Raw genomic sequence first — 56,387 nt, forward strand, 5'->3', positions numbered from 1 at the left:
CGACCTGCTCGGGCGCCACCCCACCACGCTCCAGCGCCGCCTTGATGGCGAAACCACCCAGATCCGACCCGGAGAACCCGGACAACCCACCAAGCAACCGACCCACCGGAGTACGGGCGCCGGAAACAATCACAGAAGTAGCGATACTAGGCATTCTCACGTTCCTTCAATTCGATTGTCAGCTCGGCATCGGTTGCTGCTGTGATTTGTTCGACTGTGACATCAGGCGCCAGTTCGCGAAGCACAAGGTCGCCGTCTTCGACGTCGATCACACCGAGATCGGTGATGATCCGTTGCACGACAGCCTTTCCCGTCAACGGGAGCGTGCACTGTTCGACGATCTTGGCGCCGCCATCGCGGTCGGTGTGTTCCATCACCACGATGACGCGCCGGGCACCGTGCACCAGATCCATGGCACCACCCATGCCCTTGACCATCTTGCCCGGCACCATCCAGTTGGCCAGATCCCCGTGTCGAGAAACCTGCATACCACCCAGAACCGCGGTATCGATGTGCCCACCGCGAATCATGCCGAACGACAATGCCGAATCGAAGAACGCCGCCCCGGGATTCACCGTCACGGTTTCCTTACCCGCATTGATGAGATCCGGGTCGACCTCGGCCTCAGCCGGATACGGACCGGTGCCCAGAATGCCGTTCTCCGAATGGAGCACCACCTTCACCTGGTCGGGAAGGTGGTTGGGGATCAACGTCGGCAACCCGATCCCCAAGTTCACATATTCGCCATCGATCATCTCGGCCGCAGCACGCGCGGCCATCTGTTCCCGTGACCAGCTCACGCCGATACCGTCCTTTTCTCGATTCGCTTGTCCTGCAACCCGGTATGCACCACGCGCTGGACGAAAACGCCCGGCAGATGAATCTGCGAGGGATCGAGCTCGCCGGGCTGAACAAGCTTCTCGACCTGCGCGATGGTGACGCGTCCGGCCATCGCCGCCAGGGGGTTGAAGTTCATCGCGGTCTTGTTGAACACGAGGTTGCCTTCGGTATCACCGATTGCCGCATGCACGAGGGCGAAGTCAGCGACGATTGAATTCTCGAGCACGTAGATCTTGCCGTCGAACTCGCGGGTCTCCTTGGGCGGCGATGCGATCGCGACCGAACCGTCAGCCTTGTAACGCCACGGCAATCCGCCGTCGGAGATCGGTGTACCGACACCGGCCGGCGTGTAGAACGCAGGGATCCCAGCACCACCGGCACGCATCCGTTCGGCCAGCGTCCCCTGCGGGGTCAGCTCCACCTCGAGTTCGCCCGACAGATACTGACGGGCGAATTCCTTGTTCTCACCGACATAGGATGCGGTAACCCGACGAATCCGACCGGCTGACAAGAGGATTCCCAGCCCCCAGTCGTCGACACCGCAATTGTTGGAGAACACCTCCAGTCCGGTGACCCCACGTGCGGCTAGGGCGCCGATCAGCGCGGTCGGGATACCGCACAGGCCGAATCCGCCTACTGCGAGCGACGCTCCGTCCGGGATGTCTGCGACAGCCTCGGCCGCAGACCCGTACACACTCATCACCACTTCGGAACCGCACCTTTCGTCCACTATTTGAACGTCGTTTCGCTCCGGATAGTGAACATCTTCCTGGTTCTATAGGGAAGAAGCGCGCCGAAAGTGTTCGCCAACCGATCGATTCATCGGCAGCGTGTTCACTTAATGAACGCGCCGCCTATGATTGTGAGATGGCTGATACGACGCAGCAGAGCTCTCACGTGGTCGAGCGCGTAGCGCGCCTGTTGCGAGCCCTCGGTGCGCGCGGACCCGTCGGCGCGTCGACGACGGAACTGGCAACCGCGACCGGGCTGGCCCGTCCCACAGCCCACAGATTGCTGGTCTCACTGGCAGAAGAGGGACTGGCCGATAGAGACGCAAAGACCGGCCTCTGGTCGCTCGGACCAGAGCTGTACTTGCTCGGCGCCGCAGCAGCGAACCGCTATGACATTACCGACCAGGCCCGCGACATCATCGACCAGGTCGCACGACTGACAGGGGAGAGTACCTTCCTCTCGGCACACCGGGGCGACGAGACCGTCTGCATCCTCAGTCGTGAGGGTAGTTTTCCGCTGCGCTCGCACGTTCTCCACGAAGGTATCCGGTTCCCGCTGGGGGTGGCCTCGGCAGGATTGGCGATTTTGAGTCATTTGCCGGCCCGGGAGATCGATGAGTATCTCGCAGCTACCGATCTGATTCCTGCTTGGGGTGAACTTCACTCAGAGAAGTCCATCCGTGAACGCATCGAGACCACTCGGGCCCAGGGATACGCCGTCAATCCGGCGCTGATAGTCGAGGGAAGCTGGGGGATCGGGGCCGCAGTCTTCGACCGATCGGGACGTCCCTCTTGGGCACTGAGCGTGACAGGTGTCGAGACCCGCTTTCGAGAGCCGAGACGAACGGAGTTGGGCGCACTGTTGCTCGAACATGCCCATCGACTGTCAGGCCGCCTCAAGTCGGGGTAGTACACGAATGGGTCAGCTGGTTCAACGACTCCCGGCTGATGCACCGGCTCGGCCGCCGACCGCCGGTTCCTTCCGGCGAACCGTTTCCGAACACCACCTGCAGATCGGCCGGTCTGGCGTGTGCCGGACCGGCCGAGAAAGGACCAGCTTGCGATGACCACGCCGACCCGCGCCACCGGCACTGAACGAGAACTGCTCGAGACCATGCTCGACCAGGCACGCGCCGACCTCATCGGCACAGTGCGCGGCCTGTCCGAGACCGACGCCAGAACTCGGCTCGTCCCCTCGCTGACAACGCCGATAACCCTGATCAAACACGCCACGTTCGCCGAACGAATGTGGTTCCAGCGCACGCTCGGACGGCTCACCGACGAGGACTGCGACGGCCCGTTGTGGGCGCACGGAGGGTTCGAGGTGGGCGATGACGAGACCATGACCGAGGTGATCGTGGAGTTCGAACGCGCAAGCGCCCGAGCCAGGTCTATCGCAGCACGGATTCCCCTCGACGAGGCCCGCGAGCATCCACACACGGCACGTCTCGTCAGCCTTCGCTGGATCTATGTGTTCATGATCGCCGAGTTCGCCCGGTACGCCGGTCACGCAGACATCCTGCGCGAACAGATCGAGGCCCGATGACCGCGTCCTGATGACCCGACCAGGCTGGGATCGTTGGAATTTCCGCGTTGATAGACGTCTCGCACACTCTCTTTCACGAGACGCATTCCGAGGCAAGGTCTCTCGCAGGCAGGACCTGTAGCGCATGCTGTGTACGCGGACGGATCGCCCCACCACCCTTGTAGCGTCGCTGGCCGACACCGAGAAATGGGGAGTTGTCATGAGACGCAGAGGGTTACGACGACATATCGCCGCAGTCGCGGCCGCGATGGTGGCCTTCACGGTGGCTGTCGGCGTAGCGGAAGCAGCCCCTTCGCAAAGCCCTGTGGTGGTGAATCTGCCTGCCCCGACAGGTTCTTATCCGGTCGGTGTCACTGAGTGGTACCTGAACGATGTCGACCGCGCGGATCCGTGGACATCGGGACACCGTGAACTGATGGTGCAGGTCTGGTACCCCGCCGCCGACCAGTCGGCGGGACCGACTGCGGAATGGATGCCGCCCGGCGGCCGGGAAGCACAAGCCGAGTACCTCACCGAACTCGGGGTCCCCTCTGGCAGTTGGGCTCTCGCACCCAGCCACAGCAGGCGCGACGCACCCGCCCGCGCCGGCGGACAACCGTTCCCGGTGCTGCTGAACTCACCCGGTATGGACGACACGACCGGATGGAGCACTGCTCAAGCCGAAGACCTCGCCAGTCACGGCTATATCGTGGTCGCGATCAACCACACCCACGAAGCGTTCGCGGTGCAGTTTCCCGACGGCCACACCGAACGCACTCGGGTGCCACTGGATTCGCCGCAACACGTCCTTCCTGATCTACTGCTGCCGACCAGGGTTGCCGACACGCGGTTCGTCCTCGACCAGTTGACCGTTGCCGCCGAACACCCGGGTCGCGCTGACCTTCCGCAGCATCTGGCCGAGGATCTCGACCTGTCGAAGGTGGGGATGTTCGGTCACTCGCTGGGTGGGTCGACGACCGTGCAGGCGATGCGCGACGACCCCCGTGTCCGGGCCGGTGTCGATCTGGATGGGCCGATCCTGGGCTCGGTCGCCGCCGCTGGGCTCGACCGTCCGTTGCTGATGCTGGCCAGCGACACCTCACCCTGGTTCGGTCACCCGGGCTGGGAACCGCGCTGGGCATCCAACACCGGGGTGAAGATCCCGCTGCGCATCGCAGGAACCCAGCACATGTCGTTGTGCGACCAACAAGTGATCCTGCCGCAACTGGCCGCGGCCGGCCTGCTCGAACCCGCCGAGACGGCCGAGGCAGTGGGCACTATCGACGCGGCCCGTTCGATCGATCTGCAACGGGCATACCTGCTGGCATACTTCGACGCCAACTTCAATCGGTCCGGCGCCGACATTCCTCAAACGCTCGCCAGGCTCGCTCAGCCAGAGATGCTTCCTCACCCCTGAAACACCCGCCAGCAGCCATCGGAGCCACAGACATTCTCAGGCGGCCTGCTCACTGGCATCTTCGTACGGCCTCTCACATGATGCCGCACAAGATGTCAGTGTTCCTAGCTGGGGAGACGGCCTACCAACAGATCAACCAGGTAGGTCTCCTCGATGGTGTCATCCGGGAAAGCGGTGCTGAGCAACCTGTGTTCCTCGGCGAGAAAGGTGCGCCATCGGTTTTCGTCGAGAACGAGCAACGCTGAGCGGCTACTGATGTTGGCCAGATGTGTGTCGAGTGAAACTGTGCGGGACCATTGCATCCGGCGGCGCGCGACTCGCAGACCTGTCAGGCCCGCGAGTCGGATCGCTTCGGCGTCGTCGGGGCGCGCGGCGGGTTTGGGTTTCGTCCCGCTGTAGTGGGCGATGCGCAGGTGCTGCGCGTGGATCCATGGGACGTCGAAGGTCGTGGTGTTCCACCAGATCGCCAGTGCACCGTCGCTACGCAGGACGCGCAGCGCCTCGGGCACCGAGACCGCCGGGTCGGTCCAGTGCCAGGACTGTGCGTAGGTGAGGAAGTCGTGAGAGGTATCGGCCAGCGGGAGAGCATTGCCGTCTCCGCGCACGACCGGCACCCCCGGAACCTCCCGGCGACACTGGGCGGCCATCTCCGCACCGGGCTCGACCGCTGTGACCTCGGCTCCCCGCCCACACAGCAGCGCCGTGGCGATCCCGGTGCCGGCGCCGATATCGGCGACGCGCGCACCCGTCAAACTGCGACCAGCGAACTCTTCGATCGCGTCGAAAAGCTCAGGCGGATAGGAAGGTCGACTGGCCGCGTACTCGGCAGCGGCCATATTGAAAGACTGGGCACGCGAACTGGTCGTCATTTACACCATCATCGACCCACCCGGCGACATTTCGAACGCCATGCTCTACTGATCACTGGCCAGGCCATTCTGCACGGCCAGCGGCGTCAGCCCGCCGGAGCCACCAAGATCATCAGCACAGTCAGTGGGCGAGCCAGGTGAGGGCGTTGTGGATGTAGTCCCGTTTTGCGGGGCTGCTGCGGTGTCCGGACCGGTCGCAGACGAACAGTTCGGCGCCGGGCCAGGCGGTGGCCAGTTCGTATGCGGTCTCCACAGGGCAGCTGAGGTCCAGGCGGCCGTGTACCAGGACGCCGGGGATGTCGGCCAATGCGCTGGCGTTGTGGATCAGTTCGCCGTCTTGCAGCCAGCCGTAGTTGGCGTAGAAGTGTGCGCAGATACGTACCATGGCGAGCAGGTCGTCGGTGAGGGGACCGCTGAACGCGGACGGTTTCGCGCCGGGCTCGATCGACAGAACCGTTTCCTCCCATCGGGCCCATTCTGCGGTCGCCTGTTGCCGTATGTCTCGGTCCGGGTGCCCGAGAAGCCGGTCGTAGGCGGCCACGACGTGCTCGCCGCCACCGGCGCCGGCGACGAATCGCTGGTACTGCTCGGGGAAGAAGCGCGCCACTCCGCCGTAGAGCCAGTCGATCTCCCGGCGGCGGGTTGTCGTGATCGCCGACAGCACGATCGCGGATACCCGGTGGGGATATCGCTGCGCATAGGCCAGCGCCAAGGTGCAGCCCCAGGAACCGCCGCGCAGGAGCCAGCGGTCGATGCCCAAGTGTTCGCGCAGTTTCTCGAGGTCGGCAACCAGATGGGCGGTGGTGTTGAGCCGCATGTCGGTGGCGGGGTCCGCGGCGGTGGGGGTGCTGCGTCCGCAGCCTCGCTGGTCGTAGAGGACGATCCGGTAGAGGTTCGCGTGGTCGCTGTCTCGCATGGCCGCGTTGCAGCCTTGGCCGGGGCCACCGTGCAGCAGCACCAGCGGCTTGCCGTTCGGGTTGCCGCAGGTCTCCCAATAGATTTGGTTGCCGTCCCCGGCATTCAGCATTCCGCTCGCGTACGGCTCGGTCATATCGGCGGTCCTGTTCAGTACGGTGGACTGGAGGCGGGTTTGTGCAGGTTCGCGTTGCGGTCCGTCGGCGCTATTCAGTCGAGCGCAACAGCTCTTGCACGTGCGAGAGGGCCCGGTCCAGTGTTTTCGGTTCGGGGTGAAGTCCGGTGATGATCTGGTCGAGCTCACGCAGGCCTGCTCGGTGGAGGAGCCGTTTCTCGTTGGTGATCCATTCGCCGCGTGCGGCGAGCACGGCGTGTGCGGTTTGCATGCCCGCCGTGGCGATCGCGCCGGCGATTTCGGTGATGTGGCCGCGTGGGATGTAGGCGTTGCGGGCGTATCGCAGTGTCTGTTCGGCCTTGTCGCGCCAGATCGGTGGGGCGGCGGCGCGCAGGGCCTGTGGGTACTGCGGTCGTGGGAGTTGGCCGCGCAGGATCTTGGTGAGGGCCAGTTCTGCGACCAGTAGGTAGCTGGGGATCCCGGCCAAGTGGAACATCAGTGGTTCCCAATGGAACCGGCCGTGGTGTGCTTCGGCGATTTCGTGTTCGACGACGTCGAGGTCGCGGTAGTGGATGTCGGTGGCCCGGCCGTCGATGGTGAGCCAGGCACCGCCGTTGAATATGCCACCTCCCCAGGCGCCGACCTCGGAAACGGTCCCAGGCCAGCCGATCTGACGCAGTCGGTCGGGTGAGAAGGAGCCGCGGTAGTAGATGGCAAAGTCCCAGTCGCTGTCGGGAGTATGGGTGCCGGTGGCGCGGGAGCCGCCGAGGGTTACTGCCTGCACGGCGGGTAGGGCGGCCAGGTGTGTGGCGACAAGATCGCAGAATTGTTCGTCGGTCATGAGATCTCCATGGCGGATAGTCGACGGGACGGCGCCGGAGCGTGGGCTCGAACGGTGCCGGAGGTACCGGGGTGGTCGGATTCGTCGTCACGCCATGGTTTCGACCGTACCTCGCCGACCCGGCGGTCGCTGCCGGGCGTCACGTCCGATCCCGCAGCGCAGCGCATGATCCTGTGCCGGCGGCGCTGTGCGTGAAGGTGTCGCCCAGGGCCGGGACCTCGATCGCCTGTGTGGCCAGATGACCTCGGTGAGCGCGCGGCAAACGGTGAAGACGCAGCGGAAGTGGTAGCGTTGCCCGCGATTTCCCGGCTGGACACGGTGCCGGCGTGAGATGACCAGTGGGCAGGGCTCCCTCGCCGGCACCGGGCCTTCCGGTCCCTCGATTCCCCGGCTCAATGAGGAAGTCAAGGGCACAACAAGCCGGTTGGGCAAACCGGCCCGCGGAAACCATGGCACACACCAAACATCGGCGAACGCGCCGCCCCGACAGCGTGTGATGTTGTGGCGCTCCACAACTTATCGCATCACCCTGGGCGAGGAAACCCGCGTCCGGCAACTTCACAGCCACGAAATCGACGGTGCGGCTGCGTGTATCGCCTGTGGGATCCAATCGGCCATCTTCTATGGTCAGCGAGCAGGGCCGCGGCCGACCGAGCCGTCGGGGCCCTGCTCGCTGTTCGATGTGACGGCCAGGCAACCCGTTAACCGGCAACAGGGCAGTGCTGAGGCATGAGCAGTAAGCGGGGGGCTTCACCGCAGCGGTTCCGATAACCTTTCAGTGAGAACGGACACATGTATCCGTTTTTGTGTTCTGCCTCATAGTCGCCGGGCTGTTGCTGCGCATACCCTCTCGGGTCGGGCTCGTGAGTAGCCCCGGGCCTGGCGACATGGCTACCCCCGGTGTTCCGCGGAGCCCGAAGGAGGTCGGAACAATCTCCGACTCACCACTCCGGTCCCGCTCGCGCGGAGTGAGACCGTGGAGAAAGCGCGGCTCCCCCGGGCCCCGACACCCCTTGCCGGGGGAGCCGCCGCGACCCTGCTGCGGCTCAGCTCACTCGTCGGCCGCGCGGGTTGGCCGGTTCATGGACGGGAGGGTGGTGATCGTGGTCGCGTTGAGTCTTACCGAGAGGGCGCTGGCGGCGCGTGCCGCGATCGCAGCCGCGTTCGGTCTATGTAGCTGTGATCTCGACGTCGGGCTGTTCCCGCCCGGGGTCGGCGCCGGTCGCGGATTCTTCAGCATTACCTTCGCGCCCCACACCCCGGCGGGTGAGTACCTGGCCGTCGTCATGTACGACGCTCTGGGCTGGCATTACCGCTGCCGTGACGAGGATGCCGGCACATGGCATGAGACCGGGCTGTCAGCCGGGACCGACGCCGCTACCGCCGCACGCTGGCTCAGCGACTGGTTCGACGCCGGAGACCGCTATCGCCGTCGCGTTTGAAGGTTTGGTCCGGGCTTGGCCCCGCGAGTTCCGCTCATGCCGGCGGGCCCGGCACCGCTCAGCATAGTGGCGGAGGCCGGTGCGTCGTCGCGCGCCGCCACGACGAAAGACCACTCTGGAAGAGGTGCGAGCCCGTGACGCGGAGATCGGGCACACTTACATAGCGACCCTCGACCCACTCTCCCACGGGTCGGATTCGATCGCCGAGGTGGCCGAAGCGCTCGTCGCGTTGACGGGACAACCCATCCTTTCGCGCGAGCGGTCCGGCCCCCGGCGTCACGGTGCCCACAGTGACAGTAATCCGGCGATATGAACACGCATCTGACGCGGGTTCACCCATCTGCCTGTTGGATCAGCGATTCTGTTGTCGTCGGCTCACAAGGTCAGCGCACGGTTGTCGACCAGCTTCTTGAAGTCCGAACCCGATTCGATCAGGCCCCATTTGAGCAGCCAGCGGTAGGTCTGGTCGAACTGTTCGGGTGCGTAGGGCTGCGGGTCGGCGAAGCGCAGTCGCCAGGTGCTGATGTCCGACTCATCCAGGCTGCCCAGGTCTTCGGGAATCTCGTCGGTGAAGTAGTGCAGGTATGGCGTGATGTCATCGTTGATGTCGGCGACGGCCCGGCGGACAGCGCGGTCGATCGCGGCGTACACCTCGGGATCGACTGTCTCGTCGGCGATTTCGGCTCCGGCATAAAACGCCTCCGCGATCAGTCGGTACCCCTGCTTCAGCGCGAGGCTGATGAAGGGCTCCATCAGGGCCACGGCTTCGACGGTACCGTCGCGCAGCGCCTTGTATCGGTCGGCCGGACCTCCCACGTGTACGACCTTCAGTTCCTCGGGGTCGATGAAACCCTCGAGAGTCTGGATCGCGAGGTAATGGGAGCCGTGGTGGAAGTTCACGGCGACCTGCTTGTTGCGCAGGCCTTGCGGGTGCAGGACATCGGAGTCCGGGCGCACGAAGATCGCCTGGCTGGCGATCGCCGCTCGCTGGGTCACGATCTGGCCGCCGCGACGCGAATCCTGCGCTCGCCGAACCTGTCCCCATTCGCAGGCGCGATAGAGCGAGACCTCTCCGTCTTCGAAGCCGCGGGACAGTCCCCCGAACGAGCTCACCAGGTGATGATCTTCGATCGGCTTGACGCTGGCGTTGTAGGCGCCGGGAGCGACGAGTTCGAGGTCAACGCCCTCGTCGAGAAAGTAGCCCTTCTCGAGGCCGACCAGGTACGGGAGTGTGAAGATCGCCCCGGTTCGCACGCTGGTGATCTTCGGCAGGGGCGCCTTGGTGGTGTCGTCGGTGGTCATCGGATCGTTCCTTTCGTGGGATGTTGCCGACCTCGGATGCGGTCGTGTTCGGGGTCGCGGCGAACCAGCGATTCGCTGCGAAGAGTGCGAGTACGCCCAGAACTGCGGTGGCGGCGTAGGCCATTCGCATTCCGGAGGTGAAGTCGTGTGCGGAGACGGGGTTCGGCCGCGCGAGCAATCCCGCTACCGATACGGTCACCGCGCCGAGCGTGGCCGTGCCCAGATTCATGCCGACCTGCCGCGACGTGCTGGTGATCGCGCTCGCCGAGCCGGCGCGTTCGCGCGGCAGCGCGGCCACGGCCGAGGACGTCGAGGGCGGGTTCGCCATTCCCATCCCGATTCCCAGAAGGGCGAAAGGGACCAGTATCCAGCCGATAGGTGCTGTCGTCGATGCCGCGAGCGCCAGCGACACCATTGCGGTGATCAGGAAGAGGTAGGCGAGCAGGACGGGTCGTCGCGGACCGTGCCGGCCGAGCAGCACCCCGCAGACCTTCGCGGCGACGAGGGTGCCGGCGGTGAGCGGTAATGCCATCAGTCCGGCTTCCCACGGGGACAATCCACGCACTTGCTGGAGGTAGAGGGTGTTGACGAAGTTCATCCCGGTGAGACAGAAATAGGCGAACCCCGCCGTCAGCACGGCACCACGCAACTGCGGCCGATGGAATACGCGCAGGTCGAGCACCGGATCGGCGGCTCGCCTCTCCACCCACACCACGATCATCATCGACACCGCGGCCGCGATCACCGCTGCGATCGTTGGCGCCGACAGCCAGCCGGTGCGTGCGCCACCGGACAGCGCGAAGGTCATGCAGAACAGCGTCACGGCGATGGACACGTGACCGGCCGGATCGATCCGCCGCCGCAGCCGTGGCACCGGAGACTCCGGCACCCACCGCAGGCCGATCGCGACGAGCGCCGCGAACGGCAGGCAGATGAGAAAGACACTGCGCCACCCGACGGCCGCGACCAGCACTCCGCCGATGATCGGCCCGACCGCAGTCGATACGCCGGCGGTCGCGCTCCACGAACCCAGCGCTCTGCTGCGCGCGACCGAATCCTGGAACACCCCGGTGAGCAGCGAGATCGAGGCGGGAGTCATCAGAGACCCGCCGATGCCCTGTAGCACCCGCCACACGACGAGTTCGGCGAAGCCGGATGAGGCGAAGCAGAGCATAGAGGCGGCGCCGAACAGGATCACGCCGATCCCGAAGATCCGCCGCGGACCGTAGCGGTCGGCGAGCGAGCCTCCGAGGAACAGTGTGCTGCCGCGAGCCAGAGCATTGGCCACCACGACCCACTGCAGACCGGCCACGTCCAAGCCGAGATCCTGTTGCAGCGACGGTAGTGCGACGACGAGCGCGGAGGTGTCGAGGGAGGAGAGGAACAGACTCGAACAGCAGGCCAGCAGCGCGGTCCGTGGATATCGCACGGTCTGGGCGGCCTCCAAGGTACTCAACTCAGGCTTTCGTAGACCGGCCGCTCCGTGGTGCGAGACAGCAGGCCGATCCGGAGGGCGACCTGGATCTGTTTGTCCATATTGGTGAACAGGCTTTGATCCCAGGTGGACGGATAGATGTCTCGGAGCCGCTCGGGCAACAACGCGATGGCGGCCTCTTCCTTGGCGGGTATGCCGAATGCTTCATGGTGTTTCGCCAGCAATGAGGGATCAGAGGTGATCTTCGCGTTGACTTCCGAGCGCAGCGCGACGAATTTCGCGGCCGTATCGCGGTTGCGTTCCAACCACGGCCGGTTGAAGCCCGTACCGTTGAGAAAAAGCGGGTTCGAGTCCCCCGTTCCCCTCTGCCATAGCTCGGAGACGGTCGTGATCTGCCGGTTGCCCTGTGCGACAAGGCGAGTGGCGTTGGGTTCGATCGCGATGATCGCGTCGAGGTCGCCTCGTTCGTACAGGGCCAGGTTGGCGACCGGCTGGCCGGGGAAGATCCGGAACTCACGTTCGAAATTGATTCCGTTGACCGCCAAGGCCAGTGCGGCCGCCTTGTAGGTGTCCGAACCCGCGGGCTGGACACCGACGCGCTTACCTCGCAAATCCTCCACGGAACCGAATGCGCTGTCCGCGGGAACGATCCACCGTCCGTGGTTCCAGAGCTGTGGTCCCACGATCACCACATCGTGGCCGGAGATATTGGCCTCGGTGGCGCCGAGCGGTCCGAAGGCGAAGGTGTCGAGCAGACCGGTCAGCAAATTCTCCTGCCCGGTGCCGACACCGCCGCCGCCGTTGCGGACCAGGCTGAGCCCGTACTTGGTCGCGAGCCCCGCCTCGTCGATGATCGGATCTGTCACTGCCCCTGCTGTCCCGGACTGCACGGCGCCGACCTTGATCGGTTGCAGCGGTTTGCCGTTCGCGTCGACCGCGGCGGTCGTGGTGTCACCACACGCGACGAGTAGCGAGGTCAGACCGAGCCCGCCGCCGATCAGCGCGGCGCCGGCTCGGAGAGCCTGCCGGCGGGTAACAGCGGGCCCTGAGGCCGATTCGCGAGTGAATATGTTGCCACGTGGTGCGGACACGGGTTTCCCGTTTCTGGATCAGGAGAGATGGGTGATGATGTCGCGATGCAGGTCGAACAAGGTGGAGTCCTCGGTCGATCTCGGACGGGGGATTGTGACGCGGATGTCCTGCACGATTCGCGCCGGGCGGTCGGCGAGCACGACGATCCGGTCGGACAGGAAAGCCGCTTCGAGCGTGTTGTGGGTGACCAGCAATCCGGTGACGGAGCGTTCGGTGAGCAAGGTCTGCAACAGAAGTCGCAACTTGCGGCTCGTGAGTTCGTCGAGCGCGCTGAACGGTTCGTCGAAGAGGATGATGTCCGGATCGACGGCGAACGCCCTTGCCACCGCCGCCCGCTGGCGCTGCCCACCGGACAGGACCGAGGGGTAGGCTTCGGAGTATTCGCTCAAGCCGACCGCGTCGATGATGTCCGGCACGGCGGCTACGCTCTGACCGGCCGATTTCGCGGCGATTTCGATATTCTTGGCGACGCTGAGCCAGTCCAGAAGCCGCGGCTGCTGAAAGACCATTCCCGTACGGGCCGGCGCGGCATTCGCGCCTACCCGGATCACGCCGCTGTCTGCTGTCTCGAGTCCGGCCACCAAATGCAGCAGCGTCGTTTTGCCGGTGCCCGATGCGCCCACCAGGGATACGAGCTCACCCGGCGCCACCTCTAGCGAGAAGTCCTCGAAGACCGTCTGGACGGTGTTGTTCTTCTTGCTCACAAAGGACTTGGAGATGTTGCGAAGTCCGATTCCGGCGCTCATACCGCGGACTCCTTGCGCCAGCGAGACACTCGTCGTTCCAGCGTCTGGAGGATGCCGTACTCGATCGCCGTCATGACGAGCGCGAAGGCGATGGTCCAGGCGAGTACCGAGGCCACATTGTGGTTGGAGAACTCCAGGTTGAGTTGATATCCGACGCCGTCGGCCATGCCGAATATCTCGACCAGCACGATCACCTTCCAGGCCAGGGCTATTCCCAGCCGCGCGCCGGTGAACAGCGACGGCGCCAGGGCAGGCAGCCAGATTCGCCGCAGGCGCGTCCACACGCTGAAGTGGTACACATGGGCCATCTCGTGCAACTGAGGGTCGACATCGCGGACGCCCTGCGTGATGTTGACGATCAGCGCGGGTGCGGCCGCGAGAGCCACGGCCAGGATCGGATTGACGACGCTGATGCCGAACCAGATCACGCACAGCAGTGCCTTCACCAAACCCGGCGTCGCCAACCCCAACAACACCGCGGGCTCGAGAAAACGCCGCACATATGTGTTGCGCCCCATGGCGATTCCGAGGATCACGGCGACGACGAAGGCCACCGCGAATCCGAGGAGTACGCGTGTCAGGGTCACCTCGAGATTCGCCCACAGCGAACCACCCCGCCACAGTTCCACCAACTCGTCGCCGATCGAGCCGAGCGATGGCATCAGCGGGGTGTCCCACCGTGCAGCCATGACATTCCATCCCACCGCGAGCAGGATGACCAGCGCCAACGGGGGAGCAACCACCCCGAGCAGGGCGGTAGCACGCGAGCGGGTGGTGGGTCGGCGGATGGAAGGCGTTCGCCCCGTTGGTTCGGCCTTGGGGTCAGCACTCAGCACGGTCATGTGAATCCGTTCGATCGGCCGGTGACGTGGATGCGTTGTCGGCGGAGCGGGGTGTGAATTGGGTGCCGGGCCTGCACCCGCCCGATGCGGGTCCGGAAGCCGGATCGACCAGATGCGCAGGCGCCGAGGCGATTCGACACTCGCGCCAATGGGTTACGGCCGGTGCGGCCTCGTCGCCGACGCGAGAAATTCCAGCCCGTCGCCGAGCGCGACGATCGTGGCCAGTTGCTCGGGTGGGAGCGTCGCGATCCGGTCCAGGATGATCTCGGTCAGTTGCCGGCGGCTGCGCATGAACAGCTCGCGGCCGGATTCGGTCACCTCGATCAAGTTGACCCGCGCGTCCGTATCCGAGGCCCGTCGGACGACGTCTCCGCATTCCTCGAGCTTGCGGACCGTCCGCGATACGCTCGCCGGATCCACCCCCTCGTGTGCCGCGAGTTCGGACATCGACAGCGGTCCGAATTTGACGATCGCCGCGAGAGCGCTGCGCGCGGACTGGTTGATTCCCGCACGGTCCATCATCCGGAATTGCCGTGCCACTTGAATGAGCGCGACCTGTACCCGCTCCACCGCCGCCACGAGTTCCTCGGGGGTGGTCGGCGAGTCGGGCGAGGGCATCGGCAGATCCTTCGGGTAGAGGCGTCCCGGATGGGATGACCTGCCACATTGTCGTCATCGTGCAGGTTCCCTTCGCTCGCAGGTGGCCGGATCTCACTGGAACCGGCGGCGAAAGATTAACAACAGTCAAGTAATAATCCGCTGTGGTCGGCGTGTGGGAAGGTTTGATCACCTCCCGTAGCCACTGCTCCGGGAATCAACATCGCCCCAGCTGGGGACAGCTTTTTCGGGATGTGGTTCGGTTGCTCGTCAGGCGTTGCGATCTGAGCGATTCAAATGTTCGGCACGGCTGCCGGACACTTGCCTACCGTCGCTCCGACATCGCCGCCGACGCCCCTCGCCCGGCTCGGATCGGGTAGCGCCGATGTCATCGACCACGATGGTCTGCTGGTAAGCGCATATTGCAGGCGGAAGTAGCCGCACTCGAGCTGGACGTTGTTCGGCTCTGCGATCGCCACCTGCAGCTCCGCCGCCGGCGCACCGTGTCGCGTCTCGCCCTCATCGGGACTTTGTTCTCTTCCGCCCCTCCTTGCATCGGTGGAGGGTGGAGAACTGCCGATACTCGAAGGGAGAAACCGATGACCACTGCCAAGCAAATCATGCATGAGGGTGCAACGTGGGTCTCACGGACCGATACCGTCGAGCACGCCGCCCGGCTCATGCGCCGGCTCGACGTCGGAGTTCTACCGGTCAGCGATGAGAACGAGCGGCTGTGCGGAATCATCACCGACCGCGACATCGTGGTGAAATGTCTCGCGACCGGGGGTGATCCGGCCACGGCGACATGCGCCTCCCTGTGTGAAGGGACGCCACGGTGGGTGGACGCCGACACGGATGTCCGGGCCGTTCTGCACGAACTGGAAGAGCGCCGGATCAAGCGCCTACCGGTGATCGAGAACAAGCGGCTGGTCGGCATGATCAGCGAAGCCGACATCGCGCGCCACCTCAGCGACGACGAGATCGCGAAATTCGTCGAAGGCGTCTACGCGGGCACCTGACGGCAGCGCACGGTGCCTGAGGATACCGGCGTCGTCGACGACCTCGGATTGTCGCCGGCGGCCCTGGCAACGGTCGCCGAACGGTACCTGCGGCGCGATGCGCGGGGCAGAATCTGTGAGTCGCCGGGCGGGATGATGGATCGGGTCGCTCGGTTCGTCGCCGGCGCGGAGGACGCTTACCGGGCCGGTAGCAGCGAATACTGGGCGCAGCGGTTCGCCCCACTGCTGCGCAGCCGCGAGTTCCTTCCGAATTCTCCGACGTTGATGAACGCCGGCACCGGGGACGGGGTTCTCTCCGGCTGCTTCGTCCTGCCACTGGAGGATTCGCTCGACTCCATCTTCACCACGCTGCGCACCGCCGCACTCCTGCATCGCTCGGGTGCCGGGACGGGATTCGCGTTCTCACATCTGCGCCCGCGCGGCTCGCGGATATCGACAGGAGGGTCGGCCAGCGGTCCGGTCTCGTTCATTCACCTGTTCGATACGGCGGCCCGGGTGATCCGTCTGGGCGGGCGGCGCCGGGCCGCCAACATGGCGGTGCTGCACGTCCGTCACCCGGATATCCGGGAGTTCGTGCACGCGAAGAGTGATACGACCGTGCTCCCGACGTTCAACCTGTCGGTGGCGGTGACCGACGAGTTCATGCGCGCGGCCGCCGAGGACCGCGCTCACCGCCTGATCGACCCCCACACCGGCACGACCGTCCAGGAGGTGTCGGCACGAGGTCTGCTGGCTGACATCGCCGAACAGGCCTGGCGCACCGGAGAGCCGGGCGTCCTGTTCCTGGATGCCGTCGCCCGAGCCGATCCTCTTCCCGAACTGGGTCCACTGGAGGCGACCAACCCGTGCGGCGAGGTCCCGCTCGCACCGTACGAATCCTGCAATCTCGGATCGGTCTGCCTGCCCCGACTCCTCGACGGCGACCACATCGACGAGGAACGCCTCGCCCGCGTGGTGCGTGAGGGTGTGCGCTTTCTCGACGACGTCATCGACGTCGCGGAGTATCCTGTGCCCGAACTCGGGGCCGCCGCACGCGCCACCCGAAAAATCGGCCTCGGCATCATGGGTCTGGCGGAAACACTTGCCGCACTCGACTTTCCGTATGACAGCGCGGCCGCAGTGGCTTTCACGGATCGATTGATGTCGCGCATCGCGCGGTGGGGACGGACCGCGTCCCAGGAACTCGCCGCCGAGCGGGGGGCATTCCCGCTGTTCGAACGGAGCATCCCGGCCCGGCAGAACGCGCCGCCGGTGCGCAATGCGCAGGTCACCTCCATCGCACCGACCGGAACCATATCCCTGATCGCCGGGGTGAGCGCGGGGATCGAGCCGCTGTTCGCGCTGGCCTACACACGCCATCTGATCGGTCGGCAATTCGATTGTGTCGAACCGCTTTTCGAGCAGGCCGCCATCGAACGCGGAGTCTGGTCGGAGGCGGTGGCGGCCGAGGTCGCCGCGACGGGTACCGCGGGCGCGAACCTTCCTGCCGATCTCCGTCGCCGGTTCCGCACGGCGCATCAGATCGCGCCGGTCTGGCATGTGCGTATGCAGACCGCGGTGCAGCGCCATACCGACGCCGCGGTCGCAAAAACCGTCAACATGGCGCCGGAATCGTCCGTCGCCGACGTCGAAGCCGTCTTCACGGAGGCGTGGCGGGCGGGAAACAAGGGTGTCACGGTGTATCGCTCCGGCAGCAGACCGGATCAGGTGCTGCGGTACCCGGAGGCGAGCAACGACACGGCTGTCATCGTGCACGGTGCGTACGGCGGAGGCACCGCGGTTCCGGAGCGCAGCGCGTGATGCTCGAAGGAGTTCGACTGTCCCGTGGGCCTACGCCCTTCGGCGCGCGACGATGACCGGGCATTCGGCCGACTGCACCACCGCCCGGCTGATGGAGCCGAGCAGCATTCCGGCGAATCCGCCGCGACCGTGACTGCCGACGACCACCAACTGCGCGTGCTCGGCCTCGGTGAGCAGGGCGCGTGCGGGCTTTTCGGGGACGGCGATGCTGTGCACCGCGACATCGGGATGGCGATCCCGATGTGCGGCAAGGCTTTCCGTCAACAGAGCCAACTCCTTCTCGCATGCCTGTTCCCATGCGGCGGTGGACAGTTCGCCGCCGCTCGAGTCGTTCCAACAGCGCAGCGCGGTGACCCCTACACCGCGCAGTTCGGCCTCTTCGAACGCGATCGCCACCGCCGGCACGCTGTTGTCACTGCCGTCCGTACCGACCAGAACGGGCCGGTGAGCGGATATCGGGTCGAGGCTCGACGACGTCCGCACCACTGCCACCGGACAGTGGGCGTAGTGAACCATCGCCGAACTCACCGAACCGAGGAAAGCCCGGCGAAAGGCGCCGCGCCCCCGGCTGCCGACCACGACGGCCCGCGCGGTCCGCGAACGCGCGATCAGGCAGGGGATGATCGGATCGAAGGTCACCTCCCGGCTGATCTCCGGCGCATCGGGTGCGACCGCCGCTCGGGCGATGCGCACCGCCTCGTCGGCGACGCGGTCACCGTCGTCCTGCATCTGCTCGACGGCCTCCGCCGTCACATACGGCACGGGCCCGTACGCCCCTTGAAACGCCACGGAGGCGAGCACCTGCAGCGGACATCCGTGCAGTGCCGCGTCGGCTGCCGCCCACGCCACGGCCTGATACGAGACAGCGGACCCGTCGGTCGCCACCACGATCGGAGCGGGTGATCGCGCCCCGCGCGTTTCCTCGGTCATAAGTCGATTTCCCTTCCGGGAACCGGTCGCCGGCGCTCGGTCAGTCGCCGGACTTCACGTCGACCTTCGTCACCTTCTCCTTCGGCTCGCCCATCGGAACGGTGACGGTGAGGATGCCCTTGGCATATGTCGCGTCGATGCCCTTGTCCTGAGCTCCCTCGGGAAGCGAGACGGTGCGTTCGAAGGAGCCGTAGCTGAACTCCGAGCGTCCCTTCTCTTCGTGGGATTCGCTGCGCTCAGCCTTGATGGTGAGCAAGCCACCGTGCACGGACACTTCGACGTCCTTCGCCGGGTCGATGCCGGGGATCTCGGTCCGCACCACATAGTGACCGTCGTCGACGGACTCCTCCACCCGCAACAGATGATTGCCGAACATCGGCGCCAAGCCGGGAGTGAACGCATTCCACCAATCGGTGAAGTCGGGTAATAGCGATCCGGGACGGTGGGCGGAAAGCAGGTTCATGATCACTCCTCGGCTGTGTAGTGGGTACCTGTTCCTATCCCTCGATCTCAGCGCGGCACGCCGCACACTTCTAGGGCAGCGAGTCTCACCCGGAAGTGACGGAAGTCCTCGCCCAGTCGCTCGCTCATACCAAACCAGCACCGGAAGCCGCGACCTCTCTCCGCGCGTCGCCTGACTCGGGGTCGGCATCGTCGTCATGGAGTACGGCGGCATACCGCCGGCCGGCATGCTCGGCGAACCCGCGGTGCGAGATCTGTGTCGCCGCAGGTCGTATCCGCGTTATCGGTCCTGTTCGGCGCCTGTGGTGGCGGGTGTGCGGTCGCTCGTCGAGCCGTTGAGCCCGCCGTGGTGGGTGAGCGGGTGGAGTGCTTCGGCCGCACCGGCTTCGCGGGCGAAGAAGCTGCTGATGTCGCCGATCGCACTCATCAGCGGTGCGGGGAACACGACGGTGGTGTTCTTGTCGACACCCAGTTCGATCAGGGTTTGCAGGTTGCGCAACTGCAGCGCCAGCGGGTGCGCGACCATGGTGTCGGAAGCCTCGCCCAGTGAGGCGGCGGCCAGCGATTCGCCCTCGGCGGCGATGATTTTCGCGCGCTTTTCGCGTTCGGCTTCGGCTTGGCGGGCCATCGCCCGCTGCATGCTGTCGGGAAGTTGGATATCTTTCAGTTCGACCAGGGTCACCTCGACGCCCCACTCCACCGTGGTCGCATCGAGGATTTGGCGGATGTCGGCGTTGATCACGTCGGTCTCGGCGAGGGCCTGGTCGAGGGTGTGCTGGCCCACGACCTTGCGCAGGGTGGTTTGTGCGATCTGATCGATCGCCGCGGCGACGTTCTCGATGACGATCACCGATTTCGCGGCGTCTATCACCCGGAAGTAGGCGACCGCCGAGATGTCGACACTGACATTGTCCCGGGTGATGATGCCCTGCGACTGAATCGGCAGCGTCACGATGCGCATGGAGACCAGGCGCAATCGGTCGACCACGGGAACGATGAACCGCAGGCCCGGTTCGCGCACGGCGATGAGCCGGCCCAGCCGGAACAGCACGCCGCGCTGATACTGGTTCACGATCCGGATCGACAGCGCCGCGACGATCGCGACGAGGATGACGGCGGCGACGATGATCACGGTGATGGTGGCAGTACTCATCGGACCGGTCTCACTTCCTGCGTGTGGGCGCCCAGTGGAAGGCGAAATCGAGGGTGAGATCGCCATCGACGGCGGTGTCGATCTCCAGCTCGCGGTGCACCTGTCGCGGGACCGGTACGGTGATTTCCGAGTTGCCGATCCCGTAGGTCAGATCGGCACCGGAGTCGAGCCGATCGGCGATGTGGCGCAATTCGGCGGCCAGTTCGCCGCGGGTCAAAGTGCAGTGATTCTCGTAGCGCGTGCGTGCCATGGTGATCAGTGCACGCCCACAGTCGGTGCATCGCCAGGGGAGCACTACCCCGAATGGTCATGGCCTTGGTCACTCGGCCGCACGGGCGATGCGCTTTCGCACCTCAGAGTTGAAGGACGACGTGCACGATTTCGTTGTCGTAATCGGCCGACATCGGGATGCCGATATCTTTCAGCAGCTGCATCATGGTGGAATTGGTCGCCATGACCTCGGCGACGAATCTGTCGATACCGCGGCGGCGGCCGTCGTCGGCAAGGCGTGTGAGCAGGGCGGTGCCGATGCCCGACTGCTGATCTTTATGGGCCACGACCATGGCCACCTCGGCGCAGTGTGTGCCGGGGGAGACGATGTAATTCGCGACACCGATGAGCCGATGTCCGAGGAACGCGCCCACCGCGCCGTGATCTGGATCGTTGCTCGCTATCGCCGCGGCCAGATGTTCCAGATGTTTCGGTCGCGGCCCGAAGAATCGGTAGTAGCTGTCGTGTTCGTCGAGCGCCGCGTGGAGGTCGCGAACAGCGCTCGCATCGCCGGGGCTGAGCCGGCGGAAGATGACATCGTCGAGATCCAGGGTCGTCTCCGCGGTCATGGCGAATTCCGGAGCGGATCGTGGGAGTGCGACATATCTGCCAGCATCGGCCAGGGCCTCGGATTCCCGACAGGGCCGGAGGTCCCGCCGTCTACTGACCGCGGCAGCGAGTGCTACCGGTCCGTCTGTCGGATGATGGCTTCGGGTTCAGTCGTCTCGTTGCTGGTCTTCGCGGAAAGGAAGGTCGGTCGGAGATCGGTGTCGGCCGCGCTGGCGGGAGTGCTGTCCGGGGCCGTGTATTCGTGGCTGAACAGCTGCGGTCTGATGGGTTGTTTGTCGCTCATGGGGAGTTCTCTCGGTCGTTGTGGGAGGTGGACTGATTCTGTGTGGGGGCCGGATGTCGGAATGTGCGAGCGGATCGATTCCGCAGCGGCCGCTGATATGGCAGGCAACGAACCTGTCACGGGGTAGGTGAGGGTGCGCCGCCGTGTAGCCGGTGTGCGTTGGCGGGTGTGTCGATGCGCCGGCTGGTTCCGCTGCTGCGCCACTGTCGTAGGGCGGCGGCTCTTCCGGTGCGTCCCGGAAGCTGGGCCAGCAGCTGGTCGACCGTGGATTCGTCGTCGACGCGGCAGGCCGCGGCCATCACGGCGCCGGCCCTGTGCGGATCGGTGTGGGGCGGAATGATCAGAAAGATCTGCCGCCGGTCGCGGGCGCCGAGGATTTCGATCGTGTGCGCGGTGCCGTGCCGGTTCCCGTCGAGGCGGACCGTGCGCCCGGCGTCGGTGAGCTGTTGTGGGGTGTGGGTCCATTCGCCGGGTTGGTAAACCACGCGGTGGATCGAGTCGAGCCGTCCCGCGATCGCGGTGATCAGATGGGGGAGTTCGGCGGCGAGATCGGTGCTGTGCGGCCACCACGCGCCGTCGACATACCCTGTTTTCGTCTCGGCCGGTTTGGATTGCACGCGTGCGCGCTGCTCACGGTCCAGGTGTGGGGTATTGGGGATGGGGCGGGTCGGGCAGTTCATGCCGACGCTCCTGACTCGGCCGCGAATCGGCCGCATTGAGGGAAAGCCGGTGACATGACGATCGTGGGATCGGTCGGGGTGTCGCCGAGCCTTTCGGTTCGGTCCGCTCCGGCGTAACCGGCGCAGGGCCCGTTCGCGGGCCGTTGCGGTCCTGTGTCTGTTCGTACCCGGTCTGTTCGTACCCGGGTGCTCGGGGATGCGGAGCCTTCGCTCCGATGCGGTCTCGGAGACGTCGTCCGCCGACGGATCTTCGCGCGCGTTCGCCAAGCGATCGAGAACACACACCGAGCATGCGGACACATGAAGGCTCTGGTCGCGGAAAGTGATCCAGCGGCATTCGACCGCTCGCGGAACGCCCGTCCGATGTTCGATGTTTACGACCGTGATCCCGCCTGTGGATCGGAAGCGCCGAGAGAACCGTGTGGCCCACCGTCCGTTGCTGCGAGACCGGATGTCTACCTCGACGCTACGGGAATCTGCCACCCGTGTCCACGTGGGCTCACGACGGCCGCGTACTGCCCCTGCCCGGCTGGATGCCGGCGAACGCTCTTTCGCCCGGGTCGGCAACGGTCCGAAATGCACGAAACCCGCGCCACAGGCGCGGGTTTCGTGGGGGGCTCAGTGCCTAGATGGCGCGAACGCTCTGGGCCTGCGGACCCTTCTGGCCCTGGCCGATCTCGAATTCGACGCGCTGCCCCTCATCCAGGGACTTGAAGCCGGAGCCGGAAATCTCGGAGTAGTGGACGAAAACGTCGGGGCCTCCCCCGTCCTGGGCGATGAAGCCGAAGCCCTTTTCGCCGTTGAACCACTTCACACTGCCTTGCGACATACTGCTGATCAACTTCCTGTTGCGAGCCGGGCGATCATGTCAACAACCCGTGCTCATCAACCAGCATGTCACACGAACGCTGACCGGCTCGCACCCGGCCCGGCAACCGATGCGTTCGGACCCCGTGAAAGCGCTCCGCCGACGATGCCGTCGAGGCCCGGTGCCGCACCGTCTTCCTCGCCACCGGCGAAACCGCTGATCATCGAAACTCCCGAAGGCGCACTGCTTTCTGCGGACCGGTCGAGCGCCGGCCTGGGACAGTTCCACGAACGCCCTGATGATGCGTTACCGGCATGTCCGTCGAGCAGGTGGGGCCGACCGTGCCACCGCTACTACTGATGAAATGATCTGAAATATGACTTCCTCCTCTGCAATCGCTCAGATCGGTGTGACCGGCCTTGCGGTCATGGGCAGCAACATCGCCCGCAACCTGGCCCGGCACGGCTACACCGTGGCGCTGCACAACCGCAGTGTCGCCAAGACCGACGCGCTGCTGGACGCTCATGGGGGCGAGGGCGAGTTCGTCCGCACCGAGACCATCGAGGAGTTCGTCGGCGCATTGGAGAAGCCGCGGCGAGTGCTGATCATGGTCAAGGCGGGCGAGGCCACCGACGCGGTGATCGAGGAGCTGGCCGCCGTCATGGAGCCCGGCGACATCATCATCGACGGCGGCAATGCCCTCTACACCGACACGATTCGCCGCGAGGCGGCGATGAAGGCGCGTGGTCTGAACTTCGTGGGAGCGGGCATCTCCGGGGGAGAAGAGGGCGCGCTCAACGGGCCGGCCATCATGCCGGGCGGGCCGAAGGAGTCCTACGAGTCGCTCGGGCCGTTGCTGGAATCGATTTCGGCGAAGGTCGACGGCGTCCCCTGCTGCACCCACATCGGCCCCGACGGGTCCGGTCACTTCGTGAAGATGGTGCACAACGGCATCGAGTACGCCGATATGCAACTCATCGGCGAGGCCTACCACCTGCTGCGCGACGCCCTCGGTTTCGACGCCGCCCGCATCGCCGAGGTGTTCACCGAATGGAACTCCGGCGAGCTGGAAAGCTACCTGGTGGAAATCACCGCGCAGGTGCTCCAACAGGTCGACGCCACCACCGGTAAACCACTGGTCGATGTCATCGCCGATGCCGCCGAGCAAAAGGGCACCGGCCGATGGACGGTGAAGTCCGCGCTCGATCTCGGCATCCCCGTCACCGGCATCGCCGAGGCCGTCTTCGCCCGCGCACTGTCCGGCTCCCGCGCGCAACGCCAGGCCGCGCAAGATCTGGCCTCCGGGACGCTCGCCGGAAAGCCCGCCGACGCAGCACGATTCACCGAGGATATCCGCAGGGCACTGTATGCCTCCAAGATCGTCGCCTACGCTCAGGGCTTCGACCAGATCGCAGCCGGCAGCACCGAATACGACTGGAACCTGCGCCCCGGTGACCTGGCCACCATCTGGCGCGGGGGCTGCATCATCCGGGCCCGCTTCCTCAACCGCATCAAAGACGCCTACGAGGAGAATCCGGACCTGCCCAGCCTGATCCTCGCCCCCTACTTCCGCGAGGCCATCGAGCAGGCCGTCGACAGCTGGCGCCGCGTCGTCTCCACCGCGGTCCAGCTGGGAATACCGGTGCCGGCCTTCGGTTCCTCGCTGTCCTACTACGACGCTCTGCGCGCGCGACGTCTGCCGGCCGCCCTCACCCAAGCCCAGCGTGACTTCTTCGGCGCCCACACCTACGAACGCATCGATATGCCGGGCAAATACCACACGCTGTGGAGCGCGGACCGCAGCGAAACACGCACCGAATGACCTGCCACCTCGCGCAGGCCCCGGAACTGCGGTGACACCGAGCGGCGCGCTCACGGTGTTGGCCGCGAGTTCGGCTCGCCAGTCGGCGTCGTGCCAGATCTCGGCGTCGTGCCAGATCTCGGAGTCGTGCCAGATCTCGGAGTCGTGCCAGATCTCGGTGGCGGGCAGGGATCACAGGGTGAGCGACTACGGCCATTATTCGTGCCGCGCCCGGCCAAGCGGCGTTGTCGAGACCGGACAGGCGTGCGTTGTGCTGGATCATGGCCGGCACCGCGCCTTCGGGAGTGTGGCTGAATCTGGATACGGTGTGGTCGGAGACGGCCCCGCGCAGCGAAATGCGGGAAGCCGCCGCGAAATTCGAGTAGCGGTCTACTCGGGTCGGCCGCTCCGTCGGTGCCTACGCTGACAGCAACGTAGAAAGTTGAATGTTCGGCGTGGCTGGATCGGATGAAAGTAACGACGTCACCGGCACCGCTCGAACCGGGGTTCGTCGCCGCAGCACATCGCGGCGACGGTCGGTGTGAACGGCCACCCGGGCTTCGTGGCGGCGGTGCGGCTCGGCTTATCGCCGCACAGCGTCGTCGGCGCTACACCACACCGGTACGACTGTGGGTTGCCCGGGGGTTCCTCGTTCGGTTGGTCGACATGAATCCCCGAACGCGGGTGTGGGCGATCGAGCTGTTCGAGGAAGGTGGTGCCTCGGAACTGTCCCTGCGTGGCGGACCACGCGGGAGACGTCGATGCCGGCCACCGACCGCGATCACGTCGGACGGCCAGAACAATCAACGACCGCCCGGTCGTACCCGCATCCACCGACTGGAGACTCCGGTGACAGAGAGCCGATCAGCCGCCGGCCTCGATTTCTCCGGAGACTGGTGGTACTCCCGACCGGCGTTCGGCGACGCCGGGGAACGATGATTGAACTATCGTCGGTTCTCAGGGGACTTCCCGGCTGACAGAGAGGCGGTCGGTTCTCCGGTCCGGTGTTTACCTGAACGCGGTGTCAGGGAGGAAATGTGGATATCACCCAGTTGATCCTCGATGACCATCACGAGCAGCGGCGGCTGTTCGCGATCCTGGAGCAGATCGATCGCGGGGACATCGGTGCGCTGGCGGCGATCTGGGACCGGCTGGCGGCGTTTCTCGAGCTGCACGCGCAGGCCGAGGAGGAGATTTTCTATCCCGCGCTGCTGCAGGTGGGGATCGCGGCTCGGCGTGCGAGCGGGGCGGAGGCCGAGACACTCGATGCCATCCACGACCACAACGAGATCAGGGACGCGGTTGCCGATGTAGGGCGACACCAGGTGGGCACCGACGAGTGGTATGCGGCTGTCGTGGCGGCGAATCTGGCCAACAGCGACCACATGGCCGAGGAGGAACGAGAGGGGCTCACCGACTTTCGCCGCCTGGCCGGACTACAGCGCCGCCATCAGCTCGCCGTGGCCTTCGCCGCTTACGAGGCGCGCAACTACGCGGGCGTCGTGCCCGTCGACAAAGATCCGGCCGGCTACGTCCGCGCGGCGGAGGCGGCGCTGCGCACCGAGGCGAGCGGATCGCTCAGTGTGGGCAGCTTGAAGCGGATTCCGCCCTGCTGAGCGTCGTTGCCGTAGGGGCGGGCGGCGCGCCGAACGGCGGTACTCGTCGATCAGTCCTCGGCGAATGTTCCGGTGCGCGTGGCACTCTGGACCAGTGCCTCTCCCGGCGGGTGGCCGTCGGCACGACAACGCTAGGAGGTCGCAGGACATGGTGAGCGTTATCGGTGGTGGGATCGCGGGCAGTTGCCTGGCCGGGGGTCTCGCGCGGCAAGGGCATCGGGTCGCGCTCTACGAACAACAGCGCCCCGGGCCCGGAGCCGGAGCGTTTCTGTTCATCGACGGGCGCGGACACGACGCGATGGCGGCGATGGGCGTCGATCGCTCGGCGCTGCACGAGGTTTCGTATCCGCTCGCGGGACTCGACTACGAGGACAGTCGTGGCCGGCGCAGCGAAATGCCCAGCCGCGGACATCGTTTCTGGCTGCGCCGCAACCTCATGGGCGTACTGTCGGAGTTCGTCGCGGGCTCCGGCGCCGAACTGCGCTACGGCGAACCGATCACCGGTGTGACCGTGGGCGACGACAATCACACGATCCGACGGGGCTCCGACGTCGTCGCCGCCGAGGAACTGCTGATCGGGGCGGACGGTATCGATTCCGTCGTCCGCGCAGCCCTGGAACCCGGCCGCACCCCGGACTACGCCGGTGACGTCGTGCTGTACGGAATGACCGGCACGCCACTGGATCCCCCACCGCCGACTTCCCCGGCCGTTCTTCACTTCTTCGCCGAGATCGCCGAAGACGGTAGTGCCGGAAGCACTTTCGGCCACATTTGGCGTCCCCAGGACCCGGCTGCCCTGTGGTTCGTGCGAATTCCACGGGAACCGCTTCCCGGCACTCGCGACGATATCGGGATGCGACCGGTCGGTGAGTGGGCCGAAACCGTGCTGGCCGCAACCCCTTCCAGCCGGGCGCTGGTGTCGGCTTTCCTGTCGGGGACAGAACTGGTGCACGTCAGCAACGCCCGCAACGTCCCGCTGGAAGGCGCACGCGCACCGCAGGATTCGGTAATCCTCATCGGTGACGCCGACCACGCGATCACTCCGGCGGCCGGAGTGGGCGCCCGCGACGCGCTCGAGGACGCCCGCGCGGTGTTCGACGCGATCCTCGGCGCCGCCTCACCCGCCGACGCGATGACACAACGCCGCAAACAGATCGCCATCGACCGCGAAGCAGCCCAGCGGGCGCGGCGGCGATGACGGTCACCGCTCCGGTAGCCCCGTGAGACGGCCGTGGGCGCTGTAGCCGTCGTCGGTGCCGGGCCACCAGGCGCGAACCGCATCCGTGCCGGCGGTGCCGACGACGCTGCGCAGGACCACGGCGACGATGGCGTGCGACGGACAACCTGTGCACGACCGTTTCAAGAAAATCGACGCCGACGCCGCGATCGGCCGAACCGGTGCGAGGCGGGCCGATGAATTTCGAGCGCGCACGACGTCTATCCGGTCATGAGGAGACTGAGCTATGGGATCAGCATGTCCCTGGACGGCTACATCAACGACCGCGACGGCAGCATCGACTGGTCGAATCCGGACGACGAGTTGCACCAGTTTCACAACGACCGGTACCGGGACATCGAGATTTCGCTGCACGGTCGTCGCCTGTACGAGCTGATGGCGGAGTACTGGCCGCATGTGTCCGAGGACGCGCCGGGCATCCAGCGTGAATTCGGCAGGTTGTGGACGGAGAAGCCGAAGGTGGTCTTCTCGCGGACATTGACCGAGGTGCACTGGAACAGCACGCTGGTCAGCGAGAACGCGGTGGAGCAGGTGCGCAGGCTGAAGGCCGAGGGCGACGGCGTCATGGAGGTCGGCGGCGCGAGTCTCGCGGCCGCGCTGATTCCGCACGGGCTCATCGACGAGTATCAAGTGTTCGTCCTGCCCGTGGTGCTCGGCGCCGGCACACCGATGTTTCCCTTGCTGGACAAGCATATTCCGCTCCGGTTGGCGGAGACGAGGCATTTCGACACGGCGGTGATGCTGCGCTACGTCGTCGACTGAGGCCGAGTCCGGCTCGAGGATCCGGAAACCTCACCCGGTGGGCCCCGGCCGGCCGGCGATCTGGTAGACGTTCCCGAACGGGTCGCGAACCATGGCGCGGCGGTCGCCGTACGGCGTGTCGAGCGGTGCCTCCAGAGTGACCGCGCCCTCCGTGACCGCTCGCTGGTAGGTGGCCTCGACGTCGTCGACGTAGACGTAGAGAAAGGCCGGAAACGGCTCGCGCTCGCCGGACGCCGACACCATGATCAGTGAGTCACCGATGTGAACTTCGGTCGGCCGGTTCGGCTCCACGTCGCCGCTTGCCCCGAATACGGTCCGCAGGAAGGCGACCGCCGCCGGGTGGTCAGCGACCACCATGCGTGGTGTCACCGAGCGAAAGCCCGGTGGGGGAGCAGAAGCCGCGGCCATGGCACGAGTCTGGCACGCGATCCTCGATCGAGATGCCATGTCGGCGGGAAACGTTCGCGGACCTGCGCTGTGGCTCCCGTCCGGCCCGGTCGCCATTGTGCACACGCTCGCACTCGGGCACAGTTCGGTGCGGCGGTGACGGGGTCGTCCGTCACCGGTTGATGATCGTTCGAGGCTCGGGTAGCGGAAGGCAGGCGATGGGGTGGGTGTGTACGTGGTGACCGGGGCGGCGTCCGGAATGGGGCGTGCCGCGGCGGAGAAATTGCGCGAGCGGGGCCATACGGTGGTCGGTGTCGATCTGAAGGATGCGCAGGTGGTCGCGGATCTGTCGACGCCGGCCGGCCGGCGCGCCGCGATCGAGGGTGTGCTCGCGGAGGGGGACGGGCATCTCGACGGCGCGATACTCGCCGCTGGGGTGGGGCCGGCGCCCGGTGCGGACCGGCCGCGACTGATCGTCGAGGTGAACTACCGCGGGGTCGTCGAACTGCTCGACGGCTGGCGCTCGGCCCTGGCACGCGCGGACGAGGCGAAAGTCGTTGTCTTCGGCAGCAATTCGACGACCACCACCCCGTTGGTGCCGCGCCGCGCGATTCGTGCGCTGCTGACGGGCGACACCGAGAAGGCGCTGCGGACGTTGCGGGTCTTCGGCCGGAACGCGCCGTCGATCGCCTACGGCACGTCGAAGATCGCGGTGAGCCACTGGGTGCGCCGCAACGCGACGACCGCGCAGTGGGCCGGCGCGGGAATCCGGCTCAACGCGCTGGCACCCGGCGCGGTGCTGACGCCGCTGTTGGAGAAGCAGCTCGCGACCCCGGCCGAGGCCAAGAACATCGAGCGATTCCCGGTCCCGATCGGCGGCTTCGGCGATCCGGGCGATCTGGCCGAATGGGCGGTGTTCATGCTGTCGCCCGCCGCGCGATTCCTGTGCGGCAGTATCGTTTTCGTCGACGGCGGCAGTGACGCCTACTTCCGTGCCGACGACTGGCCACGCGCCGTTCCGCTGCGCAAGCTTCCCGGTTACCTGTGGCGATTCTTCGGCTCGGGTTCGCGCTGAACGTTTCGGAGCACCCCGGGCCGGGCGGTATCGGTGCAGGCGTCGATGGTGACGGTGGCCGGGGAGCCGTCGCGCGGAACGAGCGCGACGCGCCTGCCCGACATCCGCACTCGCAGGCCGGCGGCACGGGCGAGGACGACACCGATCAGCGCCGCCGACAGTGCGGAGACCGCTCCGCAGGCGAACAGGCCGAACCGGGGCCCGAATTCCTCGGTGAGCCACCCGACGATCGGGCCGCCGATCGGTGTGCCGCCGGTGAAGACCATCATGTACAGCGACATCACCCGCCCCCGCATGGCCGGGTCGGTTTCCAGTTGCACCATCGAGTTGCCGGAGGTGTTGAAGGTGAGTCCGAGCAGGCCCACCACGGCGAGCAGCGCGGTGAACAGCCAATAGTTCGGGGCGAAGGCGGCTACCGCCTCGAGTGCGCCGAAGCCGACGGCGGTGGCGACCAGCATCCGCATCCGTACCCGCCCGCGGCGGCCGGCCAGCAGCGCGCCCGCGAGCGAGCCCGCTGCCAGTGCCGTGTTGAGCAGCCCGTACTTCCCGGCGTCGACATCGAAGACGTGATAGGCGAAGCCCGACAGTACGGTGGGGAAGTTGTAGCCGAAGGTGCCGATGAAGCCCACCATGACGATCGGCCAGAGCAGTTGCGGATGTGCGCTCACATATCGGAGGCCTTCGCGCAGTTGCCCTTTCCGGCGCGGCAGGCGCGGCACCGGTGTCAGCTCCGCCGGTCGCATGGCCAGTAGACCGGCGATGACGGCGACGAAGGAGCCGGCGTTGATCGCGAAGGCCCAGCCGGAGCCGACGGCGGCGATCAGCGCTCCCGCGACCGCCGGTCCGACCAGTCGCGCCGCCTGGAAGTTCGCGGAGTTCAGGCTGACCGCGTTGCGCAACCGCTGCCGGCCGACGATTTCCGGGACGAACGACTGGCGAGTCGGATTGTCGACCACGGTCACCATGCCCAGCAGCAGCGCCAGCACGTAGACGTGCCACACCTCCACCGTGCCGGTGAGCGTCAGGACCGCGAGCACCGCGGCGAGTAATCCCATCGTGGCCTGGGTGAGAACCAGAAGTCCGCGCTTGGGAAAGCGGTCGGCGATGACGCCGCCGTAGAGACCGAACAGCAGCATCGGCAGGAACTGCATGGCGGTGGTGATGCCGACCGCGAACGCGCTGCCGGTGAGGCTGAGCACCAGCCAGTCCTGCGCGATCCGCTGCATCCAGGTGCCGGTATTCGAAACCACCTGGCCCGCGAAGTAGTAGCGATAGTTCGGCACGGTGAGGGATGCGAACATCCCGCCGGGGCGATCCGGCTGTGCGGGTAGATCGGGTGGAAGGGAATCGGTGGTGGTCTCGTAGTCGTCGGTGCGAGTCGCGGTCAAAACTGCCTTTCCTGCGGTCAGCTCCTTGTTCGGTGAAGAGCAACGTTCGGTTGCTGCGGATGGGCTCGGAGAGTGGATGCGGCGCGGCGCCGGGTGAACGGACTGTCGGCCGGCCGATCCACGTTGTTTAGCCTATCTAATCAATTATATGGCAGGGCATCCCGCCGAAATCGACGACTTCTGTGTGGTTGGCGACACAGCTGCGCCGGATTTTTACGTTTTCCCTACGCCTCGCGACGACTGGGTTCGGGTTTGCCGGATTTAGGCTGATGAATCGTGGTTTCACCGATCGACGTCGCCAAACGGGTGGTGCTGGGACGACCGTTTCGCAGCGACCGACTCGGGGAGACGCTGTTGCCCAAGCGGCTGGCATTGCCGATTTTCGCCAGTGATCCCCTGTCGTCGGTGGCGTATGCGACTCAGGAGATTCTGCTCATCCTGACGTTGGGCGGGCTCAGCTACCTGTATCTGACACCGTGGGTGGCCGGTGGTGTCGTCGTGCTGCTGGCGGTGGTCGCGTTGTCGTATCGCCAAGTCGTGCGCGCCTATCCGTCGGGCGGCGGATCCTATGAGGTCGTCGCCGAGAACCTCGGTGCGATTCCGGGTTTGGTGGTCGCGGCGGCGCTGCTGGTCGATTACGTGATGACGGTGGCGGTATCGGTCGCGGCGGGGGTGGACAACATCATCTCCGCGGCGCCGGCGTTGAACCCGCATCGGGTGCTGATCGATATCGGGTTCATCGTGGCGCTGACCGCGATGAACCTGCGTGGGGTGCGAGAATCCGGCCGGGCGTTCGCGGTGCCGACCTATGGATTCGTCGCCGGCGTCCTGGTGATGGTCTCGATCGGCCTGATCGAGACGCTGATCGGTCACGCACCGGTCGCCGAGAGCGCGCACTACCAGATCCACGCCGCGCACGCCGGCCTCGGTACGGCCGCGGTGGCATTCCTCGCGCTGCGGGCCTTCTCCTCGGGGTGTACGGCGCTGACGGGGGCCGAAGCGATCTCCAACGGGGTCCCCGCGTTCCGGAAACCGAAGTCGCTCAACGCGGCCCGGACCATGACCGCGATGGGTGTGCTGGCGATCGCCATGTTCACCGGCGTGACCGCGCTGGCGATGATCACCCATACGCGAGTCGCCGAAAACACCTGCGACCTGATCGGATTTCCGGGCGATTGCCGCACCGACGCCCAGAAGACGGTCATCGCGCAGATCGCGGGGGCGGTCTTCGGCAACAGCAGCCTGGGCTTCTACTACCTGATGGTCACCACCGCGCTGATCCTGATCCTCGCCGCGAACACCGCCTACAACGGGTTTCCCCTGCTGACTTCGATCCTGGCCCAGCATCGTTACCTGCCGCGCCAATTGCACACCCGCGGGGACCGGCTCGCCTATTCCAACGGCATCGTCCTGCTCGCCGCGGTCGCCGCCGGGTTGATCTACGCCTTCGACGGGCAGACGACCAGGTTGATCCAGCTCTACATCGTCGGCGTGTTCACCTCGTTCACGCTGTGCCAAACCGGCATGGTCCGGCATTGGAATCGCGAACTGCGCGCGGTGACCGCACCGGGTCAACGCCAACGCATCCACCGGGCCCGGGCGATCAACGCGTTCGGCGCCTGCTTCACCGGCGTTGTTCTGGTCGTGGTCATGATCACCAAATTCGGTCACGGCGCCTACCTCGTGGTCATCGCGATCCCGTTGCTGGTGCTGATGATGTATCTCATCCACACCCACTACGCGACCGTGCGCGCCGAACTCGACATCGACCCCGACGAGGAGCCGACGCTGCCCGGCCGGGTGCATGCGATCGTGCTGGTTTCGGACTGGCACAAGGCAACCCAGCGAGCGGTTCAGTTCGCGCGCGCCACCCGCCCCGACACTCTCACCGCCATCACGGTCAACGTCGACGACACCGATACCCGGGCGCTGACCCAGTCCTGGGAGCGCCACGACGTCAGCATCCCGTTGAAGGTCGTCGAGTCGCCCTACCGCGAAATCACCCGTCCCGTCATCGAATACATCAAACGGGTTCGCCGATCGCGGCCCCGGGACGTCGTCAGCGTCTACATCCCCGAGTACGTCGTCGGACACTGGTGGGAGAACCTGCTTCACAACCAGAGTTCACTCCGGCTCAAAGCGCGCCTGCTGTTCGAACCGGGTGTCATGGTCACCAGCGTGCCCTACCAATTGCGCTCCTCGCGACATCGCAAGCCGCCCACCGTCACACCCGGCCCCGGTCAGGTCCGCCGCGGAATCGTCGCCCCCTGACGCCCGCCGCGATCATCGATCGGCTCGGCCGGCGATGTGGTCGACGTCGATGGGCAGAGGTCGTGGCCCCGGTGCCCCAGCCGGAATGCTCGTTGTCGGGGCGTTGGATGTCGAAGCGGTTCGGATCGGTGAATCGGTTCGGGTCGCGGTTGGCGGCGTAGACCAGATGCACCGCTGACCATCGTGGTCGGCTCCGCGGTCCACTTCTTCCCGAGGTCGTAGTGGACCGCCACCGTGTGGATGCCGGCCCGGACTGACGCGCCGGTCCGGCGGGGAGACGACACCGGCGCGGGCCCGCTGCCGACCGGCTCACGGCGGTGTTCAGAAACTGAACACTTCACGATGCTTGATTCATCCCACTATGGCTTGCATCACATCAGGTTGTAGCCAGGAGGTTTCGATGACGGTCGTCTCCGAGTTCCCGATCCGGGCGGACGTTCGGGCGGTACTCAGCGGTCGAAAGCAGCTGCTGATCGACGGCGAATGGACCGATGCCGAATCGGGTCGGACGTTCGCGACGCACAATCCCGCCGACGGCAGTGTGCTGGCGGAGGTGGCCCACGGCGAGGCGGCCGACGTGGACCGCGCCGTCCGCGCCGCCCGCAGTGCCTTCGACAACGGGCCATGGCAGTGGATGAAACCCAATGAGCGCGAACGGCTGCTGTGGCGGGTCGGCGATCTTCTCTCCGAACGCGCGGAGCAGTTCGGCGAACTCGAGGCGCTGGACAACGGCAAATCCGCTGCGGTCGCCACCGTCGTCGACACCGCGTGGGCGGCCGACGTCTTCCGTTACTACGCGGGCTGGGCGACCAAGATTGTGGGCAGCACGGTGGATGTGTCAATGCCGTTCGCGCCGCCCGGCAGCCGGTTCCACGCATACACCCTGCGCGAGCCGGTCGGCGTCTGCGGGTTGATCGTGCCGTGGAACTTCCCGCTGTTGATGGCGGCCTGGAAGCTGGCTCCCGCCTTGGCTGCCGGAAATACGGTGGTGCTCAAGCCCGCCGAGCAGACTCCGCTGACCGCGTTGCTGCTGGGAGAGGTGTTCCAGGAGGCCGGATTCCCGCCCGGCGTGGTCAATATCGTGACCGGATTCGGCGATGCCGGCGCCGCCCTGGCCGCGCACGACGACGTCGACAAGGTCGCCTTCACCGGATCCACGGAGGTCGGCAAGCTGGTCGTCGACGCTGCCAAGGGCAATCTGAAGAAGGTGTCGCTGGAGCTGGGCGGCAAGAGCCCCAATGTGGTGTTCGCCGACGCGGATTTCGAGGCCGCGGTTACCGGCTCACTCAACGCCTGGCTGTTCAATCACGGACAGTGCTGTGTCGCGGGGACGCGACTGTATGTGGAGGACAAGATCTTCGGCGATTTCACCAGCGCGGTGGCCGAGGCCGCCTCGCGGGTGAAGATCGGCCCCGGCTTGGACCCGTCCACCGAGCTGGGCCCGCTGGTATCGCAGGAGCAGTTCGACCGCGTCACCGCCTATCTGCAGGCCGGTCTCGCGGACGGTGCGAAGGCGCTGACCGGTGGAGGCCGGCACGGCGACACCGGATACTTCGTGCAGCCGACCGTATTCGTCGATGTGCGGCCCGAATTCAGCATCGTGCGCGAGGAGATCTTCGGCCCGGTCGTGGCGGCTCTGCCGTTCGACGCCGACGAAGGGATCGCGGCGGCCGCGAAACAGGCCAACGATTCGATCTACGGCCTGGCCGCGGGCATCTGGACCCGTGACATCTCCAAGGCGCACCGGGTGGCCCGTGAGCTGAAAGCCGGCTCGGTGTGGATCAACCACTACAACGGCTTCGACACCGCGATGCCCTTCGGTGGTTACAAGCAGTCCGGCTGGGGCCGTGAACTCGGTCCGGACGGGCTGGATCTGTATCTGCAGACCAAGTCGGTCAACGTCGCCCTCTGATTCCAGCGCAGGAGAACTTTCGTGAAGACAACAGCAGCAGTACTCGTCGAGCCCGGCAAACCCTTCGAACTGATGGAGCTCGACCTGGACGGGCCCGGCCCCGGCGAGGTCCTGATCCGCTACACCGCCGCCGGACTGTGCCATTCCGACCTGCATCTCACCGACGGCGATCTGCCGCCGCGCTATCCGATCGTCGGCGGGCACGAGGGCTCGGGAATCATCGAGGAGGTGGGTCCCGGCGTCACCAAGGTCGCTCCCGGTGACCACGTGGTGTGCAGTTTCATTCCCAACTGCGGCACCTGCCGGTACTGCTCGACCGGCCGGCAGAACCTGTGCGATATGGGCGCGACCATCCTGGACGGCTGTATGCCCGACGGGACGTTCCGATTCCATTCCGGCGGAGTGGATTTCGGCGCGATGTGCATGCTGGGCACGTTCTCCGAGCGGGCGACGATCTCTCAGCATTCGGTGGTGAAGGTCGACGACTGGCTGTCCCTCGAGACCGCGGTGGTCGTGGGCTGCGGGGTGCCGACGGGGTGGGGCAGCGCCGTCTACTCGGGCAATGTGCGCGCCGGTGACATCACGGTGATCTACGGCATCGGCGGCCTGGGCATCAATTCGGTGCAGGGCGCCGTCCACGCCGGGGCCAAGTACGTCGTGGTGGTCGACCCGGTCGGCTTCAAACGCGAGACGGCGCTGAAAATGGGTGCCACCCATGCCTTTTCGACGGCCGAGGAGGCGGCCGAGAAGGTCGCCGAACTGTCCTGGGGGCAGGGCGCCGACCAGGCGATCATCACCGTCGGCACGGTGACCGAGGAGGTCGTGTCGGCCGCCTTCGGCATCATCGGCAAAGGTGGGACCGTGGTCGTCACGGGCCTGGCCGATCCGGCCAAGCTCACCGTCCACGTCTCCGGCGCCGAGCTGACGCTGAACGAGAAGACCATCAAGGGCACCCTGTTCGGATCCGCCAACCCGCAGTACGACATCGTGCGGCTGCTGCGGCTCTACGACAGCGGTCAGTTGAAGCTCGACGAGCTGATCACCACGCGATATTCGCTCGAAGGCATCAATCAGGGCTATCAAGACCTGCGCGACGGCAAGAATATCCGTGGTGTGGTGATCCACGCCGGATCGTAGGTCCGCCCCCGCGGCCGCCGCCACCGTGGCGGCCGCGGTCCCCGCTCGAGACCGCGGGACGGCCGGCGAACCGCGACCGACGTGGGTTTTCACGGCAGACAGGAGGTAGCACCCGAATGGCGACATCGCAGTGTGGCGATGCGACGGACTCGGCGCCGCGCCGGGAGATCGAGTTGTCGTGGCGGCGCTCGAAGCTGTCCGGCGTGCCACCAGAGTTCGACGGATTCCCCGATCTGCCCGCGGTGGAGGTCGATCCGCGCAGTCGGCTGCTCGAGGCCGCGCGGCCGGTTCTCGATCAGATGGCGCTCGCCCTCGCCGACACCGCCTACAGCCTGCTGCTCGCGGATCGCGAGTGCCGGCTGGTCTACCGGTGGTTCGGCGATCCGCGCTTCGAACAGGCGCTGGACACCCTGGGCATCCGGAGCGGGACCAGCCTCGCCGAGGACACCTTCGGCACCAATGCGCTGGGTACCGCGCTCGAAACCCGCCGCGGCATCGCCGTCAACGGCTCCGAGCATTACATCGAGCGCTTCAAGGGATTCACCTGCTACGGTCACCCGGTCTTGCATCCGGTCACCCGCCGCCTGGTCGGCGCATTGGACATCACCAGCACCAATACCCACGCCGATCCGCTGCTCGGCCCGTTTCTGCAGCGGGCGGCACAGGATATCGAACAGCGGCTGTTGGATCAGGCCAAGGCGTCCGAACGTGCGCTGCTGGCCGCGTTCCAGACCGTTTCCCGGCAGCGGCGCGCCATCGCCGCGGTCGGTGACGACATCGTGCTGACCAACAAGAGCGCGGTGGATCTGCTCGGCCCGTCCGACTACGCGCTGTTGCGTCTGCTGGCGGAGCGGACCGCCGCACATCCGCGCGTCACCGAGGTTCGGCTCGCGTCCGGTGCGGCGGTACGCATCCATCTGTCCCAGGCGCCCGGCGCCGACACCGGCATGCTGTTCCACTTCGAACCCATCGAGGAGGCCGCGACCGTGACGAGGACGCGGGCGGGCACCACCGGGCAGCGGGCGCTGGAAGCCACGACGGCGGGACCGGTTCTGATCGTCGGCGAACGGGGGTCCGGCCGCAGTAGCGAGGCTCGGCGGATGGCGCGCGGCGAAGACGTGGAATTCCATCAGTGCGCGGACGTCGCGGCGGACGGCGCCCAGCACTGGATCGACAGCCTGCGGGAGAACTTGTCCGGCCCCGGCGGCACCGTCTGCATCGAGGGGGTCGATCTCCTGCCGGAGCCGGTGGTCGACCAATTGATCGATGCGATCGACGCAGCCCGCGGCCGCAGAGTGCTGCTGACCTCGCTACCGCTGCGCGATACCCACGGCGCGCATGCCGCGCTGGCGGCCCGGTGTGTGCAGCGGGTGGACGTGGCGCCGCTGCACGAGCGCGTCGCCGAACTGCCCGCGATCACGAAAACCCTGCTGCACGAACTCGATCCGTCCGCCGATGTGCGGTTGCTGCCGAGCGTGATCGAACTGCTCGCCACCCACCCGTGGCCCGGCAACCTGCACGAACTCAAGGCCGTCCTGGCGCACGTGCTGCGGCATCGCCATCGCGGTGACGTGACGGTAGCCGACCTGCCGGACCGTTACCGTGTGTCTTCGCGGGCCCGCCGCCTGTCCGGTCGCGAGCGCGCCGAGCGCGATGCCATCGTCGAGGCGCTGCGCCGCAATCAGGGCAACAAGCTCAAGACGGCACACGAACTCGGCATCAGCCGCACCACGCTGTACGCCCGGCTCAAGGCGCTGCGAATCACCGATGGCCGAACGTCGCTCGGCCGTCCCGCGTGCCGATAACGCGGGACGGCGTGCGGGACTGCGGACACCGAAACCCTTGCGGCACAGCCTGTTCCGGCCGCCGGGACCGGATTACTTGCGTGCGACGGCCGCGTAGGCGGACACCTGCGCGTCCATCTTCTTCGCGGGTGCGACACCGTCGGGGCGCCAGCGGTGCGGTACCTCGACACCCGGTTCGATCAGCTCCATGCCGTCGAAGAAGCGCGCGAACTCGTCGCGGCTGCGGACCTGGCATGGCAGGCCGCTGCGGCGGTAGATGTCGACCACGGTCGCTATCGCCGTAGGATCGAAGTCCGGGGTGACATGCGTCATCACCAGGTACGAGCCGGGCACGAACCGCTTCATCAGCGTCTCGATGATTCCGTAGGCGCCGTGCTCGTCGGGGACGAAATGCATCAGCGCGTTGAGGCTGACCGCGACCGGCTGGGTCAGATCCAGCGTCTCGTGCAGCCCCGGGGCGTCGAGAATCGCTTCGGGAGTGGTGACGTCGGCGGAGATGTAGTTGGTGCGTCCCTCCGGGGAGCTGATCATCAACGCCCGGGCGTGGACGAGCACGATCGGATCGTTGTCGACGTAGACGACTCGTGCGTCGGGGGCGACCTGCTGGGCCACCTGATGCAGATTCGGCTCGGTGGGGATCCCCGTTCCGATATCGAGGAATTGACGAATCCCCGCGTTCGCCAGGAACCGTGTGACGCGGTGGATGAACGCCCGGTTCTGCTGCGCGGCCACCCGCACTCCGGGCCAGGTCGCCACGACCTTCTCGGCCGCTTCCGCATCCGCGCTGTAGTGGTCCTGGCCGCCGAGGTAGTAGTCGTACATGCGGGCAGTGTGGGGCTGGTTCTGTCGCAGGTCGACAGGGGAGCCGGATTCCACGTCGCAGTCCTTTCCGAGACGAAGCGGCAACGGCGATATGCGGAGTGCCGCGTCGAACGTGTTGCGGGCAACGGGAATCGGCGACCGGGGCCGATTCCCGTACGCGGCGAGAGTCTACCCGGCCCCTCGGCACGAATCCGGTACTCCGGCGATCTTGTGGCCCGACTCGTCGATCATCTGGAGTCGAGGTCCTCCGAGGACAAGGCGCCCGCTGCCGTGGATCGATCCGATTCGGGCCTTCCGGCCCTCCGGCCGGGACCTTCGGCGCTCCCGATCCGCCGGCCCCGCGACGAGGCTGGAACGCGAACCGGCGACGAATACCGACTGTGCGGTGAACAGAGGCTCCACATGACCATCGGCGACAACATGACGATCGACCGGGCGGGCCTGGATCGGCTCGTCACCGTTCTGGTCGAGCACGGATACCGGGTTATCGGTCCGCAGGTTCGCGATGGCGCGATAGTCCTCGACGAGCTCGATTCGGGCGCCCGGCTGCCCGGGGGCTGGGGCGTGCACACCGAGCCGGGGCGCTATCGGCTGTTCCGGCGTGACGACGAAGCCGTCTTCTCGCATTCGGCCGGCCCGGGGTCGTGGAAACAATTCCTCCAGCCGCCCCATCGACGGATCGCCCGGCTCGATGCGGATCTGAATTCCGAACCGGTGCAGGAGGTTCCGACGCCGACCGCATTCCTCGGCGTGCGCGGCTGCGATATGGCCGCGATCGGCGTGCTCGGGCAGGTGCTCGGCGGCGGCGCGCATCCCGACCCGGCGTTCGCGGCGCGGCGCCGGGAGCTGTTCATCATCGGCGTGAACTGCACCGAGCCCGGCGGCGTGTGCTTCTGCGCATCGATGCACACCGGCCCGGACGTGTCCTCCGGCTACGACCTCGCCCTCACCGAACGCATCGACCACACCGGGCACCGGTTCCTCGTCGACGTGGGCACCGAGGCGGGTGCGCGCATCGCCGCCGAACTGGTCGGTGAACCGAGTTCGGAGGCAGAGATTTCGGCGGCACGAGCCGAGGTCGCGGCGGCGGCGGGCCGGATGGGTCGCAGCATGCCGGACGTCGATCTCCGCGACATGCTTCGCCGCACCCACGAGTCACCCCATTGGCAGGACGTCGCGAGCCGCTGCTTCACCTGCGCCAACTGCACCATGGTCTGTCCCACCTGCTTTTGCACCACCACCGAGGACGTCACCGATCTCACCGGCGCACATGCCGAGCGCTGGGAGCGCTGGGCCTCGTGTTTCGAACTCGACTTCTCCCATCTGCACGGCGGCAGTGTGCGGCAGTCGGGCGAGAGCCGGTACCGGCAGTGGCTCACCCACAAATTGAGTACCTGGTACGACCAATTCGGCAGTTCCGGCTGTGTGGGGTGTGGACGCTGCATCGCGTGGTGCCCGGCGGGTATCGATTTGACCGTCGAGGTCGCCCGCCTGGCCGAAACGGTCGACGGGGGCGACGATGACCACCGCTGAGGAGCTGGCCGCCTTCGCGCCGCTGGCCACGCTGGACCGCGGCAAACTCGACACGCTCGCGCGAGCCGGGCGAAACGTCGGCTATCCCGCCGGGCAGCGGTTGATCACGGAAGGCCGCCGGGCCGACCGGTGCTGGCTCCTCCGATCGGGATGTGTGGCTGTGGACGCGGCGCTTCCCGGCCGCGATCCGTTCGTGGTACAGACCCTGGGGCCCGGTGATCTGCTCGGATGGTCATGGCTGGTGCCGCCGTACCGCTGGCACTTCGGCGCCGTCACCACCGAGCCCGTGCAGGCGATCGAATTCGACGCGGCCCGCCTGGCCGACATCGCCGATGCCGACCCGACGTTCGGCTACACGCTCACCCTGCTGCTCTTCGAGGCACTCGTGGAGCGGCTGCAGGCTACCCGGGCGAGGTTGTTGAACCTCTACCGCAATCCGGGCGAGGCGGCCACGACCGTCCCGCTGCGCCGGGGGGAGAGCGGAGGTGGGTGGTGAGCAGCGCGCCGGCCGCAGCCGTGGTGGCCGACCCGGACATCATGCTCCGTTATCGGGTGGTCGACCGCATCGCGCAGACCGCCGATACCGCGACCTTGGTCCTCGCCCCGATAGATGGTGCGGCACAACGGTTCCGGGCGGGCCAGTTCATGATGCTCTACCGATTCGGGGTGGGTGAGATCGCCATCTCGATCAGCGGCAACCCCTGTGCCCCGGGCGATCTGCTCGAGCACACCATCCGCTCGGTCGGCGCGGTGAGCGCCGCGCTGTACGACTCCCCGCCCGGTGCCGTGATCGGGGTGCGCGGGCCGTTCGGTACCGGGTGGGATCTCGATTCCGCCGTCGGCCGAGATCTGGTCGTCGTCGGCGGTGGAGTCGGTGTGGCGCCGCTGCGTTCGATCGTGCTGGAGGCGCTGGCGCGCCGCGCCGAATACGGCCGGATCGTGCTGATCACCGGCGCGCGAACCCCCGGTGAGATCCTCTTCCGGGACGATCAGCGCGCATGGCAGGCCGACGATCGGCTCGAGCTGTACCGGACCGTCGATCACCCGGCTCCCGGCTGGACCGGAAGGGTCGGTTTCGTCACCGAACCCCTCGGCGCGCTCGTCATCGATCCCGCGCGCACCACCGCGTTCCTGTGCGGGCCGGAACCGATGATGCGGTTCTGCGCGCGGACCCTGATGCGGCACGGTGTGGCCCGCGGCGACATCCGGCTGTCGATGGAGCGCAATATGCAGTGCGGCGTGGGCCGATGCGGCCACTGCCAGCTCGGGCCGCTCCTGATCTGCCGGGACGGTCCCGTCGTCGATTACGCGGTGGCCGAACCGCTGATGAGGGTGCAGGAGTTGTGATGGCCGTCCCGACGCTCGCGGTTTGGAAGTTCACCTCCTGCGACGGCTGCCAGCTCACCCTGCTGGACTGCGAGGACGAGCTGCTGACGCTCGCGGGCCGGATTCGGATCGCGCATTTCACCGAGGCGTCCAGTGCGGTCGAACCCGGGCCCTACGACGTGTCGCTGGTCGAGGGGTCGGTCTCCACGCCCGAAGAGGTTGATCGGATCGCCGAAATCCGTTCGCAGTCGCGAATTCTCGTCACGATCGGCGCCTGCGCGAGCCACGGCGGCATTCAGGCACTGCGCAACTTCGCCGATATCGGCGACTTCACCTCGATCGTGTACGCGAGCCCGGAGTACATCTCGACGCTGGACACCGTCACACCGATCGCCGCCCATGTGCGAGTGGACTACGAACTGCGCGGCTGCCCGATCGACCGCCGCCAGCTCCTCGACACGCTCTGTGCCCTGCTGGCCGGTCGCGCACCCGATCTGCCGGACACCAGTGTGTGCACCGAATGCAAGCGCCGTGGCAATACCTGCGTCATGGTCGCCGACGGCATACCGTGCCTCGGCCCGGTCACTCAGGCCGGCTGCGGAGCCCTGTGCCCGTCGTACCACCGCGGCTGCTACGGGTGCTTCGGGCCCATGGCACGCCCCAATATCGGTGCGCTGCTTCCGATTCTGCGTGTCAACGGCATGTCCTACGAAGATATCGATCGGGTGTTCGGCACATTCGCCGCCGCCGCACCGCCGTTCGCGGAGAGGGGGCAAGATGAGCCACCGCAGTAGGCGATTGACGGTGAGCTCGCTGGCTCGGGTGGAAGGGGAGGGAGCCCTGCGGGTCGTCGTCGAGGACGACAAGGTCACCCGCGCGGAACTGAACATCTACGAGCCACCACGATTCTTCGAAGCGTTCCTGCGCGGCAGGGCGTACACCGAGCCACCCGATATCACCGCGCGGATCTGTGGAATTTGCCCGGTGGCCTATCAGACCAGCGCGTGTAACGCACTCGAGCAGCTCTGCGGTATCCGCCTCGACGCGCCGCTGGCGGCGTTGCGACGGCTGATGTACTGCGGTGAGTGGATCTCCAGCCACGCCCTGCACATCTACCTGCTGCACCTGCCCGATTTCCTGGGCTATCCCGATGCCGTCGCGCTGGCCGCCGACCACCGGGAACTGGTGGAACACGGTCTGGCGGTGAAGAAGGCGGGCAACAGCCTGCTCGAACTTGTGGGAGGCCGCTCGATCCATCCGATCAATATCCGGGTCGGCGGCTTCTACGCGGTACCGGAACGGGCCCGGTTCGAGCCGGTCGCCGAACAGCTGCGTCGCGCGCGGGACTATGCCGCCGAGACCGCCGAATTCGCCGCAGGTTTCGAATTTCCCGACCTCGAACTCGACCACGACCTGCTGGCCGTCACCGCGCCGGACAGGTACGCCATCGAAGACGGCACCCTGCGCAGCGACAGCGGAACATCGTTCACCGCAGCCGATTTCGGTGCGCACGTCGTCGAAGGGCAGGTGCCGCATTCCACGGCGTTGCATGCCCGCTTGGACGGCCGGCGATACCTGGCCGGCCCACTGGCCCGCTACAGTCTCAACTCCGCGCACCTGTCACCGCTGGCCCGCGAGGTCGCGGCGGCCGCGGGCCTGCGCGAGCGGTGCCGTAACCCCTTCCGCAGCATCCTCGTTCGCGCCGTCGAACTCGTCTACGCCCTCGATGAAGCGCTCCGGCTGATCGGTGACTACGAGCGACCCGCGCGACCGGCGGTCGCCGCGCGGCCACGTGCCGGTGTCGGCCACGGCGTCAGCGAAGCTCCCCGCGGGGTGCTCTACCACCGATACGAAACCGACGACACCGGAGTCGTCAGCGCGGCCACCATCATTCCGCCCACTTCGCAGAACCAGGCCGCGATCGAGGACGACCTGCGCCGGGTGGTCGAGGCCAACCTCGGACTGGACGATGTGGCACTCACCCACCTGTGTGAACGCACGATCCGCAACTACGACCCGTGCATCTCCTGCTCGGCGCACTTCCTCGAGCTCGACCTGGTGCGCCGATGACCGGACCGCGGGCCGTGGTGATCGGTGTCGGGAACGACTACCGGCACGACGACGGCATCGGCCCCGCCGTGGCCCGCCGCCTCGACTCGCTGCGCATCCCTGCCGTCAGGGTGGCGCAGTGTGACGGCGAACCTACCGGCCTTCTCGACCTCTGGGCCGGTGTCGAGCTCGCGGTGGTCGTGGACGCGGTCCGCCGCGATCCCTCGGCCCCCGGGCGGGTGTCGCGCACCACTGTCGAGGCCCTGCGCGGGTGCCCTCGCGCCGCCGGCTCGCATGCGCTGGGCATTGCGGACGCGCTGCCGCTCGCACGAGTCCTGGGCCGGGCCCCGGCCGAACTCGTCGTCGTCGCGGTCGAGGCGCAGCGCCTCGATCCGGGCGTCGGCCTGTCCGGCCCGGTGGCGGCGGCAGTGCCGGACGCCGTCGCGGCCGTGCTGAGCGAACTCGCGCGCCTCGGGCTGCGCCCGGCCGGAGCAGGGCTGCCAGACTGACCGTGCGTCGTGTCGGTCCGGATCCGGTGAGGGCCTCGGCATACGAGGCGCCGAGGAGAAGGTCGGTCCGGCTCCAGCGTGGTACGACCTGTTCCCGCTCACCCCTGACACCTGGGGATTCTTCCTGGGCGACGTCTGTGGCAAAGGCGCCGACGCCGCGGTGGTGACGTCCTCGGCGCGATACACGATGCGCGCCGCGGCGGTCTACGTCCCGGACCCACTGGCCGTGCTGGCACACCTATACACGGTGTTTTGCCGTGAATTCCACACCGGCACACCACGTTTCCGCACCGTGGTCTATGGCTCCGCGCGGCCGGCTCCCACCGGCCCCACACTCACCGTCGCCGCCGGTGGGCATCCGCCACCGGTGCTGATCCGGGCCGAGGGCACGACCGAGTCGCTCGAGACCCCGGGCGGCATGCTGGTCGGGGCACTTCCGGATGCGGTATTCGCCGGCCGCGCAGTACATCTCGCACCCGGCGATACCGTACTGCTCTACAGCGACGGCCTCACCGAGGCCCGTGTCCGTGGTCGCGAACGCCTCGGTGAGGAACGTCTTCGCGAATTCATCGATGCCCTCGGCCCGGTGTCCGCGCCCGGGCTGATCGCCGCATTGACCGAGCTGCTCGCGGGATTCGACGGCGTCGACGACGACACCGCCCTGCTCGCGCTCGGCATTCCGCCCACCGCGGCTACCTACCGCTGAAAACCGGGAACCTGCTGGAGTCGCCGTAATCCTGGAACTGTTCCATGTTCCGCAGCACGCGCATGTCGTCGTCGGAGATCACTCGAGGGCACGCCAGGCCTCCCGATTGCCTGCGGCCGGCTGTACCGCCACCGGGATCGGCGCGGGTCCACGGCCGCGTCACGTTCACCACGACGGCCTCGCGGCTCAGCGATTTCACAGCATGGTCGTGGAACGCTGGCGCGCGTTCGTCCGTCCGAAAGAAAGTCCTTCGATGTCGACTCTCAATGGGCTACCCGCTCATATTCTTCTGGTCCATTTCGTGGTGGTCCTGGCGCCGTTGACCGCCGTGCTCACCATCGCGTGTGCGCTGTGGCCCGCGGCGCGCCGGCGGTTCGTGTGGCTGAACCTGGCGCTGGCGGTGGTGGTCCTCGTCCTGACTCCGATCACCACCGAGGCCGGTGAATGGCTCGAGCACCGGGTCGGTGCCAATCCCGATCTGCGCACCCACACCCACCTCGGCGACACGTTCGTCTACTTCGCCGCCGCGTCGGTCGTCGCGGCGGCCCTGATCGCGGTGGTTCATGTGCGTGCGGGCCGTGAGCGTGGGCTCTCCCGCCTGCTGGTGGGCGCGGTGGCGGTCGTCGCGATCGCCGCGAGCGTGGCCGCGTCCGTGCAGATCTACCGCATCGGCGAATCCGGGGCGGGTTCGGCCTGGCACGGGGTGGCGTCGCGGTGAAAGGCCCCGCACATCGCCGCGAACCTGTTCTAATCGGGGTGCGCGGGCGGGAGCCCGGACCGTGACATGGTCCTCGGTGAGGTCGGACAGGGCTGGGCGTCGACGCTGGAAACCCTTGCCCAGCAACGACGCTGAACCAGCAGGACTGCGAAGTCGTCCTCCACGAACTCGACATCCCGAGCTGGGTGATCGGCGGCGGGACCTTGGAAATCCAGCTCAACACCATCGCCACCGTGGTCCTGGGCTTGCCGCGGAAATAGTGGGGGTGCTCAGTTGCGGACGAAGGTGATGGGCAGGCCGTCCTTGGGATAGGGGAGGGAGTGGTAGTCCAGTGGCGCGACGTAGGCGGGGTCCACCCGCCAGTAGTAGTCGCGCAGCAGGCGATGCATGATCGACTTCACTTCCAGCCCACCGAAATGCATGCCGACGCATTTGTGCGCGCCGCCGCCGAAGGGCTCCCATGCGAAACGATGGGATTTGTCCTCGCGGCGTTCGGGGCCGAAGCGGTCGGGATCGAAGGTGTGCGGGTCGGTCCAGTACTGCGGCATCAGATGGGTGAACTGGATTCCGATGACCACATCGGTGCCGGCCGGGATGCGAACCCCTTGGATCACAGTGTCTTTCACCGCGTAGCGGACCAGGACCGGAACCGGGGCGCGCAGTCGCAGCGCCTCGCGCATGACCAGATCGATGGACTCCAGCCGCTCGAGTTCGGCCATCGACGGTGCGGGGCCGAGCGCCGCTGCCTCACCGCGGCAACGCTGCTGCCATTCCGGGTGCTGTCCGAGATATTGCAGGATCGTGGAGGTGGTGATGGTGGAGGTGTCGTGGGCGGCCATCATCAGGAAGATCATGTGGTTGATCACGTCGTCGTCGCTGAACCGGGCGCCGTCCTCGTCTTCGATGTGGCACAGCACCGAGAAGATGTCGTCGGTCTGCTCGGCGCGTTTCGCGGGCAGATAGTGCCGCAGAAAGTCTTCGAGCACTCGCCGGCCGCGATAGGCCCTGCCCCAGCGGGTGAACGGCACGTTGCCGCGCACGATTCCGGCCGCGGCCTGCACACACGCGATGAACGCCTTGTTGATCCGGTCCATCTCGGCCGGTGAGGTGTCCGCGGCGCCACCCATGAACAGGTCGGCGGCGATATCGAGGGTGAGCTGCTTGAGTTTCCGGTACGCCGGGAAGGATTCGCTCTCGCCCCAGTGCGCGACACCCTGTTCGATCGCCGGATGCAGGCGCTCGGTGTATGCCTGCAGGCGGGGGCGGGTGAAGGCCTGCTGCATGATTCGCCGATGCCGCTTGTGCTCGTCGAAATCGATGAGCATGAGCCCGCCGTGGAAGAACGGGCCGACCAGCCGCGACCAGGCCGGTTCGTTGGCCAGTGCCCCGTCCTTGTTCAGCAGCGCCTCGCCGCACGCGTCGGGGCCGAGCAACAGGGCCGCGGTCCGGCCGAGTGAATACATCGGAGCGACCGGCCCGTAATGATCCCATTCCCGCTGGAACAGAGCCAGCGGGTCCTGGGCGTATTGCAGCAGTTGCCCGAGTACGGGGTAGCCGCGGTCCTCCCGCCGCTGAGTCGGGATGGGCCTGGTCCGCACGGCGTCGGCCGTCATCGCACACCTCGTCTCTGTGATGCCGCTCACATGACAGCCTGATTCAGGAAGGACGTCCTGTCAACCTTAGTGCGGAACTCGCGTGGCATGCTGGGGCCATGGCCGTGCAATCAGGGGTCTATCGCGGAGCGACCGCCGCCGAACGGGCCACCGAACGCCGGTCGCGCCTGCTGGACGCGGGGCTCACGGTGTGGGCCGAGGCGGGGACTCGGACGACGATGACCGCGGTGTGCGCCGAGGCGGGACTCAGTGAGCGCTACTTCTACGAGAGTTTCGCCGGACTCGACGCTCTGCTCGAGGCCGTGCTGAACGAGATCGCCGTCGACATCGAGGACACCAGCCGCAGTGCCGCCGACGCCGCCGGAGGCGATCCGGAAGCCCGCATGCGGGCATCGATCGGCGCGTTCGTGCGGCTGCTGGTCGAGGATCCGCGCAAGGGCCGGGTCGCGATCGTCGAGTCGGTGGCGTTTCCGCACTTGCGCAGGCGGCGTACGGAATTGCTGCGGCACCTGGCGCACGAGTCGGCCCTCGAAGTACGCACCTGGCTCGGCGATAACGGTCGCAGCCGGGCCGCCGACGAAACCGCCGGTCTGTTGTTCATCGGCGGTATGGCCGAACTGGTCACCGCCTGGCTCGACGGTGCCATCGAGGTGACGGCCGACGAGATCGTCGAGGCCGCGTGCCGGGCACTGCGCGGTCTCTACCGCTGAATGCCGGTGGTGAGGATAGCGGCGAGTTCGCGGTAGGCGTCGGCGTCGTCGAGGCCGGTCTCGGTGCGGACGCCGCCCTGCTGGATTCGGACCATCATGGTCGCGGCGAGGTCGGCGGCGAAAGCGGCGTGTACTTCCCGGAATTCGCCGTCGTATCCGAACGGTGTTTTCGCCACGCTCGGCGAGGCAGGGTTGCTGAGTCTGCCGTATCCGCAGGAGTGGGGCGGTGGCGGCCAGCCCTACGAGGTGTATCTGCAGGTGCTCGAGGAAATCGCGGCGCGGTGGGCGGCGGTGGCGGTCGCGGTGAGCGTGCACAGCCTCGCCTGCCATCCGCTGATGGCGTTCGGGACCGAGGAACAGCGGCGCCGCTGGCTACCGGAGATGCTCGGCGGCGCCACGATCGGCGCCTACAGCCTGTCCGAGCCGCAAGCGGGATCGGATGCCGCCGCGGTGACGTGCAAGGCCGTGCCGGCGGATGGCGGTTATCGGCTCAACGGCACCAAGGCGTGGATCACCCACGGTGGGATCGCCGATTTCTACAGCGTGTTCGCCCGTACCGGTGAAGGGTCGCGCGGGATCTCGTGTTTCCTGGTGCCGAAAGACCTCGAGGGTCTGAGTTTCGGCAAGCCCGAGGAAAAGATGGGCCTGCACGCGGTGCCGACCACGACCGCGCATTACGACGACGCGTACCTGCCCGCGCAGCGGCGGATCGGCGCCGAGGGGCAAGGTCTGCAAATCGCTTTCAGCGCATTGGATTCCGGGCGTCTCGGGATCGCCGCGGTGGCGACGGGATTGGCGCAGGCCGCCCTCGACGAGGCCGTCGGCTATGCGAAAGAGCGCAGCACCTTCGGCCGCAAGATCATCGATCATCAGGGGCTGGGGTTCCTGCTCGCCGATATGGCCGCCGCCGTCGACTCGGCCCGTGCCACCTACCTCGACGCCGCGCGCCGTCGCGATGCCGGACTGCCCTACTCGCGGCAGGCCTCGGTCGCCAAGCTCGTCGCCACCGACGCCGCGATGAAGGTGACCACCGACGCGGTGCAGGTCTTCGGTTGCTACGGCTATACCCGCGACTTCCGCGTCGAGCGGTATATGCGGGAAGCCAAGATCACGCAGATCTTCGAGGGCACCAATCAGATTCAGCGTCTGCTCATCAGCCGCTCACTCGCGAAGTAGCCGCCCGCCACGGCCTCGGTGGGCGCTATCGGCCGCTGACGAACTGCCAGATGACGGTGGTGGCGTCGAATTGACGGCTGACCTTGCCGACAACGGCTTACCCATCGCACAACCGTAAACCGGATCCGCCGCACCGCCGGCCGCGTGACGCTGAGGATCTTCTGAAAGCCGCAGCGACGGCAGGACGTAACGCGACGCGGCGCCGAGGTCCCGCCGTACTGCACCGCCATGAGGGAGGCCCGGTCATCGGTGCGGTGGCGGCCGCGTATTCGCCGCCCGTGCCCGGAGCGGACCGCTGAATGAGTCCTGGTAGAGCGGGTTGTGCGAGGAAGTTGCCGGAGTACGCTGAGTGAATCGGCCTTCGATGAATCGGCGTATCGATGAATCGAGAGAACTCATGCACGAGCTGGCAATCGCGCAGGCGATCGTGAGCGGCGCCTGTGAGCACGCTGCCGGGCGGCGGGTGTACCGCGTGACCGTTTCGATCGGGACGCTCTGCGCGGTGGTTCCGGATTCCCTGCACTTCTGTTTCGGCCTCGCGGCCGAAGGCACCCTCGCCGAGGGCGCCGAACTCGTCGTCGAGGAAATTCCCGCCCGGGCGCGCTGCCGCACCTGCGGCGCCGAATTCGGTCTACCCGATCCGATCCCGCTGTGCGCCTGCGGCAGCGCCGACGTCGACATCCGCGCCGGGCGGGAGCTGCGAATCCGCTCCATGGAGGTGAGTGACACATGTGCGCAACCTGCGGATGCGGCGGCGACGACACCCAGGCGGTGATCACCGGCCCGCACGAGCACGACCACACGCACGACCACGACCACACGCACGACCACAACCACAGTCACGGAAACGGGGACGCGCACGAGCACTCCCACCGGCCCGAGTTCGGCGACCAGCCGACCGAGACGGTGACACTGGAGCAGAAGGTCCTGGCCAAGAACGACCGACTGGCCCAAGACAATCGGCGCTGGCTGGCCGAGCGGGACATCCTCGCGCTGAACCTCACCAGTTCGCCGGGTGCGGGCAAGACGACGCTGCTGGAACGCACCATCCGCGAATGCCCCGGTACGCCGATCGCCGTCGTCGAGGGCGATCAGGAGACGCTGCTGGACGCGCGGCGAATCGAGTCCACCGGCTGCCCGGTGGTGCAGATCAACACCGGCGCCGGGTGTCATCTCGACGCGCAGATGACCCGTGGCGCGCTCGCATCGCTGGACCCGGTGCGAGGCAGCGTGGTCTTCATCGAGAACGTCGGCAATCTGGTGTGCCCGGCTCTGTTCGATCTCGGCGAGCGTGCGAAGGTCGTGATCGTCTCGGTGACCGAGGGAACCGATAAACCGTTGAAGTATCCGCACATGTTCGCCGCGGCCGGACTGGTGCTGATCAACAAGATCGACCTGCTGCCCTATGTCGATTTCGATCTCGACGCCTGCACGCGCTACATCCACGCGATCAACTCCGGTGTCGAGGTCTTCCCGGTGTCGGCGACCACCGGCGCGGGCCTGGCCGGCTGGTACGAGTGGCTGGCCGGACAGCGAGGATCGGTAACGGCCGCACCCATTGAGGTTCATTTCTCGCGAGACTAAGCTCGGTGTGGTCTGTATCACAGATTGAGACGGCTTCGAGCCGGATCGGCCAGCCCCCGCCCGGCTCGGGAAGGCGGCGTTCATGCCCACCCAAGAAGCAGTTCGGGCCGAAGAAACGCTGATACACGTCCTGTGGATCAACGCGGGCCTCAGTTGTGACGGTGATTCGGTGGCGTTGACTGCCGCCACCCAGCCCAGTGTCGAGGAAATCGCTCTCGGAGCACTCCCCGGCCTGCCCAAGATCGCCGTACATTGGCCGCTGATCGATTTCGAATGCGGTCCCAACGGGGGAGCCGACGACTTCCTCGAATGGTTTTTCAAGGCCGATCGCGGCGAACTCGAACCCTTCGTTCTGGTGGTCGAAGGATCGATCCCGAACGAACAATTACACGGCGACGGCTATTGGTGCGGTTTCGGCAACAACCCGGAGACCAACCAGCCGATGACCACCAGTGAATGGCTCGACCGGCTGGCGCCCAAGGCCACCGCGGTGGTGGCCGTCGGCACCTGTGCCACCTACGGCGGCATTCACGCGATGGCCGGTAATCCCACCGGAGCGATGGGAGTTCCGGATTATCTCGGCTGGGACTGGAAGTCCAAGGCCGATATTCCGATCGTCTGTGTGCCCGGATGCCCGATCCAGCCGGACAATCTCTCCGAGACCCTGACCTATCTGCTGTACATGGCCACCGGCCAGGCGCCGATGATTCCGCTCGACGAGGCGCTGCGCCCGAAGTGGTTGTTCGGTGCGACCGTGCACGAGGGCTGCGATCGCGCCGGATACTACGAGCAGGGTGATTTCGCCGATGAGTACGGCTCGCCGAAGTGCATCGTGAAATTGGGGTGCTGGGGACCGGTCGTGAAATGCAATGTGCCCAAACGCGGCTGGCTCAACGGCGTCGGCGGGTGCCCGAACGTCGGCGGTATCTGCATCGGCTGCACCATGCCGGGATTCCCGGACAAATTCATGCCGTTCATGGACGAACCACCCGGCGGGAAACTCTCGTCCTCCGCATCGGGGCTGTACGGAACGGTGATCCGCAGTCTGCGTCACATCACCGGCCGCACAGTCGACAAGGAGCCGCACTGGCGGCACAAGGGGGAGAAACTCGATACGGGCGCGACTCGCACCTGGTAGGAGGATCTCGCGATGACACAGATCATCCCGGAGGCGTCGCACAAGAAGATCGAGCCGGATTCACTCGTCGAAATGGCGTGGGACCCGATCACCCGGATCGTGGGCAGCCTCGGTATCTACACGAAGATCGATTTCGAAAATCGCGAAGTGGTCGAATGTCACAGCACGTCGTCCATCTTCCGCGGCTATTCGATATTCATGCGCGGTAAGGATCCGCGCGACGCGCACTTCATCACCAGCCGCATCTGCGGAATCTGCGGTGACAACCACGCCACCTGTTCGTGCTACTGCCAGAACATGGCCTACGGCGTGAAGCCGCCGCACCTGGGCGAGTGGATCGTCAATCTCGGCGAGGCCGCGGAATACATGTTCGACCACAACATCTTCCAGGAGAATCTGGTCGGGGTGGACTTCTGCGAGAAGATGGTCGCCGAGACCAATCCGAGTGTCCTCGACGCCGCCCGCAAGACCGAGGCGCCTCATGCCGCGATGCACGGCTACCGCACCGTCGGCGACATCATGGAATCGCTCAACCCCTTCACCGGGGAGTTCTACCGCGAGGCACTGCAGGTGAGCCGGTATACGCGAGAGATGTTCTGCCTCATGGAAGGCCGGCACGTGCATCCCTCGACGCTGTATCCCGGCGGCGTCGGCACGGTCGCCACCGTGCAGTTGATGACCGACTACATGTCGCGGCTGATGCGCTACGTCGAGTTCATGAAGAAGGTCGTGCCGATGCACGACGACCTGTTCGACTTCTTCTACACCGCGGTGCCCGGATACGAGAAGGTCGGGCTGCGGCGCACCCTGCTGGGATGCTGGGGTTCGTTCCAGGATCCGGAAGCCTGCAACTTCGAGTACAAGGATATGGAGGACTGGGGCCGGCGGATGTTCGTGACGCCGGGTGTGGTGGTCGACGGCAAACTCGTCACCACCTCGCTGGTCGACATCAATCTCGGGATCCGAATCCTTTTGGGCAGTTCGTATTACGACGACTGGACCGATCAGGAGATGTTCGTGAAGAGCGATCCACTGGGCAATCCGGTGGACCGGCGCCATCCGTGGAATCAGCACACCAATCCGAAGCCGCAGAAACGTGACCTCGACGACAAGTACAGCTGGGTGATGTCACCACGCTGGTTCGACGGCAAGGACCATCTGGCCCTCGACACCGGCGGCGGCCCGCTGGCGCGGTTGTGGTCGACGGCGCTGGCCGGGCTGGTCGACATCGGCTATGTCCGCTCGACCGGGCACAGCGTGCAGATCAACCTGCCCAAGACCGCCTTGAAGGGGCCGGTGGAACTCGAGTGGAAGATTCCGGAGTACGGGAGCAACACCATCGAACGCGATCGTGCGCGCACCTACTTCCAGGCCTACGCGGCGGCATGCGCACTGCATTTCGCCGAGCAGGCGCTCGCGGAGATCCGCGCCGGGCGAACCAAGACGTGGGAGCACTTCGACGTGCCCGATGAGGGGATCGGCTGCGGTTTCACCGAGGCCGTGCGCGGGGTGCTGTCGCATCACATGGTGATCCGCGACGGCAAGATCGCGAACTACCACCCCTATCCGCCGACGCCGTGGAATGCCAACCCGCGCGACAGCTTCGGCACGCCGGGGCCTTACGAGGACGCGGTGCAGGGACAGCCGATCTTCGAGGAGAACGACCGCGAGCACTTCAAGGGCATCGACATCATGCGCACGGTGCGCAGCTTCGATCCCTGCCTGCCCTGCGGCGTGCACATGTACCTCGGCAAGGGCACGACCCTGGACATGGTGCATTCACCCGCTCAGATATCGACCGCCGAATAGCCGGATATCCGGTCCCAGCCGCAGAAGGAGGCGATATCCACGGTTCCCGACGACGAGTCCGCCACGACGGTCGACGACGACCGGTGGCGAAGCGCGGGCGATCGCATCGAGACCCTGCTCGATGCCAGTTCCGCGGGGGGCGCGGCGGCCCGGGAGCGGGCCGAGGCGCTGGTCGGCGAGGTGGTCGATCTGTACGGCGCCGGGCTGCGGCGCATCCTGGCTCGCCTGGACGAGGCCGCGGTGCGACGGCTGGTGGCCGACGACCTGGTCGCGAGCCTGCTGCTGGTGCACGGGCTGCATCCGCACGATGTGCGGACCCGGGTCGCCACCGCGCTCGATAGTGTGCGGCCGTATCTGGGATCCCACGGCGGCGATGTGCGGCTGCTCGAGGTCACCGGCGACGGAGTGGTCCGGCTGGAGCTGACTGGGAGCTGCCGTAGTTGCCCCTCGTCGTCGGTGACACTGGAACTGGCCGTCGAGGACGCCGTGCGCGCGGCCGCGCCGGAGATCACCGCGATCGATGTGGTCACCGCCGAGGCGACCGCCGATGCGGCGGTGATCGCACCGGACACGCTGTTCTCGCACGTGCGGACCGGTGGAAACTGGGTCGGCGCACCGGAATTGGCGCAGCTGTCCATCAATGAGGTCGGCGGGTTCGCGCTGGCCGGACTGCCGGTGCTCGCCTGCCGGGTAGGCGACGAGATCTACGTCTACCGCGATCACTGCCCGGCCTGTGATCGGTCGCTGGCCGGTGCGGCGCTGCACCGTGGCGTCCACGGGGGTCCGGTGCTGCGCTGTCCCGGTTGCCGCGCCCATTTCGACGTGGTCCACGCCGGCGCGCGGCTGGACGGCGCCGGACATCTCGAACCGCTGCCGGTGCTGGTACGCGACGGCGAACTGTCGGTGGCGGTTCCGGTGGGGGTGGGCGGATGAATCCGACCGTGCGGGCACTGCGCCGCCTCGCCACCGAACGCCGGCCGGCGCCGGCGGCGGGGGAGCGCTGCGAGATGTGCGCCGAACCGATCGCCGGAGAACATCAGCACGTCGTCGACACCGAGAGCCGGCGCATGTTGTGCGTGTGCCGGGGCTGCTATCTGCTGTTCACCGAGCGTGGCGCGGCCCTGCGCTACCGGGCGGTCCCGCGACGGTATGTCTCGTACCCGGATTTCCGGATGAGCCTGCCGGAATGGGACGGCCTCGAGATCCCTGTCGGCCTGGCCTTCTTCTTCCGCAGCTCGTCGGCCGGGCGCACCGTCGCGTTCTATCCGGGACCGGCTGGGGCCACCGAATCCGAACTGCCCCTGGACAATTGGAAGGCAGTGATGGAGCGGCACCCGGAGTTCGGCGATCTCGCCGACGATGTCGAGGCCCTGCTGATCCAGATCCCCGACGGTGACGCCGCCGCACGCTGCCTGCTGCTGCCGATCGACGCCTGCTACGAGTTCGTGGGCCGGATCCGCCTGCTGTGGCGCGGTTTCGACGGCGGCGCGGACGTGCGCGACTACGTGACGGAGTTCTTCGCCACGATGACCGCGCGAGCGCGGCCCTTCGACGCGGGACATGCGGGGGAGCCGGTATGAGCCCCGCCTACGCCACCACGTTCGCGGTGCTCGGGATGAAGCCCGAGCCCTACGCGGTCACTCCGATCCTGTCCGCACGGATCGGCATCGCCTCGGTCGGTGACGAACCCGTTCACGCCATCGCGCTGCGCGCCCAGGTGCGCATCGAACCGAATCGCCGGACCTATACCGATGCCGAGAGCGCGGGACTGCTGGACCTGTTCGGTCCGCGCGAACGCTGGGACCACACCCAGCGCTCGTTCCTGTGGATGCACTGCGCCACAACGGTTCCCGGGTTCACCGGCGGCGCCGAGGTGGATCTGCCGATGCCCTGCACCTACGACTTCGAGGTCGCCGGATCGAAATATCTGCACTCGTTGCGCGAGGGCAGCGTGCCGCTGCTGTTCCTGTTCAGCGGCACGGTCTTCATCCGCGGCAGCCACGGATTCGCGGTGCAGCAGATCCCGTGGGACCGCGAGGACCGCTACGAGCTGCCGGTCTCGGTCTGGCGCGAGCTGATGGCGGCGCAGTTCCCGGCCACCGGCTGGCTGCGCCTGCACGAGGACACCCTGGCAGCATTGGCCGCCTACAAGGGCGAGCACGGGATGCTGGGATTCGACGAGACGGTCGGGCGGCTGCTCGCCGGTGCGCAGGAGTCGGCGTGAGTACCGCGGAATCGAGCCGAGCCCGGGCCCGCGCGGTTGCCGACGCGGTTCTCTACGAGGGCTACCTGCTGTACCCGTACCGCGCCGACGCACGAAAGAACCGCTGTCGGTGGCAATTCGGCGTGCTCGGACCGCCCCACGCGCACGCGGACGGACTGGGCGAGGATTGCGAGCTCACCGGGGAGATGGTGGTGGACCCCGGCGCCGACCCGACCGTGCGGTTCACGATCCGATTCCTGCAGCTGCAACACCGCGGTGTGCGCGACGCGGCCGGTGCGGTGCTTGCGGACACCACGGTCGCGGGTCGGACCTGGCCGGATTGGGACGAGGCGGTCGAACGGGAGGTCGCCGTGGGGCCGATCACCCCGGTCTCGACCACGGTGCCGTTCGACTTC

At 66.7% G+C, this 56,387-nt stretch carries 55 protein-coding genes and 3 pseudogenes (1 of these 58 running past the window's edge); 34 read left to right on the top strand and 24 right to left on the bottom strand.

Annotated features, from left to right (window positions below; translation table 11 throughout):
* The 3 genes and pseudogenes from C5E41_RS16230 to C5E41_RS16240 all read right to left on the bottom strand — a co-directional run.
* Positions 1–154 (bottom strand): annotated as a pseudogene (locus C5E41_RS16230) (acetyl-CoA C-acyltransferase); the annotation flags it as partial.
* A complete protein-coding gene (locus tag C5E41_RS16235; RefSeq protein WP_104376812.1) occupies positions 147–779 on the bottom strand; it encodes a CoA transferase subunit B in 633 nt (210 codons plus the stop codon). The gene C5E41_RS16235 and the pseudogene C5E41_RS16230, both read right to left, overlap by 8 nt.
* Positions 780–796: 17 nt before the next feature.
* On the bottom strand, positions 797–1,540 hold the full coding sequence (locus tag C5E41_RS16240; RefSeq protein WP_104376811.1) for a CoA transferase subunit A: 744 nt from the start codon (positions 1,538–1,540) through the stop codon (positions 797–799).
* A gap of 167 nt (positions 1,541–1,707) precedes the next feature.
* Here C5E41_RS16240 and C5E41_RS16245 point away from each other — a divergent pair, with 167 nt between their 5' ends.
* From C5E41_RS16245 to C5E41_RS16255, 3 genes are all read left to right on the top strand, one after another.
* Positions 1,708–2,481: an IclR family transcriptional regulator gene (locus C5E41_RS16245; protein WP_104376678.1), complete on the top strand. Its 774-nt coding sequence runs from the start codon at positions 1,708–1,710 to the stop codon at positions 2,479–2,481.
* A 153-nt stretch (positions 2,482–2,634) separates the two neighbouring features.
* On the top strand, positions 2,635–3,117 hold the full coding sequence (locus C5E41_RS16250; protein ID WP_104376679.1) for a DinB family protein: 483 nt from the start codon (positions 2,635–2,637) through the stop codon (positions 3,115–3,117).
* Positions 3,118–3,364: 247 nt separating this feature from the next.
* Positions 3,365–4,513 carry an alpha/beta hydrolase family protein gene (locus C5E41_RS16255; RefSeq protein WP_368854168.1) on the top strand — a complete coding sequence of 383 codons (1,149 nt, stop codon included), beginning with the start codon at positions 3,365–3,367 and terminating at the stop codon, positions 4,511–4,513.
* Positions 4,514–4,617: 104 nt separating this feature from the next.
* Here C5E41_RS16255 and C5E41_RS16260 read toward each other — a convergent pair whose 3' ends face one another.
* The 3 genes from C5E41_RS16260 to C5E41_RS16270 form a co-directional block, all read right to left on the bottom strand.
* The gene (locus tag C5E41_RS16260) at positions 4,618–5,382 is read right to left on the bottom strand and encodes a class I SAM-dependent methyltransferase (protein WP_104376681.1); all 765 of its coding nucleotides are present in this window, start codon (positions 5,380–5,382) and stop codon (positions 4,618–4,620) included.
* A 121-nt stretch (positions 5,383–5,503) separates the two neighbouring features.
* Positions 5,504–6,433, bottom strand: coding sequence for a prolyl aminopeptidase (pip, locus tag C5E41_RS16265; protein WP_104376682.1), 930 nt, complete (start codon positions 6,431–6,433; stop codon positions 5,504–5,506).
* Between the two features lie 70 nt (positions 6,434–6,503).
* Complete coding sequence (locus tag C5E41_RS16270; RefSeq protein WP_104376683.1) at positions 6,504–7,253, bottom strand: nucleotidyltransferase domain-containing protein; 750 nt, start codon at positions 7,251–7,253, stop codon at positions 6,504–6,506.
* 1,094 nt (positions 7,254–8,347) lie between these two features.
* Between C5E41_RS16270 and C5E41_RS16275 the strand changes: the two genes are divergently transcribed.
* Positions 8,348–8,695: a hypothetical protein gene (locus C5E41_RS16275; protein WP_146097573.1), complete on the top strand. Its 348-nt coding sequence runs from the start codon at positions 8,348–8,350 to the stop codon at positions 8,693–8,695.
* A 1,177-nt stretch (positions 8,696–9,872) separates the two neighbouring features.
* Here C5E41_RS16275 and C5E41_RS16285 read toward each other — a convergent pair.
* The 5 genes from C5E41_RS16285 to C5E41_RS16300 form a co-directional block, all read right to left on the bottom strand.
* Positions 9,873–11,453, bottom strand: a complete 1,581-nt coding sequence (locus C5E41_RS16285) for an MFS transporter (RefSeq protein WP_181063272.1) — start codon at positions 11,451–11,453, stop codon at positions 9,873–9,875.
* The gene (locus tag C5E41_RS33325) at positions 11,450–12,523 is read right to left on the bottom strand and encodes an ABC transporter substrate-binding protein (RefSeq protein WP_146097574.1); all 1,074 of its coding nucleotides are present in this window, start codon (positions 12,521–12,523) and stop codon (positions 11,450–11,452) included. Before C5E41_RS33325 ends, C5E41_RS16285 begins: the two co-directional genes overlap by 4 nt.
* An 18-nt stretch (positions 12,524–12,541) precedes the next feature.
* Positions 12,542–13,270 carry an ABC transporter ATP-binding protein gene (locus tag C5E41_RS16290; RefSeq protein ID WP_104376686.1) on the bottom strand — a complete coding sequence of 243 codons (729 nt, stop codon included), beginning with the start codon at positions 13,268–13,270 and terminating at the stop codon, positions 12,542–12,544.
* Entirely contained in the window at positions 13,267–14,013 is a 747-nt protein-coding gene (locus C5E41_RS16295) for an ABC transporter permease (protein ID WP_219823175.1), read from the bottom strand. The genes C5E41_RS16290 and C5E41_RS16295 overlap by 4 nt, the downstream gene beginning before the upstream one ends.
* 252 nt (positions 14,014–14,265) lie before the next feature.
* The gene (locus C5E41_RS16300) at positions 14,266–14,730 is read right to left on the bottom strand and encodes a MarR family winged helix-turn-helix transcriptional regulator (RefSeq protein WP_104376687.1); all 465 of its coding nucleotides are present in this window, start codon (positions 14,728–14,730) and stop codon (positions 14,266–14,268) included.
* 578 nt (positions 14,731–15,308) lie between these two features.
* Here C5E41_RS16300 and C5E41_RS16305 point away from each other — a divergent pair.
* Together C5E41_RS16305 and C5E41_RS16310 are read left to right on the top strand one after the other, a co-directional pair.
* Complete coding sequence (locus tag C5E41_RS16305) at positions 15,309–15,728, top strand: CBS domain-containing protein (RefSeq protein ID WP_104376688.1); 420 nt, start codon at positions 15,309–15,311, stop codon at positions 15,726–15,728.
* Between the two features lie 12 nt (positions 15,729–15,740).
* Positions 15,741–17,528: an adenosylcobalamin-dependent ribonucleoside-diphosphate reductase gene (locus C5E41_RS16310; RefSeq protein WP_104376689.1), complete on the top strand. Its 1,788-nt coding sequence runs from the start codon at positions 15,741–15,743 to the stop codon at positions 17,526–17,528.
* Between the two features lie 30 nt (positions 17,529–17,558).
* On the opposite strand, the gene C5E41_RS16315 is transcribed toward C5E41_RS16310, so the two are convergent.
* From C5E41_RS16315 to C5E41_RS16345, 8 genes are all read right to left on the bottom strand, one after another.
* Positions 17,559–18,458 carry a universal stress protein gene (locus C5E41_RS16315; protein ID WP_104376690.1) on the bottom strand — a complete coding sequence of 300 codons (900 nt, stop codon included), beginning with the start codon at positions 18,456–18,458 and terminating at the stop codon, positions 17,559–17,561.
* A gap of 40 nt (positions 18,459–18,498) precedes the next feature.
* On the bottom strand, positions 18,499–18,921 hold the full coding sequence (locus C5E41_RS16320; RefSeq protein WP_104376815.1) for an Hsp20/alpha crystallin family protein: 423 nt from the start codon (positions 18,919–18,921) through the stop codon (positions 18,499–18,501).
* A 279-nt stretch (positions 18,922–19,200) separates the two neighbouring features.
* Positions 19,201–20,073, bottom strand: a complete 873-nt coding sequence (locus C5E41_RS16325; protein WP_104376691.1) for a slipin family protein — start codon at positions 20,071–20,073, stop codon at positions 19,201–19,203.
* 10 nt (positions 20,074–20,083) lie between these two features.
* Complete coding sequence (locus C5E41_RS16330; RefSeq protein ID WP_104376692.1) at positions 20,084–20,323, bottom strand: amphi-Trp domain-containing protein; 240 nt, start codon at positions 20,321–20,323, stop codon at positions 20,084–20,086.
* Between the two features lie 103 nt (positions 20,324–20,426).
* A complete protein-coding gene (locus C5E41_RS16335; RefSeq protein WP_104376693.1) occupies positions 20,427–20,912 on the bottom strand; it encodes a GNAT family N-acetyltransferase in 486 nt (161 codons plus the stop codon).
* Between the two features lie 113 nt (positions 20,913–21,025).
* Complete coding sequence (locus C5E41_RS33905) at positions 21,026–21,196, bottom strand: hypothetical protein (protein ID WP_181063273.1); 171 nt, start codon at positions 21,194–21,196, stop codon at positions 21,026–21,028.
* A gap of 116 nt (positions 21,197–21,312) precedes the next feature.
* Entirely contained in the window at positions 21,313–21,876 is a 564-nt protein-coding gene (locus tag C5E41_RS16340) for a DUF5994 family protein (protein ID WP_104376694.1), read from the bottom strand.
* Between the two features lie 625 nt (positions 21,877–22,501).
* Positions 22,502–22,705 carry a cold-shock protein gene (locus tag C5E41_RS16345; protein ID WP_030517997.1) on the bottom strand — a complete coding sequence of 68 codons (204 nt, stop codon included), beginning with the start codon at positions 22,703–22,705 and terminating at the stop codon, positions 22,502–22,504.
* Between the two features lie 355 nt (positions 22,706–23,060).
* Between C5E41_RS16345 and gndA the strand changes: the two genes are divergently transcribed.
* The 5 genes from gndA to C5E41_RS16375 all read left to right on the top strand — a co-directional run bounded on the left by gndA (position 23,061) and on the right by C5E41_RS16375 (position 28,100).
* The gene (gene gndA / locus C5E41_RS16350; RefSeq protein WP_104376695.1) at positions 23,061–24,506 is read left to right on the top strand and encodes an NADP-dependent phosphogluconate dehydrogenase; all 1,446 of its coding nucleotides are present in this window, start codon (positions 23,061–23,063) and stop codon (positions 24,504–24,506) included.
* A 1,016-nt stretch (positions 24,507–25,522) separates the two neighbouring features.
* Positions 25,523–26,101 carry a hemerythrin domain-containing protein gene (locus C5E41_RS16360; protein WP_104376697.1) on the top strand — a complete coding sequence of 193 codons (579 nt, stop codon included), beginning with the start codon at positions 25,523–25,525 and terminating at the stop codon, positions 26,099–26,101.
* Positions 26,102–26,249: 148 nt separating this feature from the next.
* On the top strand, positions 26,250–27,299 hold the full coding sequence (locus tag C5E41_RS16365) for an FAD-dependent oxidoreductase (protein ID WP_104376698.1): 1,050 nt from the start codon (positions 26,250–26,252) through the stop codon (positions 27,297–27,299).
* 127 nt (positions 27,300–27,426) lie between these two features.
* The gene (locus tag C5E41_RS35970; protein ID WP_146097576.1) at positions 27,427–27,552 is read left to right on the top strand and encodes a DUF4334 domain-containing protein; all 126 of its coding nucleotides are present in this window, start codon (positions 27,427–27,429) and stop codon (positions 27,550–27,552) included.
* A complete protein-coding gene (locus tag C5E41_RS16375) occupies positions 27,549–28,100 on the top strand; it encodes a dihydrofolate reductase family protein (protein WP_104376700.1) in 552 nt (183 codons plus the stop codon). The genes C5E41_RS35970 and C5E41_RS16375 overlap by 4 nt, the downstream gene beginning before the upstream one ends.
* 30 nt (positions 28,101–28,130) lie before the next feature.
* On the opposite strand, the gene C5E41_RS16380 is transcribed toward C5E41_RS16375, so the two are convergent.
* Positions 28,131–28,508, bottom strand: coding sequence for a VOC family protein (locus C5E41_RS16380; RefSeq protein ID WP_258081017.1), 378 nt, complete (start codon positions 28,506–28,508; stop codon positions 28,131–28,133).
* A 202-nt stretch (positions 28,509–28,710) separates the two neighbouring features.
* Here C5E41_RS16380 and C5E41_RS16385 point away from each other — a divergent pair, with 202 nt between their 5' ends.
* On the top strand, positions 28,711–29,562 hold the full coding sequence (locus C5E41_RS16385; RefSeq protein ID WP_146097577.1) for an SDR family oxidoreductase: 852 nt from the start codon (positions 28,711–28,713) through the stop codon (positions 29,560–29,562).
* On the opposite strand, the gene C5E41_RS16390 is transcribed toward C5E41_RS16385, so the two are convergent.
* The gene (locus tag C5E41_RS16390) at positions 29,526–30,950 is read right to left on the bottom strand and encodes an MFS transporter (RefSeq protein ID WP_258081018.1); all 1,425 of its coding nucleotides are present in this window, start codon (positions 30,948–30,950) and stop codon (positions 29,526–29,528) included. The genes C5E41_RS16385 and C5E41_RS16390 overlap by 37 nt on opposite strands.
* Positions 30,951–31,226: 276 nt before the next feature.
* On the opposite strand from C5E41_RS16390, the gene C5E41_RS16395 reads away from it, so the two are divergent.
* The 4 genes from C5E41_RS16395 to C5E41_RS16415 all read left to right on the top strand — a co-directional run bounded on the left by C5E41_RS16395 (position 31,227) and on the right by C5E41_RS16415 (position 38,075).
* A complete protein-coding gene (locus C5E41_RS16395) occupies positions 31,227–33,221 on the top strand; it encodes an APC family permease (protein ID WP_104376702.1) in 1,995 nt (664 codons plus the stop codon).
* A gap of 400 nt (positions 33,222–33,621) precedes the next feature.
* Entirely contained in the window at positions 33,622–35,133 is a 1,512-nt protein-coding gene (locus tag C5E41_RS16405) for an aldehyde dehydrogenase family protein (protein WP_104376704.1), read from the top strand.
* A 21-nt stretch (positions 35,134–35,154) separates the two neighbouring features.
* On the top strand, positions 35,155–36,270 hold the full coding sequence (locus tag C5E41_RS16410; RefSeq protein WP_104376705.1) for an NDMA-dependent alcohol dehydrogenase: 1,116 nt from the start codon (positions 35,155–35,157) through the stop codon (positions 36,268–36,270).
* Positions 36,271–36,386: 116 nt separating this feature from the next.
* Entirely contained in the window at positions 36,387–38,075 is a 1,689-nt protein-coding gene (locus C5E41_RS16415) for a sigma-54-dependent Fis family transcriptional regulator (RefSeq protein WP_104376706.1), read from the top strand.
* A 72-nt stretch (positions 38,076–38,147) separates the two neighbouring features.
* On the opposite strand, the gene C5E41_RS16420 is transcribed toward C5E41_RS16415, so the two are convergent.
* Entirely contained in the window at positions 38,148–38,951 is an 804-nt protein-coding gene (locus tag C5E41_RS16420; protein ID WP_258081019.1) for an SAM-dependent methyltransferase, read from the bottom strand.
* Between the two features lie 348 nt (positions 38,952–39,299).
* Here C5E41_RS16420 and C5E41_RS16425 point away from each other — a divergent pair, with 348 nt between their 5' ends.
* From C5E41_RS16425 to C5E41_RS16460, 8 genes are all read left to right on the top strand, one after another.
* Positions 39,300–40,430 carry a 4Fe-4S dicluster domain-containing protein gene (locus tag C5E41_RS16425; protein WP_104376818.1) on the top strand — a complete coding sequence of 377 codons (1,131 nt, stop codon included), beginning with the start codon at positions 39,300–39,302 and terminating at the stop codon, positions 40,428–40,430.
* Positions 40,417–40,926 carry a Crp/Fnr family transcriptional regulator gene (locus tag C5E41_RS16430; protein ID WP_104376708.1) on the top strand — a complete coding sequence of 170 codons (510 nt, stop codon included), beginning with the start codon at positions 40,417–40,419 and terminating at the stop codon, positions 40,924–40,926. The genes C5E41_RS16425 and C5E41_RS16430 overlap by 14 nt, the downstream gene beginning before the upstream one ends.
* A 41-nt stretch (positions 40,927–40,967) precedes the next feature.
* Entirely contained in the window at positions 40,968–41,777 is an 810-nt protein-coding gene (locus tag C5E41_RS16435; protein WP_104376819.1) for an FAD/NAD(P)-binding protein, read from the top strand.
* Complete coding sequence (locus tag C5E41_RS16440; protein WP_104376709.1) at positions 41,777–42,550, top strand: oxidoreductase; 774 nt, start codon at positions 41,777–41,779, stop codon at positions 42,548–42,550. The genes C5E41_RS16435 and C5E41_RS16440 overlap by 1 nt, the downstream gene beginning before the upstream one ends.
* Positions 42,534–43,826, top strand: coding sequence for a Ni/Fe hydrogenase subunit alpha (locus C5E41_RS16445; protein ID WP_104376710.1), 1,293 nt, complete (start codon positions 42,534–42,536; stop codon positions 43,824–43,826). Before C5E41_RS16440 ends, C5E41_RS16445 begins: the two co-directional genes overlap by 17 nt.
* A complete protein-coding gene (locus tag C5E41_RS16450; protein ID WP_104376711.1) occupies positions 43,823–44,314 on the top strand; it encodes a hydrogenase maturation protease in 492 nt (163 codons plus the stop codon). Before C5E41_RS16445 ends, C5E41_RS16450 begins: the two co-directional genes overlap by 4 nt.
* Positions 44,315–44,402: 88 nt before the next feature.
* Positions 44,403–45,020, top strand: a complete 618-nt coding sequence (locus C5E41_RS16455; RefSeq protein ID WP_258081032.1) for a PP2C family protein-serine/threonine phosphatase — start codon at positions 44,403–44,405, stop codon at positions 45,018–45,020.
* A gap of 253 nt (positions 45,021–45,273) precedes the next feature.
* On the top strand, positions 45,274–45,738 hold the full coding sequence (locus tag C5E41_RS16460; protein WP_104376713.1) for a DUF2231 domain-containing protein: 465 nt from the start codon (positions 45,274–45,276) through the stop codon (positions 45,736–45,738).
* Positions 45,739–46,007: 269 nt separating this feature from the next.
* Here the strand turns inward: C5E41_RS16460 and C5E41_RS16470 are convergent, their stop codons facing one another.
* Complete coding sequence (locus C5E41_RS16470; RefSeq protein ID WP_104376714.1) at positions 46,008–47,351, bottom strand: cytochrome P450; 1,344 nt, start codon at positions 47,349–47,351, stop codon at positions 46,008–46,010.
* 98 nt (positions 47,352–47,449) lie between these two features.
* Here C5E41_RS16470 and C5E41_RS16475 point away from each other — a divergent pair, with 98 nt between their 5' ends.
* Positions 47,450–48,061 carry a TetR/AcrR family transcriptional regulator gene (locus C5E41_RS16475; protein WP_104376715.1) on the top strand — a complete coding sequence of 204 codons (612 nt, stop codon included), beginning with the start codon at positions 47,450–47,452 and terminating at the stop codon, positions 48,059–48,061.
* Here C5E41_RS16475 and C5E41_RS16480 read toward each other — a convergent pair.
* Positions 48,052–48,210 (bottom strand): annotated as a pseudogene (locus tag C5E41_RS16480) (TetR/AcrR family transcriptional regulator); the annotation flags it as partial. The gene C5E41_RS16475 and the pseudogene C5E41_RS16480 sit on opposite strands and share 10 nt — an antisense overlap.
* Before the next feature lies 1 nt (position 48,211).
* Between C5E41_RS16480 and C5E41_RS16485 the strand changes: the two are divergent.
* From C5E41_RS16485 to C5E41_RS16525, 9 genes and pseudogenes are all read left to right on the top strand, one after another.
* Positions 48,212–49,237 (top strand): annotated as a pseudogene (locus C5E41_RS16485) (acyl-CoA dehydrogenase family protein); the annotation flags it as partial.
* Positions 49,238–49,634: 397 nt separating this feature from the next.
* Complete coding sequence (hypA, locus tag C5E41_RS16490) at positions 49,635–50,012, top strand: hydrogenase maturation nickel metallochaperone HypA (protein ID WP_104376717.1); 378 nt, start codon at positions 49,635–49,637, stop codon at positions 50,010–50,012.
* Entirely contained in the window at positions 49,967–50,821 is an 855-nt protein-coding gene (gene hypB / locus C5E41_RS16495; protein WP_104376718.1) for a hydrogenase nickel incorporation protein HypB, read from the top strand. Before hypA ends, hypB begins: the two co-directional genes overlap by 46 nt.
* A gap of 82 nt (positions 50,822–50,903) precedes the next feature.
* Positions 50,904–51,959 (top strand): hydrogenase expression protein HypE, encoded by a 1,056-nt coding sequence (locus tag C5E41_RS16500; RefSeq protein WP_104376719.1) that lies wholly within the window; start codon positions 50,904–50,906, stop codon positions 51,957–51,959.
* A gap of 12 nt (positions 51,960–51,971) precedes the next feature.
* On the top strand, positions 51,972–53,768 hold the full coding sequence (locus tag C5E41_RS16505) for a nickel-dependent hydrogenase large subunit (protein WP_104376720.1): 1,797 nt from the start codon (positions 51,972–51,974) through the stop codon (positions 53,766–53,768).
* 33 nt (positions 53,769–53,801) lie between these two features.
* Positions 53,802–54,701 carry a NifU family protein gene (locus tag C5E41_RS16510; protein WP_104376721.1) on the top strand — a complete coding sequence of 300 codons (900 nt, stop codon included), beginning with the start codon at positions 53,802–53,804 and terminating at the stop codon, positions 54,699–54,701.
* Complete coding sequence (locus C5E41_RS16515; RefSeq protein ID WP_104376722.1) at positions 54,698–55,348, top strand: DUF5947 family protein; 651 nt, start codon at positions 54,698–54,700, stop codon at positions 55,346–55,348. Before C5E41_RS16510 ends, C5E41_RS16515 begins: the two co-directional genes overlap by 4 nt.
* Positions 55,345–55,992, top strand: coding sequence for a DUF6084 family protein (locus tag C5E41_RS16520; protein WP_104376723.1), 648 nt, complete (start codon positions 55,345–55,347; stop codon positions 55,990–55,992). Before C5E41_RS16515 ends, C5E41_RS16520 begins: the two co-directional genes overlap by 4 nt.
* Positions 55,989–56,387, top strand: partial view of a hypothetical protein gene (locus C5E41_RS16525; RefSeq protein ID WP_104376724.1) — the 5' portion only. It continues 933 nt past the right edge of the window; 399 of the gene's 1,332 nt are visible here — the first part of the coding sequence; it begins with the start codon at positions 55,989–55,991; its stop codon lies off the right edge, out of view. Before C5E41_RS16520 ends, C5E41_RS16525 begins: the two co-directional genes overlap by 4 nt.

Source organism: Nocardia nova (assembly GCF_002933465.1).
In the GTDB taxonomy this organism is placed as follows: domain Bacteria; phylum Actinomycetota; class Actinomycetes; order Mycobacteriales; family Mycobacteriaceae; genus Nocardia; species Nocardia nova_B.

Excerpts from the sequence above, each read along its gene's own strand:
- pip (WP_104376682.1), bottom strand. The coding sequence starts at position 6,433 with ATGACCGAGCCGTACGCGAGCGGAATGCTGAATGCCGGGGACGGCAAC.
- C5E41_RS16240 (WP_104376811.1), bottom strand. The coding sequence starts at position 1,540 with ATGAGTGTGTACGGGTCTGCGGCCGAGGCTGTCGCAGACATCCCGGAC.
- C5E41_RS16250 (WP_104376679.1), top strand. The coding sequence starts at position 2,635 with ATGACCACGCCGACCCGCGCCACCGGCACTGAACGAGAACTGCTCGAG.
- C5E41_RS16255 (WP_368854168.1), top strand. The coding sequence starts at position 3,365 with ATGGTGGCCTTCACGGTGGCTGTCGGCGTAGCGGAAGCAGCCCCTTCG.
- C5E41_RS16470 (WP_104376714.1), bottom strand. The coding sequence starts at position 47,351 with ATGACGGCCGACGCCGTGCGGACCAGGCCCATCCCGACTCAGCGGCGG.
- C5E41_RS16520 (WP_104376723.1), top strand. The coding sequence starts at position 55,345 with ATGAGCCCCGCCTACGCCACCACGTTCGCGGTGCTCGGGATGAAGCCC.
- C5E41_RS16500 (WP_104376719.1), top strand. The coding sequence starts at position 50,904 with ATGCCCACCCAAGAAGCAGTTCGGGCCGAAGAAACGCTGATACACGTC.
- C5E41_RS16325 (WP_104376691.1), bottom strand. The coding sequence starts at position 20,073 with ATGAGTACTGCCACCATCACCGTGATCATCGTCGCCGCCGTCATCCTC.
- C5E41_RS16505 (WP_104376720.1), top strand. The coding sequence starts at position 51,972 with ATGACACAGATCATCCCGGAGGCGTCGCACAAGAAGATCGAGCCGGAT.
- C5E41_RS16270 (WP_104376683.1), bottom strand. The coding sequence starts at position 7,253 with ATGACCGACGAACAATTCTGCGATCTTGTCGCCACACACCTGGCCGCC.
- C5E41_RS16475 (WP_104376715.1), top strand. The coding sequence starts at position 47,450 with ATGGCCGTGCAATCAGGGGTCTATCGCGGAGCGACCGCCGCCGAACGG.
- C5E41_RS16375 (WP_104376700.1), top strand. The coding sequence starts at position 27,549 with ATGAGGAGACTGAGCTATGGGATCAGCATGTCCCTGGACGGCTACATC.
- hypA (WP_104376717.1), top strand. The coding sequence starts at position 49,635 with ATGCACGAGCTGGCAATCGCGCAGGCGATCGTGAGCGGCGCCTGTGAG.
- gndA (WP_104376695.1), top strand. The coding sequence starts at position 23,061 with ATGACTTCCTCCTCTGCAATCGCTCAGATCGGTGTGACCGGCCTTGCG.
- C5E41_RS16335 (WP_104376693.1), bottom strand. The coding sequence starts at position 20,912 with ATGACCGCGGAGACGACCCTGGATCTCGACGATGTCATCTTCCGCCGG.
- C5E41_RS16380 (WP_258081017.1), bottom strand. The coding sequence starts at position 28,508 with ATGGCCGCGGCTTCTGCTCCCCCACCGGGCTTTCGCTCGGTGACACCA.
- C5E41_RS16260 (WP_104376681.1), bottom strand. The coding sequence starts at position 5,382 with ATGACGACCAGTTCGCGTGCCCAGTCTTTCAATATGGCCGCTGCCGAG.
- C5E41_RS16515 (WP_104376722.1), top strand. The coding sequence starts at position 54,698 with ATGAATCCGACCGTGCGGGCACTGCGCCGCCTCGCCACCGAACGCCGG.
- C5E41_RS16345 (WP_030517997.1), bottom strand. The coding sequence starts at position 22,705 with ATGTCGCAAGGCAGTGTGAAGTGGTTCAACGGCGAAAAGGGCTTCGGC.
- C5E41_RS16340 (WP_104376694.1), bottom strand. The coding sequence starts at position 21,876 with ATGAACTGCCCGACCCGCCCCATCCCCAATACCCCACACCTGGACCGT.
- C5E41_RS16445 (WP_104376710.1), top strand. The coding sequence starts at position 42,534 with ATGAGCCACCGCAGTAGGCGATTGACGGTGAGCTCGCTGGCTCGGGTG.
- C5E41_RS16305 (WP_104376688.1), top strand. The coding sequence starts at position 15,309 with ATGACCACTGCCAAGCAAATCATGCATGAGGGTGCAACGTGGGTCTCA.
- C5E41_RS16235 (WP_104376812.1), bottom strand. The coding sequence starts at position 779 with ATGGCCGCGCGTGCTGCGGCCGAGATGATCGATGGCGAATATGTGAAC.
- C5E41_RS35970 (WP_146097576.1), top strand. The coding sequence starts at position 27,427 with ATGGCGTGCGACGGACAACCTGTGCACGACCGTTTCAAGAAAATCGAC.
- C5E41_RS16320 (WP_104376815.1), bottom strand. The coding sequence starts at position 18,921 with ATGAACCTGCTTTCCGCCCACCGTCCCGGATCGCTATTACCCGACTTC.
- C5E41_RS16415 (WP_104376706.1), top strand. The coding sequence starts at position 36,387 with ATGGCGACATCGCAGTGTGGCGATGCGACGGACTCGGCGCCGCGCCGG.
- C5E41_RS16245 (WP_104376678.1), top strand. The coding sequence starts at position 1,708 with ATGGCTGATACGACGCAGCAGAGCTCTCACGTGGTCGAGCGCGTAGCG.
- C5E41_RS16290 (WP_104376686.1), bottom strand. The coding sequence starts at position 13,270 with ATGAGCGCCGGAATCGGACTTCGCAACATCTCCAAGTCCTTTGTGAGC.
- hypB (WP_104376718.1), top strand. The coding sequence starts at position 49,967 with ATGTGCGCAACCTGCGGATGCGGCGGCGACGACACCCAGGCGGTGATC.
- C5E41_RS16300 (WP_104376687.1), bottom strand. The coding sequence starts at position 14,730 with ATGCCCTCGCCCGACTCGCCGACCACCCCCGAGGAACTCGTGGCGGCG.
- C5E41_RS16450 (WP_104376711.1), top strand. The coding sequence starts at position 43,823 with ATGACCGGACCGCGGGCCGTGGTGATCGGTGTCGGGAACGACTACCGG.
- C5E41_RS16425 (WP_104376818.1), top strand. The coding sequence starts at position 39,300 with ATGACCATCGGCGACAACATGACGATCGACCGGGCGGGCCTGGATCGG.
- C5E41_RS16440 (WP_104376709.1), top strand. The coding sequence starts at position 41,777 with ATGGCCGTCCCGACGCTCGCGGTTTGGAAGTTCACCTCCTGCGACGGC.
- C5E41_RS16365 (WP_104376698.1), top strand. The coding sequence starts at position 26,250 with ATGGTGAGCGTTATCGGTGGTGGGATCGCGGGCAGTTGCCTGGCCGGG.
- C5E41_RS16435 (WP_104376819.1), top strand. The coding sequence starts at position 40,968 with ATGCTCCGTTATCGGGTGGTCGACCGCATCGCGCAGACCGCCGATACC.
- C5E41_RS16330 (WP_104376692.1), bottom strand. The coding sequence starts at position 20,323 with ATGGCACGCACGCGCTACGAGAATCACTGCACTTTGACCCGCGGCGAA.
- C5E41_RS16405 (WP_104376704.1), top strand. The coding sequence starts at position 33,622 with ATGACGGTCGTCTCCGAGTTCCCGATCCGGGCGGACGTTCGGGCGGTA.
- C5E41_RS16315 (WP_104376690.1), bottom strand. The coding sequence starts at position 18,458 with ATGACCGAGGAAACGCGCGGGGCGCGATCACCCGCTCCGATCGTGGTG.
- C5E41_RS16430 (WP_104376708.1), top strand. The coding sequence starts at position 40,417 with ATGACCACCGCTGAGGAGCTGGCCGCCTTCGCGCCGCTGGCCACGCTG.
- C5E41_RS16460 (WP_104376713.1), top strand. The coding sequence starts at position 45,274 with ATGTCGACTCTCAATGGGCTACCCGCTCATATTCTTCTGGTCCATTTC.
- C5E41_RS33905 (WP_181063273.1), bottom strand. The coding sequence starts at position 21,196 with ATGAGCGACAAACAACCCATCAGACCGCAGCTGTTCAGCCACGAATAC.